Source organism: Streptomyces sp. NPDC024698 (assembly GCF_055559015.1).
In genome coordinates this window covers 282,514-338,532 of sequence record NZ_JBVHLK010000002.1, presented here as the reverse complement: position 1 = coordinate 338,532, position 56,019 = coordinate 282,514, and the positions used below count along the sequence as shown (strand labels likewise).

Annotated in this window: 52 protein-coding genes (1 of these 52 only partly in view); 32 read left to right on the top strand and 20 right to left on the bottom strand. The window is 71.2% G+C overall.

Annotated elements, in window-relative coordinates:
- Together ACZ4AA_RS05970 and ACZ4AA_RS05965 are read left to right on the top strand one after the other, a co-directional pair.
- Positions 1 to 179: the 3' end of a PP2C family serine/threonine-protein phosphatase gene (locus ACZ4AA_RS05970; RefSeq protein WP_467596056.1), read on the top strand. The gene continues 628 nt to the left of window position 1, outside the view; 179 of the gene's 807 nt are visible here — the last part of the coding sequence; its start codon lies off the left edge, out of view; the stop codon is at positions 177 to 179.
- A complete protein-coding gene (locus tag ACZ4AA_RS05965) occupies positions 176 to 1,345 on the top strand; it encodes a hypothetical protein (protein WP_467596053.1) in 1,170 nt (389 codons plus the stop codon). Before ACZ4AA_RS05970 ends, ACZ4AA_RS05965 begins: the two co-directional genes overlap by 4 nt.
- Positions 1,346 to 1,418: 73 nt before the next feature.
- Here the strand turns inward: ACZ4AA_RS05965 and ACZ4AA_RS05960 are convergent, their stop codons facing one another.
- From ACZ4AA_RS05960 to ACZ4AA_RS05935, 6 genes are all read right to left on the bottom strand, one after another.
- Positions 1,419 to 2,027, bottom strand: coding sequence for a hypothetical protein (locus ACZ4AA_RS05960; protein ID WP_467596049.1), 609 nt, complete (start codon positions 2,025 to 2,027; stop codon positions 1,419 to 1,421).
- The gene (locus tag ACZ4AA_RS05955; RefSeq protein ID WP_467596046.1) at positions 2,014 to 3,558 is read right to left on the bottom strand and encodes a substrate-binding and vWA domain-containing protein; all 1,545 of its coding nucleotides are present in this window, start codon (positions 3,556 to 3,558) and stop codon (positions 2,014 to 2,016) included. The genes ACZ4AA_RS05960 and ACZ4AA_RS05955 overlap by 14 nt, the downstream gene beginning before the upstream one ends.
- Positions 3,555 to 4,727: a toxic anion resistance protein gene (locus ACZ4AA_RS05950; RefSeq protein ID WP_467596043.1), complete on the bottom strand. Its 1,173-nt coding sequence runs from the start codon at positions 4,725 to 4,727 to the stop codon at positions 3,555 to 3,557. The genes ACZ4AA_RS05955 and ACZ4AA_RS05950 overlap by 4 nt, the downstream gene beginning before the upstream one ends.
- A 12-nt stretch (positions 4,728 to 4,739) precedes the next feature.
- Complete coding sequence (locus ACZ4AA_RS05945; RefSeq protein ID WP_467596040.1) at positions 4,740 to 5,813, bottom strand: substrate-binding domain-containing protein; 1,074 nt, start codon at positions 5,811 to 5,813, stop codon at positions 4,740 to 4,742.
- 241 nt (positions 5,814 to 6,054) lie between these two features.
- A complete protein-coding gene (locus tag ACZ4AA_RS05940; protein WP_467596037.1) occupies positions 6,055 to 6,486 on the bottom strand; it encodes an SCO4983 family protein in 432 nt (143 codons plus the stop codon).
- A 121-nt stretch (positions 6,487 to 6,607) separates the two neighbouring features.
- Entirely contained in the window at positions 6,608 to 7,819 is a 1,212-nt protein-coding gene (locus tag ACZ4AA_RS05935; protein ID WP_467596034.1) for a pyridoxal phosphate-dependent aminotransferase, read from the bottom strand.
- A gap of 126 nt (positions 7,820 to 7,945) precedes the next feature.
- On the opposite strand from ACZ4AA_RS05935, the gene ACZ4AA_RS05930 reads away from it, so the two are divergent.
- Both ACZ4AA_RS05930 and ACZ4AA_RS05925 read left to right on the top strand, forming a co-directional pair.
- Positions 7,946 to 8,626 carry a hypothetical protein gene (locus ACZ4AA_RS05930; RefSeq protein ID WP_467596031.1) on the top strand — a complete coding sequence of 227 codons (681 nt, stop codon included), beginning with the start codon at positions 7,946 to 7,948 and terminating at the stop codon, positions 8,624 to 8,626.
- A 347-nt stretch (positions 8,627 to 8,973) separates the two neighbouring features.
- Entirely contained in the window at positions 8,974 to 9,822 is an 849-nt protein-coding gene (locus ACZ4AA_RS05925; protein ID WP_467596028.1) for a S1 family peptidase, read from the top strand.
- Positions 9,823 to 9,842: 20 nt separating this feature from the next.
- Here the strand turns inward: ACZ4AA_RS05925 and ACZ4AA_RS05920 are convergent, their stop codons facing one another.
- Together ACZ4AA_RS05920 and ACZ4AA_RS05915 are read right to left on the bottom strand one after the other, a co-directional pair.
- Positions 9,843 to 11,474, bottom strand: coding sequence for an N-acyl-D-amino-acid deacylase family protein (locus ACZ4AA_RS05920; protein WP_467596025.1), 1,632 nt, complete (start codon positions 11,472 to 11,474; stop codon positions 9,843 to 9,845).
- Between the two features lie 30 nt (positions 11,475 to 11,504).
- Complete coding sequence (locus ACZ4AA_RS05915) at positions 11,505 to 12,782, bottom strand: amino acid deaminase (RefSeq protein ID WP_467596022.1); 1,278 nt, start codon at positions 12,780 to 12,782, stop codon at positions 11,505 to 11,507.
- A 243-nt stretch (positions 12,783 to 13,025) separates the two neighbouring features.
- Between ACZ4AA_RS05915 and ACZ4AA_RS05910 the strand changes: the two genes are divergently transcribed.
- The 4 genes from ACZ4AA_RS05910 (at position 13,026) to ACZ4AA_RS05895 (ending at position 16,076) form a co-directional block, all read left to right on the top strand.
- Entirely contained in the window at positions 13,026 to 14,048 is a 1,023-nt protein-coding gene (locus ACZ4AA_RS05910; RefSeq protein WP_467597058.1) for a sugar kinase, read from the top strand.
- Complete coding sequence (locus tag ACZ4AA_RS05905) at positions 14,045 to 14,809, top strand: IclR family transcriptional regulator (protein WP_467596018.1); 765 nt, start codon at positions 14,045 to 14,047, stop codon at positions 14,807 to 14,809. Before ACZ4AA_RS05910 ends, ACZ4AA_RS05905 begins: the two co-directional genes overlap by 4 nt.
- A gap of 7 nt (positions 14,810 to 14,816) precedes the next feature.
- Entirely contained in the window at positions 14,817 to 15,227 is a 411-nt protein-coding gene (locus ACZ4AA_RS05900; protein ID WP_467596016.1) for a RidA family protein, read from the top strand.
- 78 nt (positions 15,228 to 15,305) lie between these two features.
- The gene (locus ACZ4AA_RS05895; protein ID WP_467596013.1) at positions 15,306 to 16,076 is read left to right on the top strand and encodes a hypothetical protein; all 771 of its coding nucleotides are present in this window, start codon (positions 15,306 to 15,308) and stop codon (positions 16,074 to 16,076) included.
- Between the two features lie 80 nt (positions 16,077 to 16,156).
- On the opposite strand, the gene ACZ4AA_RS05890 is transcribed toward ACZ4AA_RS05895, so the two are convergent.
- Together ACZ4AA_RS05890 and ACZ4AA_RS05885 are read right to left on the bottom strand one after the other, a co-directional pair.
- A complete protein-coding gene (locus ACZ4AA_RS05890) occupies positions 16,157 to 17,524 on the bottom strand; it encodes a M14 family metallopeptidase (RefSeq protein ID WP_467596010.1) in 1,368 nt (455 codons plus the stop codon).
- Positions 17,525 to 17,846: 322 nt separating this feature from the next.
- Positions 17,847 to 19,532 (bottom strand): chitinase, encoded by a 1,686-nt coding sequence (locus tag ACZ4AA_RS05885; protein ID WP_467596006.1) that lies wholly within the window; start codon positions 19,530 to 19,532, stop codon positions 17,847 to 17,849.
- A 382-nt stretch (positions 19,533 to 19,914) separates the two neighbouring features.
- Between ACZ4AA_RS05885 and ACZ4AA_RS05880 the strand changes: the two genes are divergently transcribed.
- From ACZ4AA_RS05880 to ACZ4AA_RS05810, 15 genes are all read left to right on the top strand, one after another.
- On the top strand, positions 19,915 to 20,796 hold the full coding sequence (locus ACZ4AA_RS05880; protein ID WP_467596003.1) for a hypothetical protein: 882 nt from the start codon (positions 19,915 to 19,917) through the stop codon (positions 20,794 to 20,796).
- Positions 20,797 to 20,909: 113 nt separating this feature from the next.
- Complete coding sequence (gene cpaB / locus ACZ4AA_RS05875; RefSeq protein ID WP_467596000.1) at positions 20,910 to 21,623, top strand: Flp pilus assembly protein CpaB; 714 nt, start codon at positions 20,910 to 20,912, stop codon at positions 21,621 to 21,623.
- A gap of 178 nt (positions 21,624 to 21,801) precedes the next feature.
- Positions 21,802 to 23,421: an AAA family ATPase gene (locus ACZ4AA_RS05870; RefSeq protein ID WP_467595997.1), complete on the top strand. Its 1,620-nt coding sequence runs from the start codon at positions 21,802 to 21,804 to the stop codon at positions 23,419 to 23,421.
- Positions 23,418 to 23,831: a TadE family protein gene (locus ACZ4AA_RS05865; protein WP_467595994.1), complete on the top strand. Its 414-nt coding sequence runs from the start codon at positions 23,418 to 23,420 to the stop codon at positions 23,829 to 23,831. Before ACZ4AA_RS05870 ends, ACZ4AA_RS05865 begins: the two co-directional genes overlap by 4 nt.
- An 18-nt stretch (positions 23,832 to 23,849) precedes the next feature.
- Complete coding sequence (locus tag ACZ4AA_RS05860; RefSeq protein WP_467595990.1) at positions 23,850 to 25,190, top strand: CpaF family protein; 1,341 nt, start codon at positions 23,850 to 23,852, stop codon at positions 25,188 to 25,190.
- Positions 25,187 to 25,372 (top strand): hypothetical protein, encoded by a 186-nt coding sequence (locus ACZ4AA_RS05855; protein ID WP_467595987.1) that lies wholly within the window; start codon positions 25,187 to 25,189, stop codon positions 25,370 to 25,372. The genes ACZ4AA_RS05860 and ACZ4AA_RS05855 overlap by 4 nt, the downstream gene beginning before the upstream one ends.
- A complete protein-coding gene (locus ACZ4AA_RS05850; RefSeq protein ID WP_467595984.1) occupies positions 25,369 to 26,310 on the top strand; it encodes a type II secretion system F family protein in 942 nt (313 codons plus the stop codon). Before ACZ4AA_RS05855 ends, ACZ4AA_RS05850 begins: the two co-directional genes overlap by 4 nt.
- A 13-nt stretch (positions 26,311 to 26,323) precedes the next feature.
- A complete protein-coding gene (locus ACZ4AA_RS05845) occupies positions 26,324 to 27,214 on the top strand; it encodes a DUF5936 domain-containing protein (RefSeq protein WP_467595981.1) in 891 nt (296 codons plus the stop codon).
- Complete coding sequence (locus ACZ4AA_RS05840; protein ID WP_467595978.1) at positions 27,214 to 28,623, top strand: sensor histidine kinase; 1,410 nt, start codon at positions 27,214 to 27,216, stop codon at positions 28,621 to 28,623. Before ACZ4AA_RS05845 ends, ACZ4AA_RS05840 begins: the two co-directional genes overlap by 1 nt.
- Positions 28,616 to 29,347, top strand: a complete 732-nt coding sequence (locus ACZ4AA_RS05835; protein WP_467595975.1) for a response regulator — start codon at positions 28,616 to 28,618, stop codon at positions 29,345 to 29,347. The genes ACZ4AA_RS05840 and ACZ4AA_RS05835 overlap by 8 nt, the downstream gene beginning before the upstream one ends.
- 114 nt (positions 29,348 to 29,461) lie before the next feature.
- The gene (locus tag ACZ4AA_RS05830) at positions 29,462 to 29,662 is read left to right on the top strand and encodes a hypothetical protein (protein WP_467595972.1); all 201 of its coding nucleotides are present in this window, start codon (positions 29,462 to 29,464) and stop codon (positions 29,660 to 29,662) included.
- A complete protein-coding gene (locus ACZ4AA_RS05825; protein WP_467597055.1) occupies positions 29,659 to 30,264 on the top strand; it encodes a pilus assembly protein TadG-related protein in 606 nt (201 codons plus the stop codon). Before ACZ4AA_RS05830 ends, ACZ4AA_RS05825 begins: the two co-directional genes overlap by 4 nt.
- A gap of 15 nt (positions 30,265 to 30,279) precedes the next feature.
- Positions 30,280 to 30,873, top strand: a complete 594-nt coding sequence (locus tag ACZ4AA_RS05820; RefSeq protein ID WP_467595969.1) for a hypothetical protein — start codon at positions 30,280 to 30,282, stop codon at positions 30,871 to 30,873.
- 3 nt (positions 30,874 to 30,876) lie between these two features.
- Entirely contained in the window at positions 30,877 to 31,524 is a 648-nt protein-coding gene (locus ACZ4AA_RS05815; protein ID WP_467595967.1) for an OmpA family protein, read from the top strand.
- Between the two features lie 85 nt (positions 31,525 to 31,609).
- Positions 31,610 to 32,176 (top strand): dihydrofolate reductase family protein, encoded by a 567-nt coding sequence (locus tag ACZ4AA_RS05810; RefSeq protein ID WP_467595963.1) that lies wholly within the window; start codon positions 31,610 to 31,612, stop codon positions 32,174 to 32,176.
- Positions 32,177 to 32,607: 431 nt separating this feature from the next.
- Here the strand turns inward: ACZ4AA_RS05810 and ACZ4AA_RS05805 are convergent, their stop codons facing one another.
- Both ACZ4AA_RS05805 and mgrA read right to left on the bottom strand, forming a co-directional pair.
- Entirely contained in the window at positions 32,608 to 32,952 is a 345-nt protein-coding gene (locus ACZ4AA_RS05805) for a DUF192 domain-containing protein (RefSeq protein WP_467595960.1), read from the bottom strand.
- 409 nt (positions 32,953 to 33,361) lie between these two features.
- Entirely contained in the window at positions 33,362 to 34,399 is a 1,038-nt protein-coding gene (gene mgrA / locus ACZ4AA_RS05800) for an L-glyceraldehyde 3-phosphate reductase (RefSeq protein ID WP_467595957.1), read from the bottom strand.
- Between the two features lie 144 nt (positions 34,400 to 34,543).
- On the opposite strand from mgrA, the gene ACZ4AA_RS05795 reads away from it, so the two are divergent.
- The 4 genes from ACZ4AA_RS05795 to ACZ4AA_RS05780 all read left to right on the top strand — a co-directional run bounded on the left by ACZ4AA_RS05795 (position 34,544) and on the right by ACZ4AA_RS05780 (position 39,632).
- A complete protein-coding gene (locus ACZ4AA_RS05795) occupies positions 34,544 to 35,317 on the top strand; it encodes an isoprenyl transferase (RefSeq protein ID WP_467595954.1) in 774 nt (257 codons plus the stop codon).
- A gap of 320 nt (positions 35,318 to 35,637) precedes the next feature.
- Positions 35,638 to 36,963 carry a PhoH family protein gene (locus ACZ4AA_RS05790; protein WP_467595951.1) on the top strand — a complete coding sequence of 442 codons (1,326 nt, stop codon included), beginning with the start codon at positions 35,638 to 35,640 and terminating at the stop codon, positions 36,961 to 36,963.
- Between the two features lie 409 nt (positions 36,964 to 37,372).
- Positions 37,373 to 38,089, top strand: coding sequence for an aggregation-promoting factor C-terminal-like domain-containing protein (locus ACZ4AA_RS05785; protein ID WP_467595948.1), 717 nt, complete (start codon positions 37,373 to 37,375; stop codon positions 38,087 to 38,089).
- Positions 38,090 to 38,225: 136 nt separating this feature from the next.
- A complete protein-coding gene (locus tag ACZ4AA_RS05780) occupies positions 38,226 to 39,632 on the top strand; it encodes an AI-2E family transporter (RefSeq protein ID WP_467595945.1) in 1,407 nt (468 codons plus the stop codon).
- Between the two features lie 165 nt (positions 39,633 to 39,797).
- On the opposite strand, the gene ACZ4AA_RS05775 is transcribed toward ACZ4AA_RS05780, so the two are convergent.
- Positions 39,798 to 40,331, bottom strand: a complete 534-nt coding sequence (locus tag ACZ4AA_RS05775) for an alkyl hydroperoxide reductase (RefSeq protein ID WP_467595943.1) — start codon at positions 40,329 to 40,331, stop codon at positions 39,798 to 39,800.
- A gap of 6 nt (positions 40,332 to 40,337) precedes the next feature.
- Positions 40,338 to 40,892, bottom strand: a complete 555-nt coding sequence (locus tag ACZ4AA_RS05770) for a peroxiredoxin (protein ID WP_467595940.1) — start codon at positions 40,890 to 40,892, stop codon at positions 40,338 to 40,340.
- A 174-nt stretch (positions 40,893 to 41,066) separates the two neighbouring features.
- Between ACZ4AA_RS05770 and ACZ4AA_RS05765 the strand changes: the two genes are divergently transcribed.
- From ACZ4AA_RS05765 to ACZ4AA_RS05750, 4 genes are all read left to right on the top strand, one after another.
- Entirely contained in the window at positions 41,067 to 42,044 is a 978-nt protein-coding gene (locus tag ACZ4AA_RS05765; protein ID WP_467595937.1) for a LysR substrate-binding domain-containing protein, read from the top strand.
- Positions 42,045 to 42,321: 277 nt separating this feature from the next.
- Complete coding sequence (locus ACZ4AA_RS05760; RefSeq protein WP_467595934.1) at positions 42,322 to 43,281, top strand: MarR family transcriptional regulator; 960 nt, start codon at positions 42,322 to 42,324, stop codon at positions 43,279 to 43,281.
- Between the two features lie 66 nt (positions 43,282 to 43,347).
- A complete protein-coding gene (locus ACZ4AA_RS05755; protein ID WP_467595929.1) occupies positions 43,348 to 43,827 on the top strand; it encodes a roadblock/LC7 domain-containing protein in 480 nt (159 codons plus the stop codon).
- A 4-nt stretch (positions 43,828 to 43,831) separates the two neighbouring features.
- Positions 43,832 to 44,260: a hypothetical protein gene (locus ACZ4AA_RS05750; protein ID WP_467595926.1), complete on the top strand. Its 429-nt coding sequence runs from the start codon at positions 43,832 to 43,834 to the stop codon at positions 44,258 to 44,260.
- Positions 44,261 to 44,384: 124 nt separating this feature from the next.
- Here the strand turns inward: ACZ4AA_RS05750 and ACZ4AA_RS05745 are convergent, their stop codons facing one another.
- From ACZ4AA_RS05745 to ACZ4AA_RS05735, 3 genes are read right to left on the bottom strand one after another with little or no spacing between them, the layout of a single operon-like run.
- The gene (locus ACZ4AA_RS05745; protein WP_467595923.1) at positions 44,385 to 46,718 is read right to left on the bottom strand and encodes an ABC transporter permease; all 2,334 of its coding nucleotides are present in this window, start codon (positions 46,716 to 46,718) and stop codon (positions 44,385 to 44,387) included.
- Positions 46,715 to 47,413, bottom strand: coding sequence for an ABC transporter ATP-binding protein (locus ACZ4AA_RS05740; RefSeq protein WP_467595920.1), 699 nt, complete (start codon positions 47,411 to 47,413; stop codon positions 46,715 to 46,717). The genes ACZ4AA_RS05745 and ACZ4AA_RS05740 overlap by 4 nt, the downstream gene beginning before the upstream one ends.
- Positions 47,410 to 47,937 carry a PadR family transcriptional regulator gene (locus tag ACZ4AA_RS05735; RefSeq protein ID WP_467595918.1) on the bottom strand — a complete coding sequence of 176 codons (528 nt, stop codon included), beginning with the start codon at positions 47,935 to 47,937 and terminating at the stop codon, positions 47,410 to 47,412. Before ACZ4AA_RS05735 ends, ACZ4AA_RS05740 begins: the two co-directional genes overlap by 4 nt.
- A gap of 471 nt (positions 47,938 to 48,408) precedes the next feature.
- Between ACZ4AA_RS05735 and ACZ4AA_RS05730 the strand changes: the two genes are divergently transcribed.
- On the top strand, positions 48,409 to 50,724 hold the full coding sequence (locus ACZ4AA_RS05730) for a transglycosylase domain-containing protein (protein WP_467595915.1): 2,316 nt from the start codon (positions 48,409 to 48,411) through the stop codon (positions 50,722 to 50,724).
- A 152-nt stretch (positions 50,725 to 50,876) separates the two neighbouring features.
- Here ACZ4AA_RS05730 and ACZ4AA_RS05725 read toward each other — a convergent pair whose 3' ends face one another.
- The 3 genes from ACZ4AA_RS05725 to fomD all read right to left on the bottom strand — a co-directional run bounded on the left by ACZ4AA_RS05725 (position 50,877) and on the right by fomD (position 55,947).
- Positions 50,877 to 52,343, bottom strand: a complete 1,467-nt coding sequence (locus ACZ4AA_RS05725) for a catalase (RefSeq protein ID WP_467595912.1) — start codon at positions 52,341 to 52,343, stop codon at positions 50,877 to 50,879.
- A 309-nt stretch (positions 52,344 to 52,652) separates the two neighbouring features.
- Complete coding sequence (locus tag ACZ4AA_RS05720) at positions 52,653 to 54,803, bottom strand: SpoIIE family protein phosphatase (RefSeq protein WP_467595910.1); 2,151 nt, start codon at positions 54,801 to 54,803, stop codon at positions 52,653 to 52,655.
- Positions 54,804 to 55,254: 451 nt separating this feature from the next.
- Entirely contained in the window at positions 55,255 to 55,947 is a 693-nt protein-coding gene (fomD, locus tag ACZ4AA_RS05715; RefSeq protein WP_467595908.1) for a cytidylyl-2-hydroxypropylphosphonate hydrolase, read from the bottom strand.
- Positions 55,948 to 56,019 lie beyond the last annotated feature (72 nt).

Sequence of the window (56,019 nt, the reverse complement as noted above, 5' to 3'; positions counted from 1 at the left end):
GCGCGCTGTCCCCGAACACGTCGTTCGCCGAGGCCGTGTTCCGCTCCCTGGACGTGCCGGGACCGGTGACCGCGAGCGCCCACGAAGGCCTCGGGACCCTGCTCAGGTCGGACCGGCTCACCGCCCTGAACGCCGACGACAAGACCCTGCTGCGGGCCGTGCTCAAGGCGCGGCCATGAGCGGCCGCACCGTGTTCCTCGACGGCAAGCCGGTCACGCTCGCCGAGCTGCCCCTCAAGGGCGGCGGGCAGGCGGCGGTGTTCCCGGTCGTCGGCGACGACGGCATCGTCGTCAAGCTGTACCGCGAGGCGCCGGGTCCCAAGGAGGAGCTGCGGCTGAAGCGGATGCTGACCATGTCACCGCTGGTGACCCGCCCCACCGATGCCTCCCAGCCGCCCGAGCTGGCCTGGCCGACCGCGCTCGCACGCGGTCCGAAGGGCGAGTTCCTCGGCTACGCCATGCGGAGGTTCGGCGAGCCCCAGCACGTGCAGCTGATCGGCCTGTTCACCCGCGCCCAGCGCCTCAAGCTGTTCGGCGACCGGGCCGACTGGCGCTTCCTGCTCGGCGTGGCCTGGAACCTCGCCTTCATGACCGCCCGCATGCACTACGACGATCTCGTCATCGGTGACTTCTCCAGCAGCAACGTCGTCGTCGACGCCAACGGCTTCGTCACCTTCCTCGACTGCGACTCCATCGCCTTCAAGGACCCGGTGACCGGGGAACTCTTCCCCTGTCTGATGCACACCACCGACTACTCGTCGCCCGAGCGGCAGGCCGGCGGCCCCGCCACCCGCGCCACCGACGAGTTCGCCCTCGCGGTCCTCGTCTACCAGTTGCTGACCGCAGGGAACCACCCCTTCGGCGGCGTCCCGCACGACAGCGCCTCCGAGTCGACCGTCAAGGACAACATCGCCGCCAGCATCTCCTACGTCGTGCGCCCCGAGCGGGTCATCATGCCGCGCGGCACCATCGACCCCTCGGTGCTCCCGCCCGAACTCCTGACGCTGGCCCGCACCGCCTTCGGCTCCGGCGTGCACGACCCCGCCACCCGGCCGAACGCGGAGGCGTGGCTGCGCGCGCTGGACAAGGAGCGCGGGCTGGTACGGGTCTGCCCGGCCCGCCCGCTGCACGCCTTCGGCTCGCATCTGACCGCGTGCCCCTGGTGCACCCGGGCGGGGCTCACCGGGCACGACGTGTTCAACGTCCCGACGGCGGTCCCGGGGTCCGGCGCGCCCCGGCCGGGGCCACCCGTGCCGCCGCCCGGGGAGCCCTGGCCCACCGGGCTGAAGGTGGCGCTGCTGATCCTGGTCGTCGTGATCCTGGTGGTGATCGTGGCGAACGCGTGAGCGGGGGCCGCCGGTGCGGGCGGACCCGGTTCGCCCGCACCGGCCGCGGTCACGGCGGCCGAGCGCGGCCCGGTCACTGGGAGCGGCCGCGGTCCTCCAGGTAGCGCGTGTGGGACTCCTGGCGCCGTGCCTCCGTCTCGCGCAGGGCCGCCGCCAGTCGGTCCGACTCCTCCTGGAGCACGGTGAGCTGGCGCTCCAGATGGCGCTCCGGCGGTTCGGCGCCGGGCGCCAGCCGGGTCCACCACCGGGTGCGGACGAAGGTGTCGACCGCCTCCGGGATGTCCTGGCGCACCGCGCGCGACAGGGCGTGCACGCCCTCGGGGTCCTGGGCGAGGATCTCGGCGACCCAGCCCGGATCGAGCAGGGCGGTGAGGACCTCGGTCAGCTCGGTGAGCCGCCCGGCCGCCGCCGGGGGCAGCTCGACACCGTCGAGATACGCGCGCAGCTTGCCGAAGTCCGTTCGCAGGGCGGCCAGTTGGGCGGAGGGGTCCGGGAAGTCGGGCGGGGCCGGACGCTCCGGGGGCGCGATCAGCGCGCCCGCGCCGTACAGACCCGCGACGACGACCGGCCAGTACGGGCCCGCCAGACCGGTGAAGGTCAGCGCGAGCCCGGCGATGCCGCACGCGCTGCCGGTGAGGTTCTTGCGCGATTCGAGGAAGGCGAGAGCCCTATTGGTAGCCACGGATCTCCTCGAAGGCGCCGTCGAGCGAGCCCTTCCGGGCGTCGAAGAGGCGGCCGCCGGTCAGGTCGGCGATGCGCTGGAGCTCGCCCCGGTCGGAGTCGCCGAACAGGATGGGGAAGACCGGGATCTCCCGCTGCCCGCCGGGCAGTCGGCGGTAGAAGCCGTCGAAGTCGGCGGGGCTCGCGCCCCTGGTGTTCTCGCCGTCCGTCATCAGCACGATCGAGGTGAACGTGTCGTCGTCGGTGCCCAGATGCTCGTAGGCCTTCTCCAGTGAGGTGTAGATCGCGGTGTCGCCGTCGGCGCTCAGGGCGCGGGTGTCCCGGCGGATCGCGTCGAGCCCGGCCTTCGGGTTCTCGGGGCGGACCACATGGGTGCGCACGCTCTTGACCTGTGAGCCGAACGGCATCAGCGTCACCTCCTCCCGGTCGCGGAAGTCGCCGGTCAGATCGCCGAGGGACTTCTTGAGCCGGGCGAGGCGGTCGCCGTCCATCGAGCCCGAGGTGTCCAGGACGTACACCGTCCTGGACGGCCGGCGCAGCGTGTTCTCGTAGGAGTCGAGGAGATGGTCCGCGACCGACCGGCTTCCGGGGAAGGGGAGTTCACGCCGTCGTCCGGTGTCGAGTCCGGGCGCAGGGGGGACGGAGAGGACGACCGGGCGGCGGTGCGTCCGCTCGGTGATCAGCTTCTGGGCGGCGGGCGTACGCAGGGCGTCGGCGAGCCGCCGGACCTCGTCGCGGGTGTCCTTGGAGGACGCGGCGAGGGAGGAGAGCGGATAATCGGCCGTCACCACACCGTCGCGCGGACGGATGACGGTCAGCCCCTTCATGGACGTGAGGACGGACTCGTAGTTGAGCAGGGCGTCCACGGTGCCGCGCCGCTCGTAGGCGGTGGCCAGCCAGCCCGAGGAACCCGAGGTCAGTTTCTGCCCCTTGAAGAAATCCCGCAGCCTGGGCGTCGCCTTGGCCACGTCGGCGTCCGTGAGCGCGGACTGGGCGCCGGACAGCGCGGAGGCCACCGAGATCAGCGTGGAGAAACCGGAGTTGGAGCGTGCCGGATCGGTCATGCCGTACGTGAGCCTTCCCTCGGCCACGGCCTTCTCCACCTGGGACCAGGTGACGTCCTCCGGTCGCCAGCCGAGGGATCGCACGGTCGCCGGTCTGACGCCGATGGCCACCGGGCTCGACATCACCGGCGTCTCGGAGACGACCTTCCTCGCGGCCTCGGGGCGCAGGCGCAGATAGGCGTCGGAGGACAGCCACACGGCGTCGTACCGGTCGTCCGCCGTGCCGCGCGCGATCAGGTCCACGGCGGCGAGGGTGCCCATGTAGGTGGGTCTGACCGTGATGCCGGTCTCCCGCCGGATCCGGTCGAGCACCGGTGTCATGTCGGCGAGTTCGCTGGAGGCGAGGATACGGAGGGTGCCGGGCCGCGGGGCGCCGTCGTCCCCGGACTTCGTACCCCCGTGGGCCGTGCAGGCCGTGACGGCGAGCAGGACCGCGGCGGCGTGGGCCGCCTGCCGGAGGACTCTCATCCCTGTCCGCCCTCCAGTGCGCCCCGGGTCCTGCTGCGCTCCAAGTAGGCTCCGGCGCTCTGGAGTTCGGAGGTCAGGGACTCCACGGTCGCGGCCATCGTCTCGGTCGCCCGGACCTTGTACGTGTCGATCGCGTCGAGGGTGCGGTAGATCTCCTGGAACGCGGTGCGCAGGGTCTCGGCGCCCACGGCGGGGTCGGCGGCGATGCGCTGGATCTCCCCGCTCTGGGTGGCGAGCATCTCGGCGTTGCCGCGGATGAGGTCCTCCGTCGTGCCGCGCAGGGCGTTGACCTGCTCGACGACCTTGCGCTGGTTGTCGAGGGCGGAGGCGAGCATCACGGAGATGCGCAGGGCGGAGACGGTGGTGGTGGCCGCGCGGTCGACGCCCTTGATGAGTTCGTCGTTGTTGCGCCGGACCACGTCCATCGCCAGATAGCCCTGGGCGCACACCGCGAGCTGGGTGAGCAGGTCCTGGTGCTTCTGCCGGACCGGGAAGAGCACGTCGGAGCGGAGCGTGTCGGCCTGCGCCGGGTCGGTGGTGTCGACGCCCGCGATGTGGGCCTCGGCCGCGGTGTCCAGGGCCTGGGTCAGCACCACGTACTCCTGGAGCTTGCCCATCGTCTCCCAGAGCCGGACGCGTTCGGTCTGAAGTGCCGCGTTGTCGCGGCGCAGTTCGTCCTGGCCGCCGCGCAGCGAGCCGACGATTCTGTTCAACGTGCCTTGTGCGGAGGCGTACTTGGCGACGTGGTCGCGCAGCCTGTTGCCGCCGGGCAGCCTGGAAAGGAACTTCCTGCCCTTGTTCGCGGACGACTCGCGCGGGTCCAGGTCCTCGACCACGCGCCGGAGTTCGACGAGCGAACCGGCGACGTGCGACTGGGCGTCCTCGCCGGTGGAGGGCAGGCTGCGGATCGTCCGCTCCAGCATGCGGTTGGACTGGGCGGCGGCGCCGCGCATCTCGCTCGCCCCCAGGCCCGCGATCTCGCCGACCTTGCCGGCGAACTCGGGGGACCGGGCGTCCAGGACGGCCAGTCCGCCGATGTACTCCGCGGCCCTGCGCGCCACGTCCTCCTGGACCCCCGGGTCCACGGGAACGAGCCCGCCGGCCTTCTCGCGGGGCACCGGGGCGACGGCCTCGGGCGGTGTGAGGGTGAACGTGTCGTCGGTGGTCATGTGTGTTTCCCCCTAGTTCCCGGCCCGGCGCGCCATCTCGTGCAGCACCTTGTAGGCGGGCACGGGCACCTGCCGGACGCCGGTCAGTTTCTGGTTGAGATAGTCCGCGTGGGCGGCGGTGGCCGCCGTGAACTCCCCGGTCGCCCCCTGCGGACGGAATCCGTGCCGGACGGCCAGTGCGCGCAACGTCGGGTCGGTGCTGAGGAGTTCACCCAGCGCGCGGCCCGCGGGCGTCAGCGGTACGACCGTGTGGTCGCTGTTGGCGGTGGTGTCCGGGTAGAGGACCGTGAGGTCTCCGGGGTCCTGGCCCTCGGCGAGCAGCGCGGCGACCTGTGACTCGTAGACGAGGACCAGCGGGTTGCCCGCGCCGCTGACGAAGTCGCGGAACGCGGCGTCGGTGCTGGACTGCTGGGCGCCCTGGACGCTGATGAGCCGGTGCATCAGGGACGCGGTGCGGCCGACGGCCGCGTCGTCGTCGGCGACGCGCCCGCCGTCGGCGACATAGGACGCGGCGGCGAGGTAGAGCGCGCCGGAGTTGGAGGTCTCCGGGTCGGTGCTGGCGATGTACAGCGTGCCGGTCAGCTCACCGTGCGTCGAGGCGCCCTTGAGCTGCTGCCAGGTCCGCCCGTGCCGGGCCGCGTCGAGGTAGGCGGCCATCTTGAGGGTGCCGGTGTGCCGGCCGAGGGTGGCCAGCCCGTTCGCGGCGAGGACCTCGGCCGCGCTGCGGTGGGCCACCACGACGAGGGGCGAGTAGAAGGGCCGGGGCAGCGGCTGGCGGACGTGGTGCTTGTCCGCGAGTTCGTCGGCCGGTGCCTGGCTGGAGGGGAAGGCGAAGTCGTACCCCTTGAGGTCGAGGCCGTCCATGGCCCAGGACCCGGAGGTCTCCGTCTTCACGGTGTAGCCCTTGGCGGCGAGGGCCTTCACCACGGCCGGATCGGAGAAGAACTCCGCCTTCTCCGAGCCGATCACTCCGTGCACGGTCTTCGTTGCCGTGCCCTTGTCCTGACCGGTGCGGCCCGCGACGACGGCTGCTGCCACTCCGCCGATCAACAGGACCGCCAGGACGATTCCCGCTATGCGTCTCACGCCTGGAGCGTGCACCTCGGAATCCAACGTTCCCGGTCTCGGGGGGTGAACGCGAGGTGACCACCGGGTCCCGGTACGCAACCGGAGGGCGGGGTGCCGCTATGACCTGCCGGGCGGGCCCCCGGCGGCCGGCGCGGAGCCCCGAGCGGGGTGGCGGGCGTGGGGGTGGCACCCGGTCCGGGCGTCCTCGAAGACGCGCGGACCGGGGCCGTGCGGGGGCCTCGGGCGGGTGGCCCGGGGGTCAGCGGGCGGCGAGCTCGCGGGGTTCGGCGGCCGGCGCGTGGGCGTCCATCCGCTCGGCGGAGAGGATCGCGGCGGCCGTGTCGGCACGGGAGGCCGCGACGACCAGGGCGCGGCCCGCCAGCGCGTGGGCCCGCCGGTGGAGGGTCGCGAGATGGGACTCCGCGGGCTCCGGGGCGGCCGGGGAGGAGGCCTGTGTGCGGAGCGGGGCGCCGCCGCGCAGCCGGGCGACCTGTCCGGTGAGCCGTTCGGCGCCGGCGTCCAGGTCGGCGGACGGGGCGAGTGCGCGGATCTCGTCCGTGACGGCGAGCAGGGCCGCGAGGTGACCGGCGAGCTGGATGTCCAGCTCCTCCTCGCGCGACCGGTGGGGAAAGTCCGAGGAGGGGGCGCCGGCCATCGTGTGGACCGACTTCGAGCGGATCGGTTCGTACATGGGATGGCCTCCTGTGCCTGACAGGAAGCCATCCTAGCTTGGATTTCGTCTAAAGTTGAGCTGGTTCGTATATCGGGACGCGGCGTACACGCAGGGTGAGCGGGGGCGCGTCCCGCCGGTGTCACGGCTGGCCGTAGCCGTCCAGGAAGGTGCCGATCCGGGTCACCGCGTCCGTCAGATCCGCGACCGTCGGCAGGGTCACCACCCGGAAGTGGTCGGGCTCGGGCCAGTTGAAGCCCGTCCCCTGGACCACCATGATCTTCTCGGCCCGCAGCAGGTCGAGCACCATCTGCCGGTCGTCCTTGACCTTGAAGACCTTCGGGTCCAGGCGCGGGAAGAGATACAGCGCGCCCTTCGGCTTCACGCAGGTCACGCCCGGGATCTGGGTCAGCAGCTCGTGCGCGACGTCCCGCTGTTCCTTCAGCCGCCCGCCCGGCAGGACCAGGTCGTTGATCGTCTGGCGTCCGCTGAGCGCCGCCACCACGCCGTGCTGGCCCGGCATGTTCGCGCACAGCCGCATGTTCGCGAGGATCGTCAGACCCTCGATGTAGGAGGAGGCGTGCGCGCGCGGCCCCGAGACCGACATCCATCCGACCCGGTAGCCCGCCACCCGGTACGCCTTCGACATGCCGTTGAAGGTGAGGGTGAGCAGATCCGGGGCGATCTTGGCGGTCGCGGTGTGCGTGGTGCCGTCGTAGAGGATCTTGTCGTAGATCTCGTCGGAGCAGACGAGCAGGTTGTGCCGCCGGGCGATGTCCGTCAGCCCCCGGAGCATCGCGTCGTCGTAGACCGCGCCGGTCGGGTTGTTCGGGTTGATGATGACGATCGCCTTGGTGCGGTCGGTGATCTTCCGCTCCACGTCCGCGAGGTCGGGCATCCAGTCGGACTGCTCGTCGCAGCGGTAGTGCACGGCCGTGCCGCCGGACAGGGAGACCGCCGCGGTCCACAGGGGGTAGTCCGGGGCCGGTACGAGCACCTCGTCGCCGTCGTCCAGCAGTGCCTGCATCGCCATCACGATGAGCTCGGACACGCCGTTGCCGATGAAGACGTGGTCGACGTCCGTCTCGATGCCGAGGGTCTGGTTGTGCATCACGACCGCGCGGCGGGCGGCGAGCAGGCCCTTGGCGTCGCCGTAACCGTGCGCCGAGGAGACGTTGCGGAGGATGTCCTCCAGGATCTCCGGCGGGCACTCGAACCCGAACGCGGCCGGGTTGCCCGTGTTGAGCTTGAGGATGCGGTGACCGGCCGCTTCGAGCCGCATCGCCTCCTCAAGAACCGGGCCCCGGATCTCGTAGCAGACGTTGGCGAGCTTCGTGGACTGGATCACCTGCATGTCCGTGAGCTTACGGCGGCCCGTCGCGGGCCGGGGCGTGTTTTCCACCACGTGAGACGTGTCGGTGCCGGTGAGCGCGGCCCTCGGCTGCGTCGAACGCCCAGGTGGTCCCTACAATGCGCGATCATGTCCTGGCAGTCCGGAGATCCCGAAGCCCGGCCGACCGTGTACCTCCCGCAGAGCGACGGGGAGACACCTTTGGCCTATGAGGCGTACGCCGATCCCGCCGAGGCGCACGGCTGGCGGAAGGCGTACAGGGACGGCGAGGACACCTCGGTCCTGCCCGTCGTGCCCGGCGGGCCGGCGGGGCGCCAGGAGCGGATGCGGCACCGCAGGCGCGGCCGGAACAACCGGCGGCTCGCCGTGGCAGGGGGCGCTGCCGTCGTCGTGGTCCTCGGTGTCGTCACCGTGGGCGCGCTCGACTCCGGGGTGACCGGGGGAGCGGGCGGCACACCCCCGTCCACGACCCGGCCGGCCCACCCGGCCGCCGGCCCCGCCGAGGCCGGCGGCGACTCGGCCGCGACCGCCTCCGCGCGGCCCCTCCAGGCCCCGCCGGCCACGTCCCCGCTGCCCGGCGCGACCCCGTCCGCCGGTACGGCCAGTGCCTCCGCGAGCCCGACCGCGACCGCCTCCGCACCCGCGGCCGCCTCCACGGATCCCGCGCCCTCCGCGTCCACCGCACCCACGGCCTCCGCCACCACCGCGGCCCCGTCGGCCACCGAGTCCACCCAGGCACCCTCGGCCACGAGCACGCCCGGCGGCCACGGGCACGGGCACGGCCACGGGCACGGAGGCTGGTCCGGCTAGGGCCTGTCCGGAGGATCGGGTCGGGGCGGATCGGATCGGTTCGGGGCGGGCCGGAGGAAGCCCACGGTGCCGTGCGGCCCCAGCCGGGCGTGCCGAGCCCCGCGTCTCCGGCGTGATCCGCCGGACACGCCCTGAAGGGCGCCGCCCGAACCGGCCCCACCACCCTCCCTACACCTCGGGCCGCCAGGCGTACGCGGTTTCCGCCCCGCCAGGCCGGAAACCGCTCCTTGTTCACTTCTCCCTCTCCCCTCACAATGCGCATGACAACAACGGCCGGAAGACCTCCGGTCAGCGGAAGGCCGTCGGGCGACCTCCGGCGGCCCCAAGTCGCAAGAGGGGACCCCCACATGAGAAAGCCTCTCGTCGCCGTTCTGTTCGCCCTGGTACTGGCCGGGGCGGGCGCGGCACCCGCGGTCGCGGCACCTGCGGCGCCCGCTCCCCACGCGGTGGCGCCCACCCTCAAGGCCGTCAGCCTCGCCGGGACCGTGTCGCTCAGCAACTGCTCCGGTTCGGTCATCCGCTTCCCCAACTCGGCGGACTCCGACCCGGCGCTCGTGCTCTCCAACGGGCACTGCCTGGAGACCGGTTTCCCGGACCCGGGTGAGGTGATCGTCGGTCAGTCGTCCAGCCGTACCTTCGGTCTGCTGAACTCGGCGGGCACCAAGGTGGCGACCCTGCGCGCGAGCAAGGTCGCGTACTCGACCATGACCGACACGGACATCACGATCTACCAGCTCACCAGCACGTACGCGACCATCAAGAACGCGTACGGGATCAGCGCGCTGACCGTGCAGGACACGCACCCGGTCGCGGGCACCGCCATCACGGTGGCCTCCGGCTACTGGAAGCGTCTCTACAGCTGCAACGTCGACGGGTTCGTGTACCGCCTCAAGGAGGGTGACTGGACCTGGAAGGACTCGGTCCGCTACACCTCCGCCTGCCAGACCATCGGCGGCACCTCGGGCTCACCGGTCGTCGACCAGTCGACCGGCAAGGTCGTCGCCGTCAACAACACCGGCAACGAGGACGGCGAACGCTGCACGGTGGACAACCCGTGCGAGGTCGACGCGAACGGCACCGTCACCGTCCGCCAGGGCATCAACTACGCCGAGGAGACCTACCAGATCCCGGCCTGCTTCACGACCGGCAACAAGCTCGACCTGAGCCTGAGCGGGTGCGTCCTGCCCAAGCCGTAACACCGCGGGAGGGCGGGCGGTCACGCCGTGCGGCGGACCGCCCGTCCCGCGAGCACATCCGTCCTGCGCCCGTCCTCGACGACGAACCGCCCGTCGATCAGGACGTGCGGGATACCGGTCGGCAGGGTGCGCGGTGCCGCGAAGGTCGAACCCGCGGCGACCGTCGCCGGGTCGAACAGGACCAGGTCGGCGCGGTACCCCTCACGGACCAGGCCCCGGTCGGGCAGTCGCAGCCGGGCGGCCGGCCTGCCGGTGAGACGGGCGACGCAGTCCTCCAGCGACAGGACGCCCGACTCCCGTACGTAGTGGCCGAGATAGTGCGGGAAGGTGCCGTAGGCGCGCGGGTGCGGTTTGGCGCCGTGCAGGATGCCGTCCGAGCCGCCGGTGTGCGCGCGGTGCCGCATGATCGCCCGGACGTTCTCCTCGTGGCCGACGTGCTGGAGGATCGTGGGGCCGAGCCGGTCCTCGACCAGCAGCCGCCGGGCGGTGGTCCAGGGTTCCTCGCCGCGCAGGGCGGCGGACTCCAGGACGGTCCGGCCGACGTACGCGCCGAGAGCGGGGTCGTTCACCCCCGAGACCTCGACGGTCTCCCACGCGACGGGGACGCCGTGGCAGCCGTCGGCGCCCAGGATCTCCAGATGGTGCCGGACGCGTTCGGCGGTGTCGTCGTCCCGCAGCCGGGCGAGCAGCGCCTCCGGGCCGCCCTCGCCCGCCCAACTGGGCAGCAGTGCCGCCAGCGTGGTGCACCCGGGGGTGTACGGATAGGTGTCGAGGGTGATGTCCGCGCCCTGTGCCAGCGCCTGGTCGAGCAGGGCCAGCAGCTCGGGCGCCCTCCCCTCGTTCACCCCGAAGTTCATGGTGGCGTGGGCGAGATGGAGCGGGCAGCCCGCCTCACGGGTGAGGGCCACCATCTCCTCGTACGCCTCCAGGGCGCCCGCCCCGTACGAGCGGTGGTGCGGGCAGTAGTAGCCGCCGTGCTCCGCCACCACCCGGCACAGAGCGGTGAGTTCGGCGTCACGGGCGTACATCCCGGGGGTGTACGTCAGCCCCGAGGACATGCCGACCGCGCCCTCGCGCAGCCCGTCCGCCACCAACCGCCGCATCCGGTCCAGCTCTTGGGGAGTCGCCTCGCGGTCCTGCCAGCCGACGGCGAGCATACGGACGGTGCCCTGCGGGACGAGGTAGGCGGCGTTGACCGCGATGCCCCGGCCGTCGAAGCCGTGGTCGAGGCGGTCCAGATACTCGCCCACGGAGCGCCAGTCGAAGTCGATGTCGTCGCCGGGGCCGTTCCAGCCGGTGATCGTCCGGCGGACCTCGTCCAGCGTGCGGTCGTCGACCGGCGCGTACGACAGGCCGTCCTGGCCGATGACTTCGAGGGTCACGCCCTGGGCGGCCTTGGCGCTGTGGTCCGGGTCCCGCAGCAGAGCGAGGTCGCTGTGCGCGTGCATGTCGATGAAGCCGGGGGACAGGACCAGGCCCTCGGCGTCCAGTTCCCTCGTGCCGCGCGGCCGTTGGCAGCCGGCCGCCGCGGCCTCCCGGACGATCGCGACGATCCGGCCGCCCTTGACCGCCACGTCCGCGCGGTAGGAGGGCGCGCCGCTGCCGTCGGCGACGTCCGCGTCCTGGATGACCAGGTCGGCGAGGTCGTCCATGGGCGTCTCCCGTCTCGGAGGAACGGATCTCTAGAAGAACGTGCGGATGTAGTCGACGACCGTGCCGTCCGCCTCGACCAGCGGGATCAGCTGCCACTTGTCGAAGGACGTGCACGGGTGGGAGAGGCCCATGCCGACCCAGTCGCCGACCTCCAGGTCCGCCTCGGGGGCCGTGCTCAGCCAGGCGTGCTGGTCGGAGAGCTTGGTCACCTCGACGCCGGCCGCCGGCCGCTCGTCCCCGCCGCGGCGCACGACCTGGGCGAAGGGCAGATCGAGGTCGTGGGCCGCGTCCCGCTTGCCCGCGTTGGTGAAGGCCTGTTCGGGGGAGGGTCGCGAGACGACCTGGGACCACAGGCGGAACGCCGGGTGCAGGGCGCCCTCGCCCGGGACGCGGGTGAAGGGGGTGAGCCGGCGGTAGTGGCCGTCGTCGTGCGAGACGTACGCGCCCGAACGCAGCAGCTTCAGGACGGGGAGCGAGAGATCGGGGATCTCCGCGAAGACGTCGGCGACCGCGTCGAACCAGGCGCTGCCGCCCGCGCTGACGACGATCGTGTCGACGTCCTTGAACCGTCCGGCGCCGTCGAAGGCCGCCGCGAGCCCGGTCAGCCGCCGCAGCCAGGCGTGCACCCGCTCGGGGTCCGCGTCCGGCACCTCGCCCTCGTACCCGGCGACGCCGGCCAGCCGGAGCGTCCCGGCCGCCGCCACCGCGTCGGCGACGGCCGCGCACTCCTCCTCGGTCCGCGCGCCGGTCCGCGCACCCGGGCCCGCCGCGAGTTCGACGACGACGTCCACCGGGCGGGCGCATCCGGCCAGCGCGGCGTCCATCAGCTCCACCCCGCGCACCGAGTCGACGTAACAGAGGAACGCGAAGTCCGGGTCCGCGGCCAGCTCGGCGGCGATCCAGCGAAGCGCCGCCGGGTCGACGAGCTCGTTGGCGAGGAAGATGCGGTCGATGCCGAACTCCCGTGCCACCCGCACCTGGTGGGGGACCGCCAGGGTGATGCCCCAGGCGCCGTGCTCGATCTGCCGCCAGAACAGCCGGGGCGCCATGGACGTCTTGCCGTGCGGGGCGAAGGAGAGTCCGTGCCGGGTGGCGTACGTCTCCATGAGTTCGAGGTTGTGGGTCAGGCGCTCGGCGGAGAGGGCGAGGACGGGGGTGGTGAAGCCGTCCGTGAAGAGGTTGCGGCGCTGGGCGGCCAGCTCGCCGACGCTCAGGCCGCCTGCGTCCGGCGGCAGGCCCTTGAAGCGGTGGTCGACGCGCTCCGCCGCGAGAGCGGCCAGGGGTGCGGCGGCGGTCTCGGCGCTCATGGGGCCTCCTCGGCCTGTCGGGTTGCGTTGCATCATGCGCAATGCTCGTTGCGTATGTCGTTCACAGCTGTCTAACATCCCAGCCGACGCAGGGTCAACGGTGCCGTGCGCCGCCGACCGCCGCCAGAGCGAGGAGCCCCGACCACCGTGAGCAGTGACGGACCCGAAGGTGCCGTGCCGTCCGGCACGGGCCTCGACGACGGCTTCGGCACCGGTGTCGCCGCCGGCACCGGCGCGGTCGACGTGGTCGCGCTCGGCGAGTCCATGGTCACCTTCCTGCCCACCCGGGCCGGGCGCCTCGCCGACGTGCCGTCGTTCGAGCGGGGCATCGGCGGCGCCGAGTCGAACGTGGCCTGCGTGCTCGCCCGCGCCGGTCATCCGGCCCGCTGGGTCGGCCGGGTCGGCGCCGACGGGTTCGGCGACCATCTCGTGGAGGCGATCACCGCGTACGGGGTCGACACCTCCGCCGTCCGCAGGGACCCCGCCCGACCGACCGGCGTCTACTTCCGCACCGCGGGCGACCGGGCGAGTGACGCCCACGAGGTCGCCTACTACCGGGCCGGGTCCGCCGCCTCCGCCATGACGGTCACCAACACGGACCTGGCCGCCGCCCGCTCCGGCCGCGTGCTCCATCTGTCCGGCATCACCGCCGCGCTCTCCGGCGGCTGCCTGGACCTGATGCGCGAGCTGACCGCCCCCCGGGCCCACCGCCCCCTCGTCTCCTTCGACGTCAACCACCGCCCCGCCCTGTGGCGCGGCCACCCCGAGGGGCCGCGCGTCCTGCTCGACCTCGCCCGCGGCGCCGACCTCGTCCTCGTCGGGGACGACGAGGCGCGCGACGCCTGGGGCCTGCGCGGAGCGCGCGCGATCCGCGAGGCGCTGCCCGAACCGGCCGTCCTGGTCGTCAAGTACGGCAGGGGCGGAGCCGTCGTGTTCGACAAGGAGGCGCCCGGGGGGACCGGGGACGCCACCTTCGTGCGGGCCCTCAGGGTCGACGTCGTCGCGGCCGTGGGTGCCGGAGACGCCTTCGCCGCAGGGTTCCTCTCCGCCACCCTGCGCGGCCTGTCAGCCCGCGACCGGCTGCGGCACGGCCATCTGACGGCCGCCGCCGCCCTCACCGTCCCCGGCGACCTCGCCGAGCCCCCCGCCCGGGGGCACGCCGACCGGCTCGCCGCTCTCGACGACCGTGCCTGGGGGACACTTCGTCTCGGCCCCGGCTGGACCGAAGCCGACGCACGGGCCGCCGAGGAGGTACGTACGCCATGAGCCAGACCGTCGACCGAGCGCTGAGCATCCTGCCGCTGCTCGCCGAGGGCCCCGCCGACCTCGGCCAGGTCGCCGAACGTCTCGGCGTCCACAAGTCCACGGCTCTGCGCCTGCTGCGCACCCTGCACGAACACGGCCTGGTGTACCGCCAGTCCGACCAGCGCTACCGGCTCGGCGCCCGGCTCTTCGCGCTCGCCCAGGAGGCCGTCGAGAACCTCGACGTCCGCGAGATCGCCCACCCCCACCTGGTCCGCCTCAACGAGAGCTGCGGGCACACCGTCCACCTCGCCGTGTACGAGGAGAACGAGGTGCTCTACATCGACAAGGTGGAGAGCCGCTACCCGGTGCGCATGTACTCCCGGATCGGCAAGCCCGTCGCCATCACCGTCGCCGCGGTCGCCAAACTGCTCCTCGCCGACCTGCCCGAGGCCGAGCGCCGCGCCGTCGCCGAGCGGCTCGACTACCCGATGTACACGGCCCGTTCGACGCCCGGGGCCTCCGCCTTCCTCAAGGAGCTGGCGGCGGTGCGCGAGCAAGGCTGGGCCACCGACCTCGGCGGCCACGAGGAATCCATCAACTGTGTCGCCGCCCCCGTCCGGGGTGCCGACGGGCGTGTCGCCGCCGCCATGTCGCTCTCCGCGCCCAATGTCGTCGTCACCGCCGAGGAACTCCTGGCCCTGCTGCCACTGGTGCGCCGTACGGCGGACGCCGTCAGCCGCGAATACTCCGGCAAGACCCCCACCACGGACCCGAAGGAATGAGCACCGCATGACCGACAAGACCGCCCTCACTCCCGCGACCCACACCACCCCGCCCGCCCGGTTCTCGCACGGCGTGCGGAAGGGGAACATCCTCCAGGTCGCCGGTCAGGTCGGCTTCCTGCCCGCCGAGGAGGGCCGGCCGCCGACGCCCGCGGGCCCGACCCTGCGCGAGCAGACCCTCCAGACGCTCGCCAACGTCAAGGCCATCCTCGAAGAGGGCGGTTCCGGCTGGGACGACGCGATGATGATCCGCGTCTACCTCACGGACACCGGGCACTTCGCCGAGATGAACGAGATCTACAACAGGTATTTCGAGGAGCAGGACCTCACCGCGCCCCCCGCCGCCCGCACGACGGTCTACGTCGGCCTGCCGGCCGGACTCCTCGTCGAGATCGACGTCCTCGCCGTCCTCGGATGAGTCCCTTCGTGTAACAGAGGCATCGCCAATTCGGGCCTGGCTGTGCCCCGCACAGGATCTTCGACCATACTTCCCGCTGTGGAGCAGCGCATAGGTTCGAAGAGCCAGCCCCTGGACGCCGCCGCGGTGAACCCGGCGTACATCCCCGGGCTTACGTCACCCGTGCCGGCGGAGCCGAAGGACGCGGTCGTGGAGGCCGAGGAGGCCACCGTCGAGGAGGTCACCGCGGAGGAGACCGTCTCCGACGAGGCGGCCTCCGGCGACGCGGCGTCCGCCGAGGCGTCCGCCGCCGGGACCTCGGAGGAGTCCGTGACCGAGGAGACCACCGTCGAGGAGGAGTCCGCGGCCGCGGAGGAGACCGTCTCCGCGGCCGAGCCGGAATCCGGTCCCGTCCCCGACGGCCCCGTCTTCGAGGCGTCCGACCGGCGTGCCTCGATCCGGGCCGACCACAGCGGTGTCCTGCTGCGCCTGGACGACCAGGAGGCGGAGTTCCGCTGGGACGAGATCGGCGCGGTCGAGACGGAGTCGCCGCGCTTCGGCAAGCGGTTCACCATCACGGTGCACACGCCGGAGCGCCGCTGGTATCCGATAGAGATCGAGGCGAACGCCCGGGCACGCTTCAAGGAGTGGGAGGAGCAGCTCGACGCCGTCCTGGACGCCTACTTCGAGGACGGCGAGGACGACACCGAGGCGGTGGCCGCCCCCGAGACGGTGGCCGACACCGAGGTCGAGACCGAGGGCGGGACGGCCGCCGAGGCCGCGTCCGAGTCCGAGGTCGAGTCGGAGTCAGCGTCCGAGGAAGAGTCGGAGCCCGCGTCCGAGGTGAAGGACAAGGCCGAGAAGCCGTAAGCGGTACGGGGATCCGCGCGCCCCGTCAGGAAGGCGCGCGGATCCCCTGTCCGTGACCGGCGCGGCCGGCACGCGGTCCCCTACGAGCAGTACTGAGCCGCCTTGCCGATGGACCGGTACATGCAGTCGGCGTTCTCCAGGAGCTGGAGCACCGCGTCGCGGTTGCGGGACGTCTCCCGCTCGATGACCTCGTCGGGCGGGTAGAAGCCGCCCGCGGAGCTGGACGTCGGATACATCTCGAAGGTGTAGTCGAAGATCTTCTGGGTGCCCCAGAGATAGTCGTCGATCGAGCCGTCCGTGATGTAGAGGTCGCTGGCCTGCTCGGCCGTGTACCCGTTGCTGGCGGCCATCTTCTGGCCGATGGCCTTGAACGCGGCGGCGTCGTCCGCCGTCATCCCGGTGGCCGTGTCGGAGCTGGTGTACCCGAACGGCCACAGCACGAGCTCGCTGTAGGTGTGGAAGTCGATCCCGGCGGTGATCTGCTGCTTGCCGCCCACGACCCGTCCGCGCACGAAGTCGGCGACCACCTTCACCTCGGGCGCCGACTCGGCCGACGCGCCGCGGTAGGTCTCGGAGGACGTCGAGCCCGAAGAGCCGCCGCAGCAGCCCCACTTGTAGTTCCAGTTCCGGTTCAGGTCCGTACCGACGTACGAGGAACCGGAGTTGGGCTGGCGGTTCTTGCGCCACGAACGGTAGGAGCCGCTCGCGATGTCGTACTCGCCGCCGTCCGGGTTGAGGTCGGGGACGATCCAGATCTCGCGGTTGTTCACCATGTTCGTGATCCGGGAGTCGCTGCCGTAACCGGCCCCGAGCTCGCGCAGCAGATACAGCGCCATCTCCACCGTGAGGTGCTCACGGGCGTGCTGATGGAAGGTGAGCAGGACCTCGGGCTCGTTCTCGTCGGTCGCCACGTTGTCGCTGACCTTGATGGCGACGATGTCCCGGCCCTGGTAGGACTTGCCGATCACCCGCTTGCTCATGATGGCCGGATAGGCCGCGAGCCGCTGGTCGATCTCCGTGTTCATCTCGGCGTAGTTGTGATACTTCGCGTCCGCCGTCGGGAAGTCGAACAGGCGTACGTCGCCGGCGGCGGAGCGGTCGGGCGCCGCGCCCAGCGGTGTGACGTCGTAGCCCTGCCGGCGCAGCGCGGCGATCTGGTCCGTGCGGCCCGAGACGACGACGGTCTCCCGGTCGGCCTCGTCCACGGTGACCCCCGACCGCTGGATCTCGGTACGGGAGGCGGGGGTCGAGCTCTGGTGGATCTCGTACTGCCCGACGTCGCCGGGCGAGGGCCGAAGGGCCCTGGCCCCGCTCGCCGTGGCGTCGGTGGCGGTGGCGGTCAGGGGAGCCGCGAGGGCGAGCGCGGCGAGGACGGCGAGGGCGGAGGAGCGTCGGCCGCCTCTGCCCCTGCCGTCGGCGCGTGCGCTGCCGCGTGGACGAAATCGCATGGAGTCTCCTTGTTTCTCCGGTAATCCCGGGATCTCCGGAATTGTGGGGGAGCGGAGCTGGGGAGTGGCTCAAGGTGACGTGCCTGGTGCGGGTGTGGCGCTCATGGTGAGGGTTCTGGCATGAGCAGGTCAAGAGACGACAAAGGGACGGCGGCGGGAATCGGCCGCGCCGGGCGGCACCGCACCGGCCCGACCGCCGGGCGGCATCGACGGTGTCCGCCGCGCGCAGCGGCAACGGCGCCGGCCCCGCTCGCCGCGACTGCTGCGGCGAGCGGGGCCGGGAGGGACACCGCCGGGAGTGGGGGAAGAGGCGGTGTGGGCACTACAGGGAGTGCACGTGCGGACCGACCGCGTTCGACCAGGCGTTGCCCGCCGAGGCGTCCCAGTTCGTCGACCAGGTCATCGCGCCGCGCAGGGCCGGGTAGGCCTTGGAGGGCTTGAACGAACCGCAGTTGGTGAGCTTGGTCAGGCAGTCGAGGGCGTTGTTCACGATCGTCGGGGAGACGTAGCCGCTGCCCGCGCCGCTCGTGGAGGCGGGGAGGCCGAGGCCGACCTGGGACGGGTCGAGACCGCCCTGGAGCTGGATGCAGGCCAGCGCCGTCAGGAAGTCGACCGAGCCCTGCGAGTAGACCTTGCCGTCGCAGCCGAGCATCGAACCGCTGTTGTAGTACTGCATGTTGACGACGGTGAGGATGTCCTTGATGTTCAGCGCCGTCTGGAAGTAGGAGTTCGAGGTGGACTGCATGTCGATGGTCTGCGGGGCCATGGTGATGACCAGGGACGAGCCGGCCTTCGCGGACAGGGATCGCAGCGCCTGGGACATGTAAGTCGCGTTGAGGCCGTTCTCCAGGTCGATGTCCACACCGTCGAAGCCGTACGTCTGCATCAGGGAGTAGACGGAGTTGGCGAAGTTCGTGGCGGACGTGGAGTCGCTCACGGAGATGGTGCCGTTCTGGCCGCCGATGGAGACGACGACCTTCTTGCCCGCTGCCTGCTTCGCCTTGATGTCGGCCTTGAACTGGTCGACCGTGTAGCCGCCGAGGCCGGCCGAGTCGAGCGTGAAGCTCACCGCGCCCGGTGTGCCGGTGGCGTCCGCGAAGGCGACGGCGATGATGTCGTACTGCGACTGCACGGCGGAGAGCTTCTGCACGGTCGCGCCGTTGTTGAAGTTCTGCCAGTAGCCCGTCACGGCGTGCGCGGGCACCGTGCCGCCGCCGCCCCCACCGCCGGACGCGGTCGTCGTCCCGGTGACGGCCGACGACTTCGCCGACTCACCCGCCGAGTTGGTCGCGCTCACCTGGAACGAGTAGGCCGTGGAGGCGCTGAGCCCCGAGACGGTCGCCGACGTCCCGGTCACCGCCTGGACCTTGGAGCCGCCCTGGTAGACGTTGTAGCCGGTCGCGCCCGACACCGTGTTCCAGGCCAGGGAGACGGACGAGGAGGTCGTGGAGGACACGGCGAGGCCCGCGGGGGTCGCCGGGACCGTGGGGGCCGGGTCGCCGCCACCGCCGCCGTCGGGGCCGAACACCGAGACGTCGTCCGCGAGATAGGCGGGCTGTCCGTACCAGCCGTGCGTCCAGACGGTCACCGACGTGGTCGAGGCGCCGGTGGTGAAGGTCGTCGAGAGCTGCGTCCAGGTGGTGTTGGGCGTCCAGGTCGAGACGTCCGTCGTCCCCGTGCCGCTCGCCCCGATGTAGGTGTAGGACCCCTGGACCCAGGCGCTCAGCGTGTAGGTCGAGTTGGGCTTCACCGCGACGGACTGCGAGCACTGGGCGTAGTCCTGGCCCGCGGGCGTGGCCTTCAGGGCGGCCGCGCCGCCGTGGACCGGGGAGGACACGGTCGTGCCGCTGCCCGCCGAACAGGTCCAGTTGCTCAGGCCGGACTCGAAGCCGCCGTTCTTGACGTTGTTGACGTCGGCGGCCTGGGCCTGGCCGGCCAGCCCCGTGAGGGTGACCACCGATGCGGTGAGGGCGGCGGCGAGGGCTCCCGCCCATCTCCGTCCGGGCATACGGATGACGCGGTCCACTGGGTCCTCCAGGGAGAGGTGGGGGAGGGGAGGGGGAACGGAACGGTGGCCACCGCCGGTGGATACAAGTTGGTCCAGACCAATCGGGTTGTCAAGCCCTGCGGCATTCTCAACACCCTTATGGGAGAGCCCAGTTGTTTTGCGGCGGCTTACTCTCCGTTGATCACGCCCGCACCTTCGGTGAGATGATCTCGGAGATTCTGTGTTGAGCGGGCCATGCCGTGGATATGGTGCTGATGCAAGAGGGCGTCACAGTGGCGATCCGCGGCCGTACAAGGACCGTCCGTGAGCGCTCTGTGGCGACAAAGGGGCGATCTGAGGCGGTGGTTGACCACCCCGCCGCAGCGAACGGGGTGTGTGCAGCGTGCCGACCGCGATAGCCGTCACCAGTCCCGATCTGGTGCTCCCGCCGCACGACCGGCAGACCCCGCCGGCGGTCGTCCAGCCGCTCGGCACCCTGGAGGACTCCCTCACCGGGATGCACGCGCTCATCGAACAGCACGGGTACGTCATCTCCCTCTACCCGTCCGGCACCGAGAGCACCGTCACCCAGCGACTGCACACCGTCCGCTCCGTCCTGGAGAGCGACCGCATCGCCCTGCTCGGCATCGACCTGCCGCCGCTCGGAATCGCCCTGCTGGCCCAGCAGTTGCGGCAGCTCTCGGTCTGCGACTTCAGCCCCGGCGTGCTCGCCTCGGCGGCCCGGCTGCTCGCCCACTACATCTACGCGGGCGCCCTGCTCGGCTCGGTGACCAAGCTCGACCGGGTCCCGGTCTCCCTGAAGTCGCACGCCAAGTCATGGGTCCCGGGCGCCCAGTTCGCCGTACTCGCCAATCCCCGGGCCGAGGTGATCCGGGTCGGCCAGGAGGACCTGCCCGGGCCGGAGTTCGGGACCAGGCTGCTCTCGGCCGCGGGCCAGCCGCCCTCCGACTGGGTCACCTCCACCCTCGCGCCCGCCTGGCAGGTCCAGGGCGCCGCGACCGTCCCGCTGCCCGCGGAGTCGGTCCGCTGGTGGGGGACGAACAAGCTGGTCGAGTTCGCCGCCGGACTGTACGACGTCTCGGTCCTCTACCAGCTCGTCTCCTCCGTCCGGCGCGACGAGTGCCGCTGGTGCGGCCTCGAACTCATCGGCGACCGCTGCGGGTTCTGCGCCGCCCCGCTGCCGCCGGCCTCCGCCGAGGAGCATCCGGCCCCCGCCGTCCGGGCAGCCTCTCCGGTACGCGCCCTTCCCCGGGGTGCCACCTAGGCCCCTGGGCCCCGCCGCCCCACCAGGCACCACCGCCCCTCCAGGCACCACCGTCCCGCCCAGGAACGACAGCCCGGTCCAGTCCCCGGTACCGCCCCACGAGGTGAGATTCAGTGAACTCGCGCCAGCGCCGCGGCGTCATCCTGTTGGTTCTCTCGGTCTTGTGCGCCATCGGCGCCTTCGCCGGAGTCCTCTCGGTGGTCCGCGACGTGAACTCCAAGGTCGGCCCGGAGGTCACGGCGTACCGCCTCAAGAACGACATCGCGCCCTACAAGGAGCTGTCGGCCGACCAGTTCGAGAAGATCTCGATGCCCGAGCGGTGGCTGTCGTCCACCGCGGTCACCGACCTCGCCCGGATCCGCGGGAAGATCGCCGTCACCCGCCTGGAGAAGGGCTCCCTGCTCCAGGCCGACATGATCGTGGACAAGCCGCAACTCGGCGCCGGGCAGCAGGAGATCGCCATCATGATCGACGCGTCGACCGGGGTCGCGGGCAAGATCGACCCCGGTTCGCGGGTCAACATCTACGCCACCTTCAAGGCCCAGAACGACAAGGGCCGGGACCAGTCCAAGGTGATCGTCGCGAACGCCCGCGTCATCGACGTCGGCAAACTCACCGCCCTCGAACCCGACCAGTCGAGCGCCGACCGGCGCAACAGCGCCGCCCAGGCCGTCCCGATCACCTTCGCGCTCGGTACCGCCGACGCCCAACGCGTCGCCTACGCCGAGTCGTTCGCCGAGCACGTCCGGCTCGCCCTGGTCGCGGGCGGCTCCGCCACGACCGTGGCGCCCGGCGACCGTACGTACACCCTCGACGAGGACAAGTAGGAGGCCGCGCAATGAGGTCCATGCCCACGGGGCGGTGCCCAGGGCCGCGTACGAGGCCGGCGCCTGCGACGCGGACCCGGCCGCCGACGGGTCCCGGCTCCGCGACGCACGGAGCGCCGGCCGCCACGGCACCGGGCACGGGGACCGGCGCACGGTACGCGAGCGAGGAGCTTCGCCGATGACCATCCGTATCCTTCCCGCCGTCGGAGACATCGACTCGGCCCGCGCGCTCACCACCCTGCTGAGCCAGCTCGCCGACACCGAACCCGCCCCGCCCGTACCCGACTCGACCGCCCTCCTCGACACGCTCGCGCGCCTGGCCGCCGAGTCCCTCGACGAGCTCCCCGAAGTCGTCCTGGTGCACGAACGCATCGGCCCGGTACCGGCGTTGGACCTGATCCGCGACCTCGTGATGCGCTTCCCGGCCGTCGGGGTCGTCCTCATCACCGCCGACACCGGCAACGGCGTCCTCACCGCCGCCATGGACTCGGGCGCCCGCGGGATCGTCGGCCTCCCGCTCGGCTACGACGCCCTCGCCGAACGCGTCCAGGCCGCCGCGGCCTGGTCCGCCGGAATGCGCCGCCATCTGCACAGCGGCGCGCCCGAGCTGTACACGGGCCCCGGCGGCACCGTCGTCACCGTGACCGGCGCGAAGGGCGGTGTCGGCGCGACCGTCACGGCGGTCCAGCTCGCCCTGGCCGCGAAGGCCTCGGGGCGCACCGTGGCGCTGCTCGACCTGGACCTCCAGTCCGGCGACGTGGCCTCGTACCTCGATGTGCAGTTCCGCCGGTCGGTGGCCGACCTGGCGGCCATCACCGACATCAACCCGCGCGTCCTCCAGGACGCCGTCTACACCCACGACAGCGGCGTCGCCCTGCTGCTCGCCCCCGCCGAGGGCGAACGCGGCGAGGAGGTCACCGACCGGGTCGCCCGCCAGGTCCTCGGGGCGCTGCGCTCGCGTCACGACGTCGTGGTCGTCGACTGCGGCTCCCAGATGAACTCCGCCACCGCCGCGGTCGTCGAGATGGCCGACCAGGCCCTGCTCCTGGTCACCCCCGACGTCATCGCCGTACGCGCCGCCAAACGCATGGTCCGGATGTGGGACCGCCTCCAGATCCGCAAGGCGGAGGAGACCACGACGGTCGTGAACCGCTTCGCCCGGGGTACGGAGATCCAGCCGTCCCTCGTCGAGCGCGTCACCGGCACCAAGGTCGCCCGCACCGCGATCCCCGCCGCGTTCAAGGAACTCCAGTCGGTCGTGGACGCGGGCCGGCTCCAGGACCTGGACGCCCGCTCGACCGTCAAGCAGGCGCTGTGGGCCCTGGCCGGAGACCTGGGTCTCGTGGTCCCCCAGGAGGGCGGGGGCGGCGGCAGACGCCGCAAGGCCTCCGCCGCGGACCGGGGCGCGCTCTCGCTGCGCGGCCGGGGCGGCGACCGGGGAGCGGTCACCCTCGAATTCGCCGGGATGTTCCCGCTGCTCCTGGTCGTCATGACGATCCTGTGGCAGTGCGTGCTGTACGGCTACTCGTACTCCCTGGCCGGGAACGCGGCGGACGAGGCGGCACGGGCCGCCACCGCGGCCTACGCCGTCCACGGCGACGTCCCGGGCGCCTGCGCGGCGGCCGGGAGCCGGCATCTGCCGGGCTCCTGGAAAGGCGCGGACATCTCCTGTGTCGCTTCGGGCCCCGTCATGGAGGCCACCGTCAAGGTCGACGTCCCGCTGTTCTTCCCGGGCTTCGACGCGGGCTTCCGCGTACGGGGCGAAGCGGGCGCGGCGCTGGAAGGGGACGACGGATGAGGACGCACCAGCGGACGGTGACCGGCACGCCCCCGGCCCACCACGCAGCCGCACCCTCGCGCCGCCTCCGGGGCGACCGGGGCGTCTCCATCCTGGAGTTCGTCGGGTTCCTGCCGATCCTGCTGCTCGTCGGGCTGGCGGCCGTCCAGCTCGGGCTCATCGGGTACGGGGTGAACCAGGCGGGCTCCGGGGCGCGGGCCGCCGCGCGGGCCGCGTCACAGCAGGGCGGCCCCCCGGCGGGTGTGGCCGCGGGAACGGCCGCCGTGAGCGGATGGCTCGACCCGAAGGTCACACCCGAGAAGGGGGCCGAGACCACCACGGCGACGGTCCAGGTCCATGTTCCCGGTGTCATTCCCCTCTTCGGCGGCTACGACGTCACCCGCCACGCCACCATGCCCACCGACGACTGACCGGGAGGAGCCGACATCATGAGCCTGCGATCCCGCATCGCCGCCCCCGACGAGGGGGGACCCGCCCGTGAGGACGGGCACCTCGTCGCCGTCTACCGCGCCAAGCTCCTGGAGGAGATCGACCTCGCCGAGATGTCCAGCCTGGCGGCCGCCGAACGCCGGGTCCGTCTCGAACGCGTCCTCGGCCACATCATCAGCCGCGAGGGCCCGGTCCTCTCCACCGCCGAACGCTCCCAGCTCATCCGCAGGGTCGTCGACGAGGCACTCGGACTCGGTGTCCTCGAACCGCTCCTCGCCGACGCGTCCATCACCGAGATCATGGTCAACGGCCCGGACTCGATCTTCGTCGAGCGGGCGGGCCGCGTCGAACAGCTGCCGCTGCGCTTCGCGTCCAACGAACAGCTCATGCAGACCATCGAACGCATCGTCTCGACGGTCAACCGCCGTGTCGACGAGTCCAATCCGATGGTCGACGCCCGCCTGCCCACCGGCGAACGCGTCAACGTCATCATCCCGCCGCTCGCCCTGACCGGCCCCACCCTCACCATCCGCCGCTTCCCCCGCGCGTACACGCTGCCGGAGCTCATCGGCCTCGGCTCCCTCGACGAACAGACGCTCATGCTGCTCGCGGCCTTCGTCCGGGCCCGCTTCAACGTCATCGTCAGCGGCGGCACCGGCAGCGGCAAGACCACCCTGCTCAACGCGCTCTCCGGCCTGATCCCCTCGCACGAGCGCATCATCACCATCGAGGACTCCGCCGAACTCCAGCTCCAGCAGGAGCACGTCATCCGCCTCGAATCGCGCCCCCCGAACGTGGAGGGCAAGGGCCAGATCACCATCCGCGACCTGGTCCGCAACTCCCTGCGCATGCGCCCCGACCGCATCATCGTCGGCGAGGTCCGCGGCGGCGAGACCCTCGACATGCTCCAGGCCATGTCGACCGGCCACGACGGCTCGCTCGCGACCGTCCACGCCAACTCCGCCGAAGACGCCCTCATGCGCCTCCAGACCCTCGGCTCGATGTCCGAGGTCCAGATCCCCTTCGAGGCGCTCAAGGACCAGATCAACTCGGCCGTCGACGTCGTCGTCCAGCTGTCCCGGCACGCCGACGGCTCCCGCAAGGTCACGGAGGTCGCGCTGCTCGTCTCGCACGGCCGCGAACAGTTCCGCGTCACCCCGGTCACCCGCTTCGTGTCCCGCCCGGTCGGCGCCGACCGGGCGGTGCGGGGACACTTCGAGCACCTGCCGCTGCCACGCCCCGTCGCGGAGAAGCTGTACGTCGCGGGCGAGCCGCTGCCGCCCGCCTTCGGCGTCGCCGACGCCATCGACGTACTGAACACGAGGCAGGCGATCGGATGACGCCCCCCACCACGATGCCCGCGACCACGGGACTCCCCGCCGCGAAGTCCGCGACCGCGGGATTCCCCGGCGTCGGTCACCCCGCCTCCGAGCCCGCCGTGCCCGCGCGGCTCGCCCGCGTGAGGGCCGCCGTCGACCCGGCCGCCCCCGCGCCGCTCACCCCCGAAGGGAGGCAGCCATGAACGACCCCGCACTCCTCGCCCTCGGCGGGACGCTCCTCGGCGGCACGCTCGCCGTCGCGGGCGTCCACACCTACGCCTCGGGCCGCGCCCAGCGCCGGGACCTCCTCGACCGGCTCTCCGGCGGCGGCCGGCCGCACACGGACGGCGGCCGGGCACGCCGCTTCGCGGGCGTCGACCGCCGGCTGCGCCGCACCCGCCTCGGCCGCACGATCCACCTGCGCCTGACGGCCACGGGACTCGATCTCACGGCGGGAGAGTTCTTCACCTACGTCACCGCCGTGGTCGTCGCCCTGTGGCTGATCGCGGCCGCCACCCTGGCCCCCTTCTTCGGCCCGATCGCCGCGATCCTCGGCGGCTGGAGCGCGGCCGTCTTCCTCAACTGGCAGCGCCAGAAACGCATCGAGGCATTCATCAACCAACTCCCCGACGTGGCCCGCCTGCTGGCGAACGCCACCGCGGCGGGCCTCGCCCTGCGCACGGCCCTCGCCATGGCCGCGGAGGAGCTGGAAGCCCCGGCGGGCGAGGAACTCGCCCATGTGGCCGACCAGTTGATGCTGGGCCGCACGATCGACGACGCCCTCGGTGAACTCTCCGAACGCCTGCCCTCCCGCGAGCTGATCGTCCTCGTCACCACCCTCGTCCTCGCCAACAAGGCGGGCGGCTCCGTCGTCAGCTCCCTGCGCAACCTCACCCAGACCCTGGAGGACCGAAAGGAGACCCGCCGCGAGGTCCGCACGATGCTCTCCGAGGTCAACGCGACCGCTTTCACGGTCCCCTTCCTCGGCATCGGCTCGCTCGTGCTGATCAACTCCTCGAACGAGGGAGCGCTCGCCCGCGTCACCGGCTCCGCGCTCGGACAGGGCCTCGTCCTGCTCGCCCTCGGGCTCTACACCGTGGGCTTCTTCGTCATCCGCCGACTCGGCAAGATCGAAGTGTGAGGGAGGGGTCACCATGCTGCCGCTGCTGCTCGCCGTCCTGATGGGCGCGGCCGTCGCGGGCGTCCTCCTCGGCGTCCGGATGATCCGCTCCGAGGTCAAACTCCCCAGCGACCTCCAGCTCGCCCTGGAGGTCGGCGGTACCCGTGTCTCGGTGGCCGACTCGGCCGTCGACCGTCTCGGCATGCGCTTCGCGCCCACCGTCCTGCGTCTGATGGGCCCCCGGCGCGTGGACGCCAAACGCCGGCGCATCGACATGGCCGGCAACCCCGGCGGTCTGACCCTGAACCGCTACGCCGCCCGCCGCGCGGTGTACGGGGTCTTCGGCGTCGTCCTCGGCCTGGTGTTCCTCTCCAACGGCCAACTCCTCTTCGCCGTGCTCACGTTCGCCTTCGGGCTGGTCGCCGCGGACGCCCTCATCTGGCAGGCCGTCCGGGAGCGCAAGGAGGTCATCGACCGCACCCTGCCCGACTTCCTCGACGTCCTCGCCGTCGTTGTCTCCGCGGGCCTCGGCTTCCGGCAGGCCCTGGACCGCGTGGCGGAGAAGTACGAGGGCCCCTGGGCGGACGAACTGCGCATCACCCTGCGCCAGATGGACATGGGCGTCAGCCGCCGCCAGGCCTTCGACGAGCTCCGCAGGCGCAACTCCTCCGAGCAGGTGGCCCAGTTCGTCTCGGCGCTCCAGCAGGGCGAGGAACTCGGCTCCCCGATCGCCGAGACCCTCATCCAGCTGGCCACCGACATGCGCCGCACCGACGCGCAGAACGCCCGCCGCCGCGCCGCCAAGACGATCCCCAAGGCCACGATGGTCACCCTGGTGTTCATGCTCCCGGCGACGATGATCCTCATCGCGACGGGCATGTTCCTCGGCTCGGGCACCAACTTCGGCTCGATCCTGGGGCGCTGATGAACAGGCTTCAGGGGGGCCGGGGGCACGCGGTCCACGAGCACCTGCGCCGGGCCCTCGGGCTCGCGCGAAGCCGAGCGCACCGGTCGCTCCGGCTCGCGCGCGGCCGGGACCGGGGCACCGGGTACCTCGCGGACGACGCGCCCGCGCCCGGCGGCATCCGCCTCCAGCTCAACGCCCTCCAGGCCCTGTGCCGTCAGGCCTTCGCGGTCCGTCTCGCGGCCATCGTGGTCGGCGCCCCCTTCGCGATGACGAACGCCGGCGGTGGCCTGCTGCGTTGGGCGGTCCTCGCCGCGGCCGTCCTCGGCGTCATGGGTTCGTACGCCATGCTCCGCGACTGGGACCGCTTCGGCCCCCGCCTCCTCGCCCACCCGACATTGATGGGCCTGGACCTCACCTTCGGCGCGGTCCTGCTCCTGACCGCGTCCCCGGCCTCCCCCCTCGCCTACGCCACGGTCTGCACCCCGCTCCTGTCCGGCCTGCTGTACGGCTGGCGCGGCGCGGGCGTCTTCACCGGATTCCAGCTCTTCGTGCTGCTCACGGTGTTCAGGGCCTGGGAACACCGGCCGGGCGCGGGCTCCAACACCCTGCTGATCGCGGGCTTCTGCGTCGGCGCCGGCATCATCGGAGTGACCCTGCGCAATCTGCTGTTCCGCTTCGGTACGGCGGGACAGGCGCTGGCGGAGGCGACCAGCAGGCTCGCCGTCGCGGAGGCCGTGGAGTCCGAACGGGCGCGCCTGGCACGGGAGATGCACGACTCCGTGGCCAAGACGCTGTACGGGCTCGCGCTGGCCGCGGAGGCCCTGGCAGCCTCCGCGGACGACGGGGACCCGAGGGCGCTCAAACGGCAGGCGGCCACGGTCGCGGACGCGGCCCGCCTGGCCGCCGCCGAGTCCCGTACCCTCCTGTCGGACCTGCGGCGGCACACCGACCTCGGCGACCCGGACATCGACCTCGGTCCCGAACTCGACTCCATGGCGGCCGACTTCGAGGCCCGCACCGGTGTGGCCGCGGCGGTGCGGCACCGGGGCGCGCGTCCGGTCCTGCCCAGCACCGCGGCCCACCATGTCCTCGCGATCGTTTCCGAGGCCTTGGAGAACGCCCACCGTCACGCCGAGGCGAGCACGGTGACGGTCGAACTCGACGTGTCGCAACGGCGGTTCTCGTTGCTCGTCCGGGACGACGGGGTGGGTCTGCCTGGGCCCACGACCCCCGCGACGCTCGCCGCCTGGACGAGATCCGGCCATTTCGGCCTGCTCGGCATGACGGAACGCGCCGCGTGCGCGGGGGGCCTCATCGCGCTGGACCGGCCCCTCGAAGGGGGCACCGAGGTTCGGCTGACCCTCCCGCTTTCGACGGCCGTCCTTCCCGTTCCCCCCACTTCCCAAGAGGAGGCCGCACATGCCTGACCAGGCACTTTCCGGCCCGTCCCTGCGTGTCCTGGTGGCCGACGACAACCCCGTCGTACGGGCCGGACTGACCGCGCTGCTGGACGCGCACCCCGACATCGCGGTCGTCGCGACCGCGCGCGACGGGGCGGAGGCGGTGGACCGTGCCGCCCTCCTCACCCCGGACGTCGTCCTCCTCGACGTACGGATGCCCGGCACGGACGGCCTCACCGCGCTGCCCGAACTGTGCGCCATCGCCCCTGTGATGATGCTGACGTACAGCAGTGAACCCGAGGTCGTGGCGGAAGCGCTGCGCAGGGGCGCGTCCGGCTATCTCGTCCATGGCGCGTTCACGGCGGCCGAACTCATCGCCGCCGTGCGGGACGTACGCCACGGGCGCCCGACTGTCCCGGATTCACTCGGAGTTTCGTACCAACCGTCCTCATTCTCTTCGCATCTGCAATCGTCTGTGGCACAGTCTTCGGGGGCTCGGCCCTTACCGGCGGCGGGACTTCACCGCCACAGCGTCCATCAGTCCGAGTTCGGCCTGAGTTCAAGGGAGGTGGAGGTGATGGACCTCATCGCGGCCGGCATGAACAACCGCCAGATCGCCGCCACCTGCTTCATCGCGGAGAAGACGGTCAAGAACCACATCAATCGCATCTTCGCGAAGCTGCACAGTTCTTCGCGCAGTGAAGCGATCGCCCACTGGCTGGGGACGACGCACGAGGGGTGGAGCCGATGACTCCGCCCCGGGCTCCCCACCAGCGAAGTTGGGCCCCTGGGCCCACTCGCGGTAGGCGTGTTCTCACGTACGGTGCTCGGGTCGTTAGTGGCCTCGACAGGGAGGGCAGTCCTGATGAACAGGTTCACCACATGGACCCGAACGGTGATCGCCCGCACGCGGGGCGCCCACCGGGACGCGGGGGCGGGGTTCGTGGAGTACGCGGGGTTGATGATCATCATCGCGGGGATCTTCACGTTGATCGACCAGATCGGCCTGGACGGAATGATCTCCGGCGCCATCAGGAACGCGGTCACCCAGGTCACCGGCGGCTGACCCGATCGGTCAGCGGCGACCGGGGGCAGACCCTCCCCATCTACATCTGGCTGACGGGGATTCTGCTCTTCGCCGCGTTCGCCTTCTTCGCCTTCGCCCAAGCAGCGTCCGCCCGCAATGGAGCTCAATCCGCGGCGGACGCTGCCGCGTTGGCGGCCGCACAGGACTCCCGCGACGAGCTCATGAAGGGGCTGGCGGGAGCCATCGGCACGGACGACCACTGGCTCGACTGGCTCGACGGCGACAAGTTCCAGGGCGCGGGGGCGTCCGCCGCCGCCGACCGGCTGGCCGCCGAGAACGACGCGACGGTGCAGGGCGGGGCCCAGCCCACCGCCGTGAACGGCTTCCCCGGCTATCACGTGACCATCGAGACCCGCTACACGGTCGGCGCCTCCATCATTCCGGGCACGGAGAACCGCCATGCCACGGCCCAGGCGACCGCGGTCATCGAGCCGCGCTGCACATTCGCGACCGACGCGGATCCCAAGAAGCTCGTGAAGTTGAACTGTGCTGGGCACAGTGTGGACATCGATCCCGAACATTTCCATTCGGACGACCTTCCCGACGCGTCCGTGCTGTTCTCAGTGCATCTGGCCGAGTGAGAGGAAGCCGTACCGATGGATCTCCGGCACACCATGAAGGGCCGCAGGGCCATGGCCGCGGTCGCGATCAGTGCGGGCTTGCTCCTCACGGTGTCCGGTTGCGGCGGGGGAGACGGAGGTGACAAGCCGAAGGCGGCCTCGTCCTCCTCCCAGGCGGCCAAAGGGGGCGGCGATGCCGCGAACCAGGCGTCGCCGACGGCGAGTCAGGACCAAGTGCTGGCCGAGGTCAAGGGTGACGACGTGACCCTCACGATCACCTCGGCGGTGCGGGACCAAGGCGGATTCGTGACGGTCAGCGGGACGGTGACCAACGGCGGCGGCCAGTTCTGGGTCGCCGCGAACTGGCGAGGCGACGAGCGTGAGTTGAGTAGGAACGGCGCCTCCATGGCCGGAGCCTCGCTGACCGACAGCAAGGGCAAGAAGAAGTACCTGGTCCTGCGGGACACCCAAGGGCGCTGCCTGTGCACCAAGTTCGACGGAGGCGGTGTGGACGCCGGCAAGTCGGCCGACTGGTTCGCCCAGTTCCCCGCACCCCCCGCCGGAATCACCGCCGTCGACTTCCAGGTCGGCTCCATGCCACCCGCCTCCATCGAGATCTCCGAGGGCTGACCCATGGCCCTCCCGCCCCGCGTCGCCGCCACCACGTTCACGGCCCTCGCCGTGCTGATCACCCTCGGCCTCCCGGGCCCCGCGCACGCGGACGGCGGTGACCCCAGTGCCCCGCCCGGCAGCGTCACCACCTCCCCGCCGCCCGAGGTCGACGCCAACAGCCCCGGGCTCAAGCTCGCCGACGGGGCGACCCTCGCGCCCGCCAAGGTGCTGGACATCAAGTCGGTCGTGGAGGACCTGGGCGGAGAGGAACGCCGGGAGGACACCAACGCGGACGTGACCTTCGCGCTCCAGGCGGAGGTCCTCTTCCCCAAGGACAGCTCGACGCTCAACCCGGACTCCCAGTCCCGTATCCAGGCGATCGCGGACGAGATCAAGGCCCAGCACGCGACCACGGTCCGCGTCTTCGGGTTCACGGACAACCTCGGCTCGTACGCGCACGGACTGACCCTCTCCAAGAAGCGCGCGGAGCAGGTGCACGACCGGCTGGCCGCCGCGCTCGGCTCCGCGGAGTCGGACATCACCTTCGAGGTGCGGGGCTACAGCGAGGACTACCCGATCGCCGACAACACTTCGGAACAGGGCCGCCGCAAGAACCGCCGGGTGGAGGTGACCTTCCCGAGGGGCGCCGCCGGCGGGAACAGCGCCTGACGAGCGCGTCACCTTCTCCCGGGCCCGGCCTCCTGGCAGCATGCCCCCGACGAACGGGTCGCGCGCGAGGTCGATGGAGCCAGCCATGAGGAAGATCGTGTTGATGTCGTCGGTGTCCCTCGACGGATACATCGAGGGACCGAACCGCGAGATCGACTGGCACCGGGTCGACGCCGAACTGCACCAGCACTTCAACGACCTGGTCAAAGGCTTCGGCGCCCTGATGTCCGGACGGGTGACCTACGAGCTGATGGCCTCCTACTGGCCGACGGCCGACCAGGACCCGGACATCAGCCCGGAGATGGCCGAGTTCGCCGGGATCTGGCGCAACATCCCCAAGGTGGTGTTCTCCCGGACGCTGGAGCGCGGCACCGGGCACACCACGGTCGTACGGGAGGTCGTGCCCGAGGAGATCAGGGCGCTCAAGGCGCAGGAGGGCGGGGACCTCGCGCTCGGCGGCGCCGATCTCGCCGCCGAGTTCCTGCGGCTCGGCCTGGTCGACGAGATCAGGCTGTACGTGCACCCCGTGCTCATCGGGGACGGCAAACCGCTGTTCCCCGAGGCCCAGGCGCCGACCGACCTCCGCCTCGTCGAGTCGCGGACCTTCGGCAACGGCGTGGCCCTCCTGCGCTACGAACGCGACACCGCCTAGGCCGTGTCCGGGCCCGTGCCCGGTCGCGACGGTCCCGCCGGTGTCCGGACCGCCGACTCGTCCGTCCCCCGGTTCCCCGGCCTCCCGGGCGTCCCGGAAGGTGTGCGCCGGTTCTCCAGCCCCTCGGTCCCCGGCCCGCAAGGCCTCCGGCCGAGATCAGGGCCCGCCCGAGCAGATTGACCGAAAACCTCCCAATGAGGGGCGCTCGGCGCGAGGTGTCCGCCCCCCGATCGGGGCCGAGGGACCGCTGCTTCGGCGCGGCGTGTGCCGAAGATCCGCACGGGGTTTCCACATCGTTATCCGGCGGCTGTCGTCAGCGATGTCAGGCTCACGTAAGTTCAGGCCAAGGTAATTCGCGTCAGCAAAGCTGCGCGTGCGGCACCGCGCGGAGGAGGGGGCTGCGCGGTGCTGCCCTGCCCGGTGACGTGACGTCAGCCGTGCCGGACCGTGATCCGTGTGCCGCGCCGTACACCCCACCGCTCCATCGACCCGGCCTCCGCCTCCAGGACCTGCCGGGCCCGCGGCCGGGGCAGCCCCAGCCGGCCCGGGCGCATCGTGCGTACGGCCAGGACCCGCGACGACCGGTCCAGATAGGCGACGTCGATCGCGAACCGCATCCCCAGGGTGTGCACCGAGTTCGCCGGGGCCAGCAGCAGCGCGCCCTCGATCCCCGGGCGTCCGAGCAGCCCCCGCCGCCGGGCCCGCGCCGTGGTGGCGAGCTCCAGGGGCACCGGCTCGGACGTCCCCTGCGTCGTGTCCGTCGTGAAGGTGGCCATGCGTGCGAAGTTAGCGGGGTGGTCAAGCCCGGGGCCGCCACGCGGATCACCCGCCCGGAGTATGTGTGGACAAGTCGGCTCCACGTCCCCAGAACGCGCACAGACCCATTGGATCTCTGTCGATCCTCCGTGAATCCCTTTGAATCAGCCGTGATTCAGCCATGATCACACCCGGAATCCATGGTTCCATGCTCATCATGGCGTCGCCGGACGACTCCGGAGAGTAGTTGTGGCACGCGGATGCACGCAGCATCACTTACGAAGGGTTATGGTGGAAACCCCCCCTCGGGCCGGTCCGTCTCCCCCCCCACGGACCGGCCCGTTTTTTGTGCCCGCGGCGGCCCGTCCGGCAGGCGCCCCCGTGCGCCCCCCGGGCGGGCCGCCCCGCGCGGCCCGGGATTCCGGTGACTCAGTGCCGTTGGGCCCAGATGTTCGTGCCCGTGGTCGATACCGCGAACGTGTCGATCTCTTTCAGTTCCTCGTCCGTGAGCTCCGGGGCCGCGAGTGCCTCCAGGTTCTCCTCCAGCTGCCGCACGCTGGACGCGCCGATGAGGGCGGAGGTCATCCGCTGGTCGCGCAGCACCCAGGTGAGCGCGAGCTGGGCGAGCGACTGGCCGCGCCGGGCCGCGATGGCGTTCAGCCCGTTCAGCCGGCGCACGACCTCCTCGCTCAGCAGGCCCGGGTCCAGCGACTTGCCCTGGGTGGCGCGCGAGCCCTCCGGGATGCCCTGGAGGTATGTGCCGGTGAGCAGGCCCTGCGCGAGCGGAGCGAAGGAGATGCAGCCCATCCCGGCCGACTCCAGCGTGTCGAGCAGGCCGTCGTCCTCGGTCCAGCGGTTGAGCATCGAGTACGAGGGCTGGTGGATCAGCGGACGGACGCCCATGCCGGTCAGGATCCGGGCCGCCTCCGCCGTCTGCTCGCTGCTGTACGAGGAGACGCCGACGTACAGCGCCTTGCCCTGCTGGACGGCGGACGCGAGCGCGCCCATCGTCTCCTCCAGCGGGGTGTCCGGGTCGAAGCGGTGAGAATAGAAGATGTCGACGTGATCCGTGCCCATCCGCCGCAGCGAGGCGTCCAGGGAGGACAGCAGATACTTGCGGGAGCCCCACTCGCCGTAGGGGCCGGGGTGCATGAGGTAGCCCGCCTTGGTCGAGATGACCAGTTCGTCCCGGTAGGGGGCGAAGTCCTCCTTCAGCAGCTTGCCGAAGTTGAGCTCCGCCGAGCCGGGCGGCGGCCCGTAGTTGTTGGCGAGGTCGAAGTGGGTGACGCCGAGATCGAAGGCGCGGCGCAGGATCGCGCGCTGGGAGTCCAGCGAGCGGTCGTCACCGAAGTTGTGCCACAGGCCGAGCGAGATCGCGGGCAGTTTGAGACCACTGCGGCCCGTACGCCGGTATTCCATCGAGTCGTACCGCTCCGTTGCGGCCCGGTACAGAGTGGGGTCGTTCATGGGGACGAACCTATGCCAGGGTGCACAGGGCCCTCGGCAGCCCCCGCGTTTCGCAGGGGTAGGCTTCGCCCCGGGGGACCGCCATATGGACAGCAACTGTGCTCGGGCGCGGCTGTCCGATCCGCACGGAGGGGCTGACAACACGTGACCTTGCGCGACAACCTGCGCCGTCTGCTGGTCAGGTTCTATGCACGCAGGGTGGAAGGCCACCTCGACCACGACCAGGTGCCCAAGCACATCGGGGTCATCATGGACGGCAACCGCCGCTGGGCGAAGGCCGCCGGCTCCACCACCGCCCAGGGCCATCGGGCCGGAGCGGACAAGATCGAGGAATTCCTCGGCTGGTGCTCCGAGACCGACGTCGAGGTCGTCACCCTGTGGCTCCTGTCCACCGACAACTTCGACCGCCCCGCGGAGGAGCTCGTTCCGCTCCTCGGCATCATCGAGGGCGTCGTGCGCACCCTGGCGGCCGACGGCCGCTGGCGGGTGCACCACGTCGGGACGCGGGACATCCTGCCCTCCCCGATGCAGTCGGCCCTCAAGGAGGCCGAGGAGGCCACCGCCCATGTCGAGGGGATAGTCGTCAACGTCGCCATCGGCTACGGCGGCCGCCAGGAGATCGCCGACGCCGTGCGCGCGATGATCCTCGACGCCGCCGACAAGGGGACCTCGATGGAGGACCTCGCGGACCGCGTCGACGTCGACCTCATCGGCAAGCACCTCTACACCGGTGCCCAGCCCGATCCCGACCTCGTGATCCGCACCAGCGGCGAGCAGCGGCTGTCCGGATTCATGCTCTGGCAGACCGCCCACTCCGAGTACTACTTCTGTGAAGTCTTCTGGCCGGCCTTCCGCCAGGTCGACTTCCTGCGCGCGCTGCGCGACTACGCGGCGCGACACCGCCGTTACGGAGGCTGAACAACCGGGGTGCCCCGCGTAGTCCGGGGTGCCCCGAGGGGCGTACGTCACCGGGAGTTAACGAACGCGCCGTCATGCGCCCTGGCATGGCTTGGCTCGTTCGAGGGCATAAGCCTTGCAGGTCGATGCCCGAACCACGGGTGTCGTATCTCAGCGGACGGCACGGGGCCGTCCGCCCGGGAGGCCCTTTGCACCAGCCCGATCGTGCGGTCAGCACGGACGAAGCGGAGGGCCGGTTCTCGGCCCGTGCATCGGTGCCGCGAACCGGTCCAGATCTCCTTCGTCGCTCCCCGACCTCATCCGAGGGGGTACGTCCTTCCGTGGTGACCAGCACAAAGCGCCGCACGCCAGACCGGCGCACCTATGTTCTCGACACCAGCGTCCTGCTGGCCGACCCGAATGCCCTGAGCCGCTTCGACGAGCACGAAGTCGTGCTGCCGATCGTCGTGGTCACGGAGCTGGAGGCCAAGCGGCACCATCCCGAACTCGGCTACTTCGCCCGGCAGGCCTTGCGCCTGCTCGACGAGTTCCGGGTCCGGCACGGCCGCCTTGACTCCCCGATCCCCGTCGGGGACCTCGGCGGGACGGTACGCGTCGAGCTCAATCACTCGGACCCCAGCGTCCTGCCCAGCGGGTACCGCCTGGGGGACAACGACTCCCGCATCCTGGCGGTCGCCCGCAACCTTCAGGCCGAGGGATTCGACGTCACCGTCGTCTCGAAGGACCTGCCGCTCAGGATCAAGGCGTCCTCCGTGGGTCTCCTCGCCGAGGAGTACCGCGCGGAACTCGCCATCACGGGCTCCTCCGGCTGGACCGGGATGTCCGAACTGAGCCTCGCCGGCGAACAGGTGGACATCCTCTTCGAGGAGGGGCACGTCTACGTCCCCGAAGCGGCCCGCCTGCCCGTGCACACGGGGCTGACGATCCAGTCGGAGCGCGGCAAGGCCCTCGGCCGTGTCACCGCCGACGGCAACGTCCGGCTCGTGCGCGGCGACCGGGAGGCGTTCGGCATCAAGGGGCGCAGCGCCGAGCAGCGCATCGCCCTGGACCTGCTGCTCGATCCGGACATCGGGATCGTGTCGATGGGCGGCCGGGCCGGCACCGGCAAGTCCGCGCTCGCGCTGTGCGCGGGCCTGGAGGCCGTCCTCGAACGCCGTCAGCACCAGAAGGTGATGGTCTTCCGGCCGCTGTACGCGGTGGGCGGGCAGGAGCTCGGCTATCTGCCGGGCTCCGAGTCCGAGAAGATGAGCCCCTGGGCCCAGGCGGTCTTCGACACGCTCTCCGCGGTCACCAGTCGTGACGTCATCGAGGAGGTCACCGCGCGCGGCATGCTGGAGGTCCTGCCGCTCACGCACATCCGGGGCCGCTCCCTCCACGACGCGTTCGTGATCGTGGACGAGGCCCAGTCCCTGGAACGGAACGTGCTGTTGACCGTTCTGTCCCGTATCGGGGCCAATTCGCGGGTCGTTCTGACCCATGACGTGGCACAAAGGGACAATCTGCGGGTCGGGCGGTACGACGGAGTGGTCGCCGTCGTAGAGAAGTTGAAGGGCCATCCGCTCTTCGCGCACGTCACCCTGAATCGTTCCGAGAGGTCCCAGATCGCGGCCCTTGTGACCGAAATGCTGGAGGACGGGCAGATCTGACCCCGGCTGTACCACCTGGTCAAAGGGTGGTGGATACACGCTGGTTGGCGCCGTCCGGCAAAGGCGAAAAGCCTAGCCGGGCGGCGTCTTGCTGCGCTGGCGTTTCCAGGAAACAGCTGTGGCAAACGGGGTGTGAGCTTTCACACGCGACACGGAATTGCCGCGCGGAGCCGGGTTACGGCTAGAGTCTCACTCCTGTCAGGCCCCGCATACGACACAGCTGTATCCCCAGCGGTACGGCAACACCGGAACCTCAGAACTCCATAGAGCCGTCGTATGCCGCCCGCGCACCACGCGGCGCTCCCCGAGCGGGAGTTGCCCACCGGGCCCGTGTCTCCCCGTGACCCCGCAGTTGGGAGGCCAGCGCCGAGGGGCACGATTGCGTCCGCGAGGGTCACCTAAACGGGCGATGCTGGAAGGAAACCGTGTGAGCCGGATTTCGGTCCGGGGATTCGCAGTGGCTTCGGCCACCGCGGTCACCGCTGTCGGAAGCGTGGTCGGAGTTGCCTCGGGCAGCGTCGCCCAGCCCTCGAACGATGCCGAGGCGACGGCGAGCGACTCGACTCTCCTCGCTGACATACCTGCGGGCCAGCAGGCCCAGGTGCAGACCGCGTCCCTGACGCAGCAGGCCGACGCCCAGGCGATCGCCGCCGACGCGAGCGCCAAGAAGGACGCGGAGGCAGCCGCACGCAAGCAGGCGGCCGACGACGCCGTCGCCAAGCAGAAGGCTGCGGCGAAGGCGGAGAAGGAAGCCAAGGAGCGCAAGGCGGCCGCGGAAACGGCCAGCCGCTCCGCGACGCGTGACGCCTCCAGCTTCTCCGTCCAGGCCTCGTACACCGTCGCGCAGATCCAGGCGATGGCGGCCCAGATGGTGCCGAGCGGTCAGTTCCAGTGCTTCAGCAACATCGTGAACCACGAGTCGAGCTGGAACTACCGGGCTGTCAACGCCTCCTCGGGTGCCTACGGTCTCTTCCAGGCTCTGCCCGGTTCCAAGATGTCGTCCGTCGGTTCCGACTGGCAGACGAACCCGGCCACACAGATCAAGTGGGGCCTCAACTACATGAACAGCCGCTACGGCAGTCCCTGTGACGCCTGGTCGTTCTGGCAGGCCAACAGCTGGTACTAGGCTCCGCGCCTTTCACCGGCCGCTCAACCTTGCGAAGCCCCTCCCCGTCCTAGGGGGAGGGGCTTCGGCCATGTACGGTCGGACCCGACGACTCCAGGGGGGAGTGGTGGGGAGCAGCGGGGGAAAAGGACGCATCATGTCGCGTGTACCAGGATGGATCGGCCGGATCGGCGCCGGACTCACCGAACTCGGTGAACGGCTGGACGAACGCCGGGCCGAGGTCGAGAAGGAGTCGCAAGGCCCCCTCGACGGCGAGGACGGCCTCGGCGCGCGTACCTCCGTCGACGCCTCCGACGCCCTCCTCCCGGCTTCCGGGACCCCCGAGGCGCCGGCGCCCGACGCCGACGCCTCCGCGCTCCCGGTCCAGCGCCCCGCCGAGGAGAAGGCCGCGGCGTACGCGCACGCACCGCAGCACCACCGACCCGACCCCGCCCTCGCCGTGCCGTGGGGAGTGCGCGTCGCCGCCGAGGCCGGCTGGCGGCTGCTCATCCTCGCGGGCACCGTCTGGGTGCTGATGCGGGTCATCAGCGCCGTACAACTGGTGGTGCTGGCCTTCGTGGCCGCGCTGCTCATCACCGCGCTGCTCCAGCCCACGGTGGCCCGGCTGACGCGTCACCGGGTCCCGCGCGGGCTCGCGACCGCGCTCACCGCGATCCTCGGCTTCGTCATCATGGGGCTGATCGGCTGGTTCGTGGTCTGGCAGGTCCAGGAGAACATCGACAACCTCTCCAACCAGATCCAGGACGGCATCGACGAGCTGCGCAAGTGGCTCCTCAGAGGCCCGTTCCACGTGACCGACAAGCAGATCAACAAGATCGCGAAGAATCTCCGCGAGGCGATCGGCGCGAACACGGACCAGATCACCTCGGCGGGCCTCCAGGGCGTGACCGTGGTGGTCGAGGCGCTCACGGGCATCCTGCTCACGATGTTCTCGACGCTGTTCCTGCTCTACGACGGCAAGCGGATCTGGGAGTGGACGCTCAAGCTCGTCCCGGCCGCCGCCCGGCCCGGGGTCGCGGGCGCGGGCCCGCGCGCCTGGCGCACGCTCACGGCGTACGTCCGCGGCACGGTGATCGTCGCCCTGATCGACGCGATCTGCATCGGCATCATCATCTACGTCCTCAAGGTGCCCATGGCGGTGCCGCTCGCCGTCTTCATCTTCCTCGGCGCGTTCATCCCGCTGGTGGGCGCGGTGATCTCCGGGGCGCTCGCGGTGGTGGTCGCGCTGGTGACCCAGGGCGTCTTCATCGCCCTCATGACCCTCGTGGGGGTCCTCGCCGTCCAGCAGATCGAGGGCCACATCCTTCAGCCGTTCATCCTGGGCCGCGCGGTCCGCGTCCACCCCCTCGCGGTGGTCCTCTCGGTCGCCGCCGGCGGCATGATCGCGGGCATCGGCGGAGCGGTCGTCGCGGTGCCGCTGGTGGCGGTGACCAACACGGTGGTCGCGTACCTGCGTTCGTACGCGAGCGAGGCGGATCTGCGCCATGCGCCCGAACCCAGAGGCGCCACCGCGGTGGACGCGTCCCCGGCCCACAGAGGCTGACCCGGCGGCGGCCCCGGGGCAACCGGCGGACGCCGGAGCGGCCTTCGGGCAGCCGTTCGGTGCGGTGACGGATGTCGAGCGGCGACGCACAGGGCCCCGCCCACCGTGAAGGTGGGCGGGGCCCTGTGCGTGAGCGGACCTGGGGCCGCCCGGTGCGCGCGAGAACTACGCGGCGAGGACCGCCTCGGCGTCCAGCGTGGCGCCGACGGCCTGGATCACAGCGGCGATCTTGAACGCCTCCTGGATCGTCTCCCGGTCGACGCCCGCCTTGCGGAGCACCTGCTCGTGCGAGTCGAGGCACTGGCCGCAGCCGTTGATCGCGGAGACGGCGAGCGACCACAGCTCGAAGTCGACCTTCTCCACACCCGGGTTGCCGATGACGTTCATCCGCAGACCGGCCCGCATCGTCCCGTACTCCGGGTCCGACAGCAGGTGCCGCGTGCGGTAGAAGACGTTGTTCATCGCCATGATCGCGGCGGCCGACTTCGCGGCCGTGTACGCCGCGGGCGACAACTGCGCCTTCGCCTCGGGCTCCAGCTCACGCAGCACGCGCGGGGAGCGGGAGGCGATCGCGCAGGCCAGCACGGTGCCCCACAGCTGCTGCTGCGCGAGGTCGCTGTTGCCGATGACCGAACCGAGGTTCAGACGCAGGTCCTTGGCGTAGTCCGGTAGGGCGGACTTCAGTTCGTCGAGAGCCATGGAAGGTCACTCACCGGCCAGGAGGGCGACCGCGTCGAGGGTGTTCTCGCCCTTGGTCCAGTTGCACGGGCAGAGCTCGTCCGTCTGGAGGGCGTCCAGGACCCGCAGGACCTCCTTGGGGTTACGGCCGACGGAGCCGGCGGTCACCATGGAGAACTGGATCTCGTTGTTCTGGTCGACGATGAAGACGGCGCGCTTGGCAAAGCCGTCCTCGCCCTCGATGCCGAGGTCGCGCATGAGCTCGTGCTTCGAGTCGGCCATCATCGGGAAGGGCAGGTCACGCAGGTCGTCGTGGTCCTTGCGCCAGGCGTGGTGCACGAACTCGGAGTCGCCGGAGAAGCCCAGCACCTGCGCGTCACGGTCGGCGAACTCATCGTTCAGCTTGCCGAAGGCCGCGATCTCGGTCGGGCACACGAAGGTGAAGTCCTTGGGCCACGCGAAGACGATCTTCCACTTGCCCTCGTAGGTCTTGTGGTCGATCTGCTCGAACTCCTGGCCCTTCTCCAGCGAGACGCAGGCGGTCAGGTCGAACGTGGGGAACTTGTCACCGACAGTGAGCACAAACTCTCCTAGCAGATAGGGATAGCCCTTTTTGGGGGCATTGCCCTGGAGGATGGACGATGTCGATCGTGGCACAGGCAGCATTGATTCGGGAAATAGCTACACTCGGTCGTGTTGATCGAGAATGGCTATCAGTGACGGCCGGTGAACCGGCCCCGAGGGAGAGGTGCCGTCATGGCGAGCCCCACCGGCAGGGCGGCGGGCGGCAAGGGCGGCGGACGCCGCAGCCCCAGCCTCGCGCAGCTGCGCGCCTTCACCGCCGTGGCCGAGCATCTGCACTTCCGTGACGCGGCCGCCGCGATCGGCATGAGCCAGCCCGCGCTGTCCGGAGCCGTCTCCGCCCTGGAGGAGATCCTCGGGGTGACCCTGCTGGAGCGTACGACCCGCAAGGTGCTCCTGTCGCCCGCCGGTGAGCGTCTCGCCGTACGCGCCAGGGCGGTGCTGGACGAGGTCGGCGCCCTGATGGAGGAGGCGGAGGCGGTACGCGCGCCGTTCACCGGGGCGCTGCGCCTCGGCGTCATCCCCACCGTCGCGCCCTATCTCCTGCCCACCGTCCTGTGCCTCGTCCACGACCGTTACCCCGACCTCGACCTCCAGGTGTACGAGGAGCAGACGGCCGCCCTGCTGGAGGGGCTCACGGCCGGCCGGCTCGACCTGCTGCTGCTCGCGGTCCCCCTCGGCATGCCCGGGATCGTCGAACTCCCGCTGTTCGACGAGGACTTCGTGCTGGTGACCCCGCTCGACCACTGGCTCGGCGGCCGCGAGGGCATCCCCCGCGAGGCGCTGCGCGAACTCCGTCTCCTGCTGCTCGACGAGGGCCACTGCCTGCGCGACCAGGCCCTGGACATCTGCCGCGAGGCCGGGCGCGCGGACGCCCCCGTGACCACCACCGCCGCGGGCCTGTCGACCCTCGTCCAGCTCGTCGCCGGCGGCCTCGGGGTGACCCTGCTGCCGAACACCGCCGTCAAGGTGGAGACGACCCGCAGCGATCAGCTCCTGACCGGGTACTTCGCCGAGCCGGCGCCCACCCGCAGGATCGCGCTCGCGATGCGGTCGGGTGCCGCGCGGAGCACGGAGTACGGCGAACTGGCGGAGGCCCTGCGCGAGGCCCTGCGGCCGCTGCCGGTCAGGGTGTTGGGCGCGGGAGCCTGAACTGCCGTGCAGAGTCGGTCATTCGATGACCGATGAAGTCCCTCGGCAGCCCGGATATTTCCAACTTCCGTCAGGTAGAGCGACTCCCGCGGGGACGTCCACCCCTGCTGATACACATACCTCCTCAGGGTGACTCGTCAGGCGTCTGTGCGAAGTGCCGGTGGTTCCAAGGGGAGTGATGTCGGGCGATCGGGATTCCCTTGGCAGGGTCGGACACGACCTGCTGTCGCACGCGCTGAGCGAATGCCGCAGTGCGCGGGCGACGGGAAGACTGCGGGTGTCCGGAAAGCCCGGGGGAGTCTTCCATCTCCGGGAGGGCTGCGTCGTCGCCGTCGAGAGTCCGGGCGCCCCGGGCGCGGAGGCGCGGCTGCTGCGCTCGGGCCGCGTCAGCGGTGAGCAGTGGGCCGAACTGCTCCGCGAGGCCGGCGGCACCCGGTGGCCCGAGACCGGTCTGATCGCCCACGGTTACGCGGGCGCGGCACAGCTCCGCGTCGTCTGCATGATGGCGATGCAGGACGCGGCCTTCGCCGTCGTGGCCGGTGCCGTGGAGGCGTGCGGCCCGATCGAGGACACCTACGAGCCGTACGCGCCGGTCGACCTCGGAGAGACACCCGCGCGGCTGCTCCAGGACGCGGCGAGGAAGTTGGCCGCCGTCGCCGCCCTGCCGCGGCCCGTACGGCCGGACCGGGAACGCCCGGTGCCGGGCCCGGTGCCGGACGAGTTACGCGAGCAACTGCCGCCTCCGCAGAAGGAGTTGCTGGCACACGCCGACGGCCGCAGGACCGCCCGTGACATCGCCTTCGCGACCGGCCTCGGCGTCTACACCGTCACGGTCGGGATCGCCCGGATGCTCGGCGAGGGGCTGCTGGAACTGCCCGCGGACTCCGGTTCCGCCCCCCGGGTCACCGTGCGGGACCTGTCGACCGGAACGCTCCGGCAGCGGCCGCCCGGCGCCCCGCCGGCCCTGGACCCCGACGTGTTCTCCGCCCTGTCGGGCGCGGTGGCCGCCGCGCGGCCCGAGGCGCCCGGACCCCCGCCGGACCCCGTCCCGCGGCCCGAGGGGATCGCCCCCGCGCTGCCCCGCAGGGAGCCCGGGGCGAACGCCCCCTCGCTGCCCCGCCGTGAACCCGGAGCGAGCGGAATAACCGAAACCCTCGCCCCGGAAAGGACCGGAGCGAGCTGGAAAGGATTCTTCCGTCTGCGGCACCGGATCTGGACCGCGGACTCCGGCAACTGAATCCGGCACCTGAATCCGCATAGCTGTCATCGATCGAATGCGCACAACGACCAGGGAGTTCAATACATGAATCATGAGGCACTGGCCAGGGAAATGAGGGAACTCCGGGAACAGGTCCCCGGAATCACCGATACGGCGCTGGCGGCCGCCGACGGAATGCTGATCGCGGCCGACACCGCCGACACCATCGACCCGGAGAGCCTCGCCGCGATCGCCGCCGCGGGCCTGGGCATCGCGCGCCGCGCGACCGCGGTGACCGCCAGGGGCGCGTTCCGGCAGACCGTGACCTATGGCAGCCAGGGTCTCGCGGCCTTCTACGCGGTCGGTGACACCGCGCTGATGATCGTCCTCGGCGACGAGGGCATCGACCTCGAACAGCTCCACGAAAGGACCCGGCCGGCTCTCGGCCGTATCGGATCGATCCTCACCGGGACCGGCCCCGACCCGCTCGCGGCCCCGGCCGGGCCCGCTCCGCTCACCGCACCTCCCGCCGCACCCGACGCCCTCGTCGGGGCCGCGGCCGACACCGCGACCGAAGGAGCATGACGCCATGGCCACCAAGCGAATGACACCGGGGTTCTCCGACCAGATCATGGGCCTGGTCAAATCACTGCGCGCCGACGCCCCCGACTGCCTCGCCTCCGGAGCGGTCGACATGTCGACCGGGATGCTGCTGAGTTACGAGACCGTCGACAACCATCCGCCGGAGGTCCTCGACCTGCTCGCGGGCGCGACCCTCGACCTGTTCCAGGGACGTACGGTCCAGATGATCGAGGACGTCTTCAAGGAGCGCCGCGGCATCGAGTCCGACACGCACTTCTTCCAGGAGATCCTGGTCAACAGCGACAACCTCACGCATCTGTTCATCCGCATGGGCGACCAGCAGGACGTGGTCGCCGTCGTCGTCTGCCGCAAGTCGGTCAACGTGGGCATGCTCTTCGCGCAGGTCCGCCGTGTGGTGAAGGAGTACAGCATCTGACCACGGACCGGTGGCCCCTCCCGGAGGGGAAGGGCCACCGGCCGCGGACGGCGTCCCGCCGCGTCCGTCCGGCGCCTCGCCGCGTGCGCTGCGCGTGCCGCGTGCGCCGCGTCCGTCCGGCGCGCTACTCCGTGCGCAGTCCGTCCGGCCGCATCAGCCGGATCAGCGGCGGCAGGCTGAGCAGGGTCACCAGGAGCACGACCCCGGCGCCGATGCCCGTCATCGACAGCACGCTCGCCCAGTCCACGCTCACCGAGGTGCCCGTCATCTTGAGCAGGACCGTGCCGAGGGTGAGCCCGACGACCGAGGCCAGGCCGAGGCCCAGGGCGATCGGGATCGCGGTCTGCCACAGCACCGACAGGCTCAGCGTGCGGCGCCGGGTGCCGAAGGCGACCAGCGCCGACAGCAGCTTCTTGCGCTCGCGCAGCTGCTCCAGCTGGGAGATCAGCAGGCTCGCGCCGATCAGCAGCAGGACACAGGTCGCGCCGACGGACAGCCCCGTGCGGATGGACGTGAACTTCTGGGACTGGGTCGTCGCCGTCCACGTCTCGGGGTCGGCCAGCGGGTCGAGTCGTGCCGAGCTGTTGCGGACGAACTCACGGACGTCCGGCACCGACTCGTCGAGCCGCAGGAAGACCGTTCCCCGCACCGTCGAAGCGGCCTGCGGGGGCAGCGCGCCGGGCGTGAACAGGAAGCCTCCGCGCTCCTCGCCGGACGGGTCCCTGCGCGAGTCCGCCCGCGTGACGCCCATCGGCACGGTCCACGGAATCTCCTTCCCCTTGCTGCCGGAACCGAAGGACGGGTCGAAGTAGAGCCTCTTGCCGGCCTTGTTCAGCTTCGCGGTGGACGAGTCCCACTTGGCGTCCCCCACCGCGAATATGTCGCCGTCCTTGCACGAGGGCAGCCGGGCCGCCTCCCGCAGGGCCGCGCAGTCGCCGACCGACACGGTCGACTGCTGCTCGGGCTCGTCGCGTCCGTCGCCCATCTCGGTCCGTCCCAGGGCCGTCGTGTGCGTGACGCCCCTGGTCCGGGACATCAGCCGGACGGCCTCGGCCATGGGCACCCCGGCCGGCACCTGGACGGACATCTGGGCCCGGGCGAGATCCTGGGCGCTGACCTTGGTGTAGTCGTCGTCGACGCCGGCGAACAGCATCTGAAGGGCGATCGCGCCGGCCACCGCGACCGCGATGCCGTTCACCATGCGGGCAGCGGTGCCGCTGCTCAACTGGAGCCTGCGGATAGCCAGTTGCCAGGCGACGCCGCCGGAGTTCAGCCGGGCGACGACCGCCTCGACCACCCAGGGCAGCAGCGCGGTGATGCCGACGAGCAGCAGCAGGACGCCGCCGATGACGAGGTACTGGTTGAAGTTCCCGTTGGACCGCCCCTGCCCGATCATCGGGTAGAGCATCGCGAGGCCGCCCAGCGGCAGCAGCAGGCGCCACCACAGCCGGCGCCGTGACGGCCGCGCCGTGCGCACCACTCCGAGCGGTTCGATGACGACCCCGCGCAGCGCGAGGAGCGTCACCGCGACCGCGGCGGACGGGACCGCGAGGGCCACCAGCACCACCAGCCCGGGCGTCGGGTTGAGGTCACCGGAGAAGACGCTGATCCTGAAGACCAGTACCAGGCCCGCGAGCTGACGTCCGATCAGGAAGAACCCCGCGCCGAGTGCCAGCCCGACCAGCGCTCCGGCCAGCGCCTCGCCGGCCGCGATCCGGCGCGTCATCCGTCCGTCCGCGCCGACCAGTCGCAGTGCGGCCAGCCGCCGGTCGCGCCGCTCGCCGCCGAACCGTACGGCCGCGGCGATGAAGACGCCGACCGGCATCAGCAGCACCACGAAGACGATGAGCACGAGCAACACGAGGATGGGGTCCATCGCCTCCGACGGCCCGCTGTACCCGAACGAGTCGATGCGTTCGATGCGGCCGTTGGTCTCGCCGGTCGCGCTCAGGTTGTCGGCGCCCGCGTAGTAGGCGAGTTCGTGCGGGCCCACGAGCCCGCTGTCCGCGATGGTGCCGCTGACGCGGTAGCCGAGCCGTTCGCGCAGCAGCTTGCCGTCGGGAGACTTCAGCAGCCGGTCGAGAGCGGGCGAGACGACCATGTCGCCGACCGAGGGGAACGAGGACACGCCCGGCGGCAACGGCGCCCGCGCCCCTTCGGGTTCGAGCATCCGGCCGCGTACGTCCTCGTCGCGGAAAGTGGTGTCCGACGTCGCGATGAGCAACGTACGGCCGGACTTCTTCTTGATCACCGAGCTGAACGTCATGTCGTTGCGGCCGCGTTCCCGCTCGTGCCGGGACGTCAGGGCGCTGGGGATCGCCGTGGTGAGCAGCAGCAGCGCGACCCCGAGGCCGACGCCGACGGCCGTCAGCAGGACACGCACCCAGGCCTCACGGCCCCCGGTCACCGCGAACCTGGCGCCCATGGCGAGATCGCGGGACCACTGGCGGGCACTCATACGATCCGCTCCATGTCCCTCGACCTGCCGTCCCGTACGACGACCTCGCGGTCCGAGTACGCGGCCACGCGCGCCTCGTGGGTGACGAGCACGACGGCGGCGTTCGTCGACCGGGCCGCGTCGGTCAGCAGCTCCATCACGCGCTCGCCGTTGAGGGAGTCGAGCGCGCCGGTCGGCTCGTCGGCGAACAGCACCCGGGGACCGGTGACCAGGGAACGGGCGACGGCCACCCGCTGGCCCTGACCGCCGGAGACCTCGCCGGGCCGCTTGTCCTTGAGGTCGTCGACCTCCAGCCGTTCCATCCAGGACAGCGCGGTGCGCTCGGCCTCCTTGCGGCCCGTGCCGTTCAGCCGCAGCGGCAGCGCGACGTTCTCGACGCAGCTCAGTTCCGGCACGAGCTGGCCGAACTGGAAGACGAACCCGAAGGCGGAACGCCGCAGCGCGCTGCGCTGTGCGTCGTTCATCGTCGCCATCTCCTGGCCGTCGTACGTGATCGAGCCGGAGTCGGGCGTGACGATGCCGGCGAGGCAGTGGAGCAGGGTGGACTTGCCGGAGCCGGAGGGGCCCATCACGGCGACGACCTCGCCGGGGTGGATGGAGAAGGCGGCTCCGTCCAGCGCGGTGGTCGGCCCGTACGTCTTGCGCAGGTCCGTGGCCGTGAGCAGGGAGCCCGGGGGAGCGGCGGCGGGGGTCATCGGGCCGTCACCGCCTCGGCGAGCTTGTCGAGACGCGCGGCCGCCAGTTCCAGCCATCGCAGGTCGGCCTCCAGGTGGAAGAGGGCGTGGTCGCAGATCAGCTGATCGGCGAGGTCGCCCTTGCGCTTGCGCTCGGTCAGCATGCGCATCATCCGCAGATGCTCCGAACGCTGGGTGTCGAGGAGCTCGCTCGCGTTCCGGCGGGTCAGCAGGGCGAGGACGACCTTGGTGTACAGGGTCGACTGGAGGTAGGGCTCGGGTGTCTCCGGCGTCGCGAGCCAGCGCTGCACGTCGGTGACCCCGGCCTCGGTGATCGCGTACCGCTTGCGCTCGGGCCCCTCGCCCGCCTCGATCCCGTCGAGTTCGACGAGCCCGTTCTTCAGCAGCCGTGACATCGTCGAGTAGACCTGGCCGTAGTGCAGCGGCCGGTCGTGACCGAATTTCTCGTCGAAGGCCCGCTTCAGGTCGTAACCGTGGCGCGGCCCGGACTCCAGGAGCCCTAGAAGGGTGTGACCGATGGACATGCCGAGCACTCTACACACCGCGTATACACGGCATGTATACGCGGCGCGTATAGGTCGCGGGGAGCCTGTCCCGGAGCAGGGGAACCCCCTGGTCGCAGCCGATTGTCACGATTCTGGAACCGTCGGCCCGCCCCTCCCGCACCCGGGCCGCCCGCCGTCCCCGTCCCTCCCCGCGCGCCTTCCGGCCCCGGGGAGCGCGCCCTCCCGGACCCGGGAGCGCGGGGCCCGGCGGGGGCTCGGTCCGCGCGCCGGTCGCCCGTAGTTCCTCAGCTCACTTTTTCCCGCCGCGGCAACCTTCCGGCCCTCCTGCTCGTCGGATTCATTGAGGCAGTGCCGATGGCGTGCTGATTGTCACGTCCGGAAAAGACCGGATCGGCGCCCCTTTGTCATAGCGCGCGGTGTTAGCTTGCTGAGCTGACCTGACCGGCGAACTTGTGTGCCACACGAGAATGAAGCGGAGCGGATCGACCCATGGGACGAGCTGAAGAGAGACGAGCGCGGCAGGCACAGGGCCGCCGCGCGGCGCCCCAGCGCTCGTCCGGGAACGAGTCGGCGGGCTCCGGTCCCGGCGGGAAGGCGGGCGGCAAGCCCCGCCGCACCGGCATACGCCGGTTCGTGAACTGGAAGACGATCCTCGGATCGTTCCTCGGCTTCTGCCTGCTGGGCATGGGCGGCTTCATCGTGCTCTACATGGTCGTCTCGGTGCCCGAGGGCAACGCGGCCGCCAGGCGCCAGAGCAACATCTACAAGTACAGCGACGGCTCGCTGCTCGGGCGCAGCGGCAAGGTCAACCGAGAGATAGTCGACCTGTCCAAGGTGCCCAAGAACGTCCAGAAGACGTTCGTCGCCGCCGAGAACAAGACCTTCTACGGCGACTCGGGCATCGACCTGAAGGGCACCGCCCGAGGTCTGATCAACACCCTCTCAGGCAAGGGCAAGCAGGGTGGTTCGACGATCACCCAGCAGTACGTGAAGAACTACTACCTCAGCCAGGACCAGACCGTCACGCGCAAGCTGAAGGAAATGGTCATCTCGCTGAAGGTGGACCGCCAGAAGTCCAAGGACGACATCCTGGCCGGCTACATCAACACCAGCTACTACGGCCGCAACGCGTACGGCATCCAGGCGGCGGCGCAGGCCTACTACCGCGTCGACGCCCAGAAGCTCTCGGTCGCGCAGGGTGCCTACCTCGCCTCGCTGCTCCAGGCCCCGAGCCAGTACGACTGGGCGGTCGCCTCGAAGACCGGCAAGCGGCTGGTCGAGGCCCGCTGGAACTACACCCTGGACAACATGGTCCAGATGCACTGGCTCGACGCGGGCGAGCGCGCGGGCATGAAGTTCCCGGTCCCCAAGGAGCCCAAGGGCGCCCCCGGCATGGAGGGCCAGACCGGCTATCTGATGACCGAGGCCAAGAGCGAACTGGCGCAGCAGCTCGTCTCCCAGGGCTCGGCCGACAACCTCAGCGACGCCAACGCCAAGATCGACGCGGGTGGCTGGACCATCACGCTGAACGTCGACCGCAAGAAGCAGGCGCTGCTGGAGGCGACGGTCAAGCAGCAGCTGACCAGCAAGCTGGACCCGAAGAAGCGCAAGGTCGACGCCAACATGCAGGCCGGTGCCGTCTCGGTCGACCCGAAGACCGGCAAGATCGTCGCGATGTACGGCGGCAAGGACTACTTCAAGCACTACATCAACAACGCGACGCGCCACGACTACCAGGCCGCGTCGACGTTCAAGCCGATGATCTTCGCGGCGGCCCTGGAGGAGGCGGCGAAGACGCGTTCCGGGCAGCCGATCACCGCGAACACGATCTACGACGGCACCAACCGCCGTCCCGTGGTCGGCAGCGACATCGGCTTCGCGCCGCCGAACGAGGACGAGCACAGCTACGGCCCCGTCACCGTGCAGACCGCGATGAACAAGTCCATCAACTCCGTCTTCGCGCAGATGGGCGTCGACGTCGGCATGGACGAGGTGCTCAAGGTCGCCGGCAAGCTCGGCATGAACACCAAGAGCCTTCAGGCGGTGCCCGCCCAGACCCTCGGCTCGATGGGCGCGAGCCCGCTGGAGATGGCGGGCGCGTACGCCACGCTCGACAACCACGGCAAGAAGGTCACCCCCTCGATCGTGGCCTCGGCCGAGCACAAGGACAGCACGGTCACGATGCCGAACCCGATCGGCGATCGGGTCATCAGCGAGGAGGCCGCCGACACGGTCACCTCGGTGCTGACCGGTGTGGTCGACGACGGTACGGCCCGGGTGTCGGTGCGGGACAACCCGTCCCGCGACGGCCAGGTGGTCGCCGGCAAGACCGGTACGTCCGACAACAACAAGTCGGCCTGGTTCACCGGCTACACGCCGAACCTGGTCACCTCGGTGCTGCTGTTCGGCGAGGACGCGAAGACCCACGCCCAGGTGTCCATGAAGGGCGCCACGGGCCTCTACCTGGAGGGCGGCCGCGTCAACGGTGGCGGCTACCCGGCGAAGATCTGGGCGGCCTACACCTTCGCGGCGATGGACGGGAACGTCAGCAAGTTCGACCTGAACACCACCTCGGGCGCCGCGGTGGTACCGACCGACCTTCCCACCGCCACCCAGACGCCGTCCAGCACCCCGTCGTCGACCCCGACGACCGAGGAACCGACGACGCAGCCGCCCACCACGAGCAGCCCGCCGACCCCCACGGACGAGCCGACGACGACCCCGCCGACGACGACGAGCCCGTCCTCACCGACGAGTTCGCCCACCGGCGGCGTCCTGGACGATCCGTTCGGCCAGACCCAGTAGCGCGTGTGAGCCCGTGACCCAGAAGGAGGCACCCGGACACCCGGGTGCCTCCTTTTCGCTGCCGTGGCACCGGTGCCCCAGGTGCGCGCGGGTGGCGTGTTTCGGCCGTCTCCCGGCCGGCCGGGAGCCGAACCGGCCGGCCTTCCGGTACCTCAGCCTCCGTCGACGCCCCGCGCGATCCGGTCGCCGGTCTCCTTGTCCACATTGCGCCAGTACTGGAAGGCGCGCTCCAGCACCGGGCGCGTGACCCCGGCCTTGAGATGGCCGCTCACGTTGTCCACCAGCCGGTCCCGGGCCGCGTCGTCCAGCACCTGGCGGACCATCGTGCCCGCCTGGCCCCAGTCGTCGTCCTCCCGGTGGAGCTTGTACGCCTCGCGCACCAGCTCACCCGCGGTCTGCCAGCTCGCCGGGTCACCGAAGCGGCCGTCGTAGTCGGCCGCGGGCCCGCCGTAGGAGTTCGGCGCGTAGGGGCGGGCCGCCTTCGACGGCTCGTAGCGCATCGGGCCGTCCTTGGCGTACGAGTTCACCGGGGCGTGCGGCCGGTTGGGCGGCAGCTGGCTGTAGTTGGGGCCGATCCGGTGACGGTGGGTGTCCGGGTACGAGAACAGCCGGCCCAGCAGCATCTTGTCCGGCGAGGGCCCGATGCCGGGCACCAGGTTCGAGGGCTCGAAGGCGGCCTGCTCGATGTGGACGAAGTAGTCCTCGGGATTGCGGTCCAGGACCATGCGGCCCACGTCGATCAGCGGATAGTCCCCGTGCGGCCAGACCTTCGTCAGGTCGAACGGGTTGAACCGGTAGTCCGCCGCGTCCTCGAACGGCATGATCTGGACCTTCAGCGTCCAGCTCGGCGCGTGACCGGACTCGATCGACTCGTACAGGTCACGGCGGTGCTTGTCCCCGTCCGTGCCCGCGAGCTCGTCGGCCTCCGCCTGGGTCAGGAAGTCGATGCCCTGGTCCGTCTTGAAGTGGTACTTCACCCAGAACCGTTCGCCGCCGCCGTTGATCCACATATAGGTGTGGGAGCTGTAGCCGTTCATGTGGCGGTACGTCTTCGGGATGCCCCGGTCGCCCATCAGCCAGGTCACCTGGTGCGCCGACTCGGGCGAGAGGGTCCAGAAGTCCCACTGCATGTCGTTGTCGCGCAGCCCCGTCGCCGGGTGACGCTTCTGCGAGCGGATGAAGTCCTGGAACTTGATCGTGTCACGGACGAAGAACACCGGGGTGTTGTTGCCGACCATGTCGTAATTGCCGTGCTCGGTGTAGAACTTCAGCGCGAAGCCGCGGGGGTCGCGCCAGGTGTCGGGCGAGCCCTGTTCGCCGGCCACGGTCGAGAAGCGCGCCAGCATCTCGGTGCGCCTGCCCGGCTGGAAGAGGTCGGCCCGGGTGAACTGGCTGACGTCGTTGGTCACTTCGAAGAATCCGTACGCGCCACTGCCCTTGGCGTGCACCACCCGCTCGGGCACCCGCTCCCGATTGAACTGGGCCATCTTCTCGATGAGGTAGTGGTCCTGGAGCAGGATCGGGCCGTCGGGTCCCACGGTGAGCGAGTGTTCGTCGCTCTCCACCGGGATCCCGACGTTGTTCGTGGTGTACGGAGCCTTCCGGGATTCCTGCGTCACGAGCGTCCTCCTGTCGGAGATGAGGTCGTCAGGTCGCTTCGCTCACCCCAGCAGTCAACGCTGCCGACACCATGTCGGCAACACAAACACGGACCACGGCCCGCCGAGGGACCGGTCCGGCAGACACCGGAACGCCGGTCCCGTACACCGGCACGCCGATGTCGTGGCACCGGGACGCCGATGCCGTAGCACCGGCACGGCCGCCGCGGGGCACCGGCACACAGGTACGGCCGCCGGGACGCACCGGCACTCCGGCACGGGCACGGCGACGCACCGGTCCGCCGGGGCGAGGCCGGACGAGTACCCGGGTCAGTTCCGGTTCAACTCGAACCAGACGACCTTTCCCGTACTCAGCCGGGTCGCCCCCCACCGCCGCGCCAGCCGGTTCACCAGGAACAGCCCGCGGCCGCCCTCGTCCGTGGCCCGCGCCTGCCGCAGCCGCGGCAGCTGGGGCACGTCGTCACCGACCTCGCAGCGCAGCACGTCGGTGCGCAGCAGCCGCAGCGTCACCGGCCGCGAGGCGTACCGCACCGCGTTCGTCACGACCTCGCTGACCAGCAGCTCCACCGAGTCGGTCATGTCCTCCATGCCCCAGCGGGCCAGTGCCCGCCGGGCCAGGCGCCGGGCCCGGCCGGGCGCCGCGTCCTCCGGCTCCAGGAACCAGTACGCGACATCGCTCGGCGCGATCCCGTCGAAGCGCGCTGCGAGCAGCGCGATGTCGTCGTCCCGGTCTCCCGGGCCGAGCATGTCGAGCACCTCGTCGCACAGCGCTTCCAGCGGCGGCGGATGATCCGGTCCGGTCAGGGCCGCGACCGCGGCGAGCTTCTCCCGCAGCTGCTCTATCCCGGTCCAGACGTCACGCAGCCGCGACTCGACCAGACCGTCCGTGTAGAGCAGCAGCGTCGCCCCGGCCGGCGCGTCCAGCTCCACCGCCTCGAAATCGACCCCGCCCACACCGATCGGGGCACCCGGCGGCACCCGCAGCACCTCGGCTCGCCCGCCCAGATGCAGCAGCACCGGCGGTGGATGGCCCGCGTTGGCGATCGTGATCCGGTGCGACACCGGGTCGTAGACGGCGTACAGGCAGGTCGCCATGCGGTCGGTGCCGAGCCGCTGTGCCTGCTCGTCGAGATGGTGCAGCACCTCCTGCGGCGGCAGGTCGAGCCCCGCGAGAGTCTGCGCCGTCGTCCGCAGCTGGCCCATGATCGCCGCCGACGTCATGGAGTGGCCCATCACGTCACCGACGACCAGCGCCACCCGGCTGCCAGGCAGCGGGATCGCGTCGTACCAGTCACCGCCCACCCGGGCCGTCTCCGCGGCCGGCAGATAGCGCGACGCGAGCCGCACCCCCGTGGGCCGCGGCAGGGTCTCGGGCAGCATCGTGCGCTGGAGCTCGTCGGCGATGTACGCCTCACGGCCGTACAGCACCGCCTTGTCGATGCCGAGCGCGCTGTGCGTCGCGAGCTGCGCCGCGACCAGCAGATCGTCCGCCTCGAAGGCGAGCCGCTCCGGCCGGCGCAGGAACAGCGCCGCCCCGATCACCCGGCGCCGGCCACGCAGCGGGGCGAGGATCGCGCGCTGCCCGCCGGGCACCGTGAGATCGTCCCCGAGCAGCTCGGGCAGCGCGGCCCGCGCGGCGGGCGCGTCCGCGAACACCGGCCGCACCCCGCGCAGCACCTCGGCGAGGGCGCCGCCCGGGCGCACCTCGCACAGCTCGGCCGTCAGCGCCGACAGTTCACTGGGCTCGGGCCGCAGCGCGGGCAGGAAACCGCTCTCGGTGTCCCGCTCCTCGGGAATGCGGTCCGTGCGCCGCAGCCGCAGCACGAGAGGACCCGTCGGCCGTTCGTCACCGACCGGCAGCGGGTCACGCAGATACACGAGGATCGCGTCGGAGAAGGTCGGCACGGTCGCCCGGCACAGCCCCATCACGATCTCGTCGAGGTCGATGCCGCGGGCGATCCGCCGGGTCGCGGCGCCCACGAAGCGCAGCCGGTCCCCGTCCCGCCGCATCGGCATCGGACCGCCGTGCGGCACGCCCTGCCCGCTGCGGCGCTCCTTGCCGCCCGAGGTCCGCGCGGACCTCCCCTGCTCGGCGTCCGGCTGGATCGGGATGCCTTCCGGCGCGGGCCGGGGGCGGTGCGTGTCGGGTTCGGTCGCCGAGGGCTGCGAGTGCTCCGACCCGCGTCCGGAAGGGGACGGCGAGGGAGGCGGCACGTCCGTGCCCGAGGACGCGGACGCGCCGGCGTCGGCGGACACCTGTCCGCCGGCCTTCCCGCGCTTGCCGCGCGGCTTCGACGCGCCCGAACCTCTCGGCGCGTCGCCCGTGCGGGCCTGTACCGGTAACGCGCCGGTCCCCGGCAGCTGGGACGGCGGTTCCGAGGTACGCAGGAGCGCCCCGCGAGGGTCCGCGGGGCCGGCGCCGCTCTGCCGGCGCTCGTGCGAGGTGGGGTGCTCCGTCACGCGTGTCGAGTCCGTCCGTCCGGGGCTGCGCGCCGTGCGCACAGTTCTTCCCGCAGCCCCGATACCCGGAATGTGTGTCCCAGGAACGGATTCTGCGTGTCGTCAGGGCCGGGACCGACGGCGTTCACCGCCGCCGCCCGGCACGGTACGGCTCGTCCGCGGCCGAAAACGGCCCGTGCCGTCAGCGGCGCGGCGGCCGAAAACCCAGGGCGCGTCCACGACGTCCCGCCCGCCGGGAGACACCCGACCGGCGCGGCCGGCGCGGCGAGTCCGCGCGGTGCGGCCGGCCCCTGGCCGGCCACGCCGCCGTACGCCTCGTACCCCTCGCTCACGTCTTGCCGCCCCTCGGTGACATATGGTCAAGCCCGGCTCATCCTGCGGGAGTTGTTTCTGCCGTGCGCCCTTGCGGAAGACGATCCTACGGTTGTACCACGGGGGCGCATCAAGGGTCTCATGAGGACACGTGCGCGGGCGTACGGTCCCAGTCATCCGGCAGAACGGGAACCGGCCAGCCCGGATCCGGCCTCCAGTGCTGCCATCCGTCCGAGAACGGCGCGTCCCAGGCACGGATCACCTCCACCGCCGACCACCCCGCTTCCCTCACCCGCGCGGCCAGTTGAGCATCCATCAGACCGGCCCGCTGCGCCATGGCGAATTCGTCCTCGTCGAGCCAGCGCCAACTGCGGTCCGGGTGGACCGAGATGTCGAGGAAATGGTCCTCCGAGTCCACCCCGCCCGCCCAACGGGTCAGTGGAGCCTCCAGGTTCACGTACCAGTTCTTGAAACGCCAGCCCTGTTCCCAGAACAGCCACACCGACCAGGGCTCGCCCGGCCGGGCCAGCTTCAGCACCCCGGTCCCCGACCAGCGGCCGCGCCGCACCGCGCGGGGCTTGGTGTAACGCGACTCCAGCGGTTCCGCGTGCACCGGCGAACCGTCGGCGAGCACGGGCTTCACGCACTCCGTGCCCGGCGCCATCCACACCGCCAGCAGGTCGGCGTCGTCCCGGGCGACCGTCACCGGACGGCAGATGTGGACCTGCTCCCCCGCGTTCTCCCGGTACCGCCACAGGATCTGGCTTCCGGGCTCCCAGAACGCCGTCCGCCCGCCCGCTTCCGCTCGTCTCACCGCTCCACCCTCTGCCATGACCAGATATTAGGTGCCCCGGGCATACGACGCTGCGGTTCGCGCCATGGTTCGCGCCAACGGCGACGGGCT

Coding starts and splice junctions, on each gene's coding strand:
- ACZ4AA_RS05785 (WP_467595948.1), top strand. CDS start 37,373: ATGCTGGAAGGAAACCGTGTGAGCCGGATTTCGGTCCGGGGATTCGCA.
- ACZ4AA_RS05835 (WP_467595975.1), top strand. CDS start 28,616: ATGCCTGACCAGGCACTTTCCGGCCCGTCCCTGCGTGTCCTGGTGGCC.
- ACZ4AA_RS05890 (WP_467596010.1), bottom strand. CDS start 17,524: ATGCGATTTCGTCCACGCGGCAGCGCACGCGCCGACGGCAGGGGCAGA.
- ACZ4AA_RS05860 (WP_467595990.1), top strand. CDS start 23,850: ATGAGCCTGCGATCCCGCATCGCCGCCCCCGACGAGGGGGGACCCGCC.
- ACZ4AA_RS05755 (WP_467595929.1), top strand. CDS start 43,348: ATGAATCATGAGGCACTGGCCAGGGAAATGAGGGAACTCCGGGAACAG.
- ACZ4AA_RS05900 (WP_467596016.1), top strand. CDS start 14,817: ATGACCGACAAGACCGCCCTCACTCCCGCGACCCACACCACCCCGCCC.
- ACZ4AA_RS05820 (WP_467595969.1), top strand. CDS start 30,280: ATGGATCTCCGGCACACCATGAAGGGCCGCAGGGCCATGGCCGCGGTC.
- ACZ4AA_RS05885 (WP_467596006.1), bottom strand. CDS start 19,532: ATGCCCGGACGGAGATGGGCGGGAGCCCTCGCCGCCGCCCTCACCGCA.
- ACZ4AA_RS05745 (WP_467595923.1), bottom strand. CDS start 46,718: ATGAGTGCCCGCCAGTGGTCCCGCGATCTCGCCATGGGCGCCAGGTTC.
- ACZ4AA_RS05730 (WP_467595915.1), top strand. CDS start 48,409: ATGGGACGAGCTGAAGAGAGACGAGCGCGGCAGGCACAGGGCCGCCGC.
- ACZ4AA_RS05950 (WP_467596043.1), bottom strand. CDS start 4,727: ATGACCACCGACGACACGTTCACCCTCACACCGCCCGAGGCCGTCGCC.
- ACZ4AA_RS05810 (WP_467595963.1), top strand. CDS start 31,610: ATGAGGAAGATCGTGTTGATGTCGTCGGTGTCCCTCGACGGATACATC.
- ACZ4AA_RS05965 (WP_467596053.1), top strand. CDS start 176: ATGAGCGGCCGCACCGTGTTCCTCGACGGCAAGCCGGTCACGCTCGCC.
- ACZ4AA_RS05855 (WP_467595987.1), top strand. CDS start 25,187: ATGACGCCCCCCACCACGATGCCCGCGACCACGGGACTCCCCGCCGCG.
- ACZ4AA_RS05915 (WP_467596022.1), bottom strand. CDS start 12,782: ATGAGCGCCGAGACCGCCGCCGCACCCCTGGCCGCTCTCGCGGCGGAG.
- ACZ4AA_RS05750 (WP_467595926.1), top strand. CDS start 43,832: ATGGCCACCAAGCGAATGACACCGGGGTTCTCCGACCAGATCATGGGC.
- ACZ4AA_RS05840 (WP_467595978.1), top strand. CDS start 27,214: ATGAACAGGCTTCAGGGGGGCCGGGGGCACGCGGTCCACGAGCACCTG.
- ACZ4AA_RS05805 (WP_467595960.1), bottom strand. CDS start 32,952: ATGGCCACCTTCACGACGGACACGACGCAGGGGACGTCCGAGCCGGTG.
- ACZ4AA_RS05780 (WP_467595945.1), top strand. CDS start 38,226: ATGTCGCGTGTACCAGGATGGATCGGCCGGATCGGCGCCGGACTCACC.
- ACZ4AA_RS05740 (WP_467595920.1), bottom strand. CDS start 47,413: ATGACCCCCGCCGCCGCTCCCCCGGGCTCCCTGCTCACGGCCACGGAC.
- ACZ4AA_RS05775 (WP_467595943.1), bottom strand. CDS start 40,331: ATGGCTCTCGACGAACTGAAGTCCGCCCTACCGGACTACGCCAAGGAC.
- ACZ4AA_RS05845 (WP_467595981.1), top strand. CDS start 26,324: ATGCTGCCGCTGCTGCTCGCCGTCCTGATGGGCGCGGCCGTCGCGGGC.
- ACZ4AA_RS05765 (WP_467595937.1), top strand. CDS start 41,067: ATGGCGAGCCCCACCGGCAGGGCGGCGGGCGGCAAGGGCGGCGGACGC.
- ACZ4AA_RS05940 (WP_467596037.1), bottom strand. CDS start 6,486: ATGTACGAACCGATCCGCTCGAAGTCGGTCCACACGATGGCCGGCGCC.
- ACZ4AA_RS05815 (WP_467595967.1), top strand. CDS start 30,877: ATGGCCCTCCCGCCCCGCGTCGCCGCCACCACGTTCACGGCCCTCGCC.
- ACZ4AA_RS05920 (WP_467596025.1), bottom strand. CDS start 11,474: ATGGACGACCTCGCCGACCTGGTCATCCAGGACGCGGACGTCGCCGAC.
- ACZ4AA_RS05735 (WP_467595918.1), bottom strand. CDS start 47,937: ATGTCCATCGGTCACACCCTTCTAGGGCTCCTGGAGTCCGGGCCGCGC.
- ACZ4AA_RS05905 (WP_467596018.1), top strand. CDS start 14,045: ATGAGCCAGACCGTCGACCGAGCGCTGAGCATCCTGCCGCTGCTCGCC.
- ACZ4AA_RS05930 (WP_467596031.1), top strand. CDS start 7,946: ATGTCCTGGCAGTCCGGAGATCCCGAAGCCCGGCCGACCGTGTACCTC.
- ACZ4AA_RS05850 (WP_467595984.1), top strand. CDS start 25,369: ATGAACGACCCCGCACTCCTCGCCCTCGGCGGGACGCTCCTCGGCGGC.
- fomD (WP_467595908.1), bottom strand. CDS start 55,947: ATGGCAGAGGGTGGAGCGGTGAGACGAGCGGAAGCGGGCGGGCGGACG.
- ACZ4AA_RS05865 (WP_467595994.1), top strand. CDS start 23,418: ATGAGGACGCACCAGCGGACGGTGACCGGCACGCCCCCGGCCCACCAC.
- ACZ4AA_RS05955 (WP_467596046.1), bottom strand. CDS start 3,558: ATGAGAGTCCTCCGGCAGGCGGCCCACGCCGCCGCGGTCCTGCTCGCC.
- ACZ4AA_RS05935 (WP_467596034.1), bottom strand. CDS start 7,819: ATGCAGGTGATCCAGTCCACGAAGCTCGCCAACGTCTGCTACGAGATC.
- ACZ4AA_RS05925 (WP_467596028.1), top strand. CDS start 8,974: ATGAGAAAGCCTCTCGTCGCCGTTCTGTTCGCCCTGGTACTGGCCGGG.
- mgrA (WP_467595957.1), bottom strand. CDS start 34,399: ATGAACGACCCCACTCTGTACCGGGCCGCAACGGAGCGGTACGACTCG.
- ACZ4AA_RS05870 (WP_467595997.1), top strand. CDS start 21,802: ATGACCATCCGTATCCTTCCCGCCGTCGGAGACATCGACTCGGCCCGC.
- ACZ4AA_RS05830 (WP_467595972.1), top strand. CDS start 29,462: ATGAACAGGTTCACCACATGGACCCGAACGGTGATCGCCCGCACGCGG.